Annotated in this window: 52 protein-coding genes, 1 other RNA gene and 1 riboswitch (1 of these 54 cut by a window edge); of the genes, 16 read left to right on the top strand and 37 right to left on the bottom strand. The window is 61.2% G+C overall.

From position 1 onward, the window contains the following. Positions 1–8: 8 nt before the first annotated feature. The 4 genes from proB to rplU form a co-directional block, all read right to left on the bottom strand. A complete protein-coding gene (proB, locus tag KEM63_RS03410) occupies positions 9–1,127 on the bottom strand; it encodes a glutamate 5-kinase (protein ID WP_223654801.1) in 1,119 nt (372 codons plus the stop codon). An 89-nt stretch (positions 1,128–1,216) separates the two neighbouring features. Further along, on the bottom strand, positions 1,217–2,425 hold the full coding sequence (gene cgtA, locus KEM63_RS03405; protein ID WP_223654800.1) for an Obg family GTPase CgtA: 1,209 nt from the start codon (positions 2,423–2,425) through the stop codon (positions 1,217–1,219). A 108-nt stretch (positions 2,426–2,533) separates the two neighbouring features. Further along, positions 2,534–2,791, bottom strand: a complete 258-nt coding sequence (gene rpmA / locus KEM63_RS03400; protein WP_093391468.1) for a 50S ribosomal protein L27 — start codon at positions 2,789–2,791, stop codon at positions 2,534–2,536. 24 nt (positions 2,792–2,815) lie between these two features. Next, the gene (gene rplU, locus KEM63_RS03395; RefSeq protein ID WP_223654799.1) at positions 2,816–3,127 is read right to left on the bottom strand and encodes a 50S ribosomal protein L21; all 312 of its coding nucleotides are present in this window, start codon (positions 3,125–3,127) and stop codon (positions 2,816–2,818) included. 327 nt (positions 3,128–3,454) lie between these two features. Here rplU and KEM63_RS03390 point away from each other — a divergent pair, with 327 nt between their 5' ends. Then, positions 3,455–4,423, top strand: coding sequence for a polyprenyl synthetase family protein (locus KEM63_RS03390; RefSeq protein WP_223654798.1), 969 nt, complete (start codon positions 3,455–3,457; stop codon positions 4,421–4,423). Between the two features lie 364 nt (positions 4,424–4,787). Here the strand turns inward: KEM63_RS03390 and bamJ are convergent, their stop codons facing one another. After that, positions 4,788–5,402 carry a BamJ family beta-barrel-assembly machinery protein gene (gene bamJ, locus KEM63_RS03385; protein WP_223654797.1) on the bottom strand — a complete coding sequence of 205 codons (615 nt, stop codon included), beginning with the start codon at positions 5,400–5,402 and terminating at the stop codon, positions 4,788–4,790. A gap of 155 nt (positions 5,403–5,557) precedes the next feature. Here bamJ and KEM63_RS03380 point away from each other — a divergent pair, with 155 nt between their 5' ends. The 4 genes from KEM63_RS03380 (at position 5,558) to KEM63_RS17015 (ending at position 10,769) form a co-directional block, all read left to right on the top strand. Further along, positions 5,558–6,850: an NCS2 family permease gene (locus tag KEM63_RS03380; protein ID WP_223654796.1), complete on the top strand. Its 1,293-nt coding sequence runs from the start codon at positions 5,558–5,560 to the stop codon at positions 6,848–6,850. Then, positions 6,850–7,935, top strand: a complete 1,086-nt coding sequence (trmA, locus tag KEM63_RS03375; protein WP_223654795.1) for a tRNA (uridine(54)-C5)-methyltransferase TrmA — start codon at positions 6,850–6,852, stop codon at positions 7,933–7,935. Before KEM63_RS03380 ends, trmA begins: the two co-directional genes overlap by 1 nt. 88 nt (positions 7,936–8,023) lie before the next feature. Then, positions 8,024–10,258, top strand: coding sequence for a hypothetical protein (locus KEM63_RS03370; RefSeq protein ID WP_223654794.1), 2,235 nt, complete (start codon positions 8,024–8,026; stop codon positions 10,256–10,258). 46 nt (positions 10,259–10,304) lie between these two features. After that, entirely contained in the window at positions 10,305–10,769 is a 465-nt protein-coding gene (locus KEM63_RS17015) for a DUF6351 family protein (RefSeq protein ID WP_223654793.1), read from the top strand. 455 nt (positions 10,770–11,224) lie between these two features. Here the strand turns inward: KEM63_RS17015 and KEM63_RS03360 are convergent, their stop codons facing one another. The 6 genes from KEM63_RS03360 to KEM63_RS03330 are packed head-to-tail and all read right to left on the bottom strand — an operon-like array spanning position 11,225 to position 17,438. Then, the gene (locus tag KEM63_RS03360) at positions 11,225–11,629 is read right to left on the bottom strand and encodes a type IV pilin protein (RefSeq protein WP_279346899.1); all 405 of its coding nucleotides are present in this window, start codon (positions 11,627–11,629) and stop codon (positions 11,225–11,227) included. Then, positions 11,619–14,948 carry a pilus assembly protein gene (locus KEM63_RS03350; protein ID WP_223654792.1) on the bottom strand — a complete coding sequence of 1,110 codons (3,330 nt, stop codon included), beginning with the start codon at positions 14,946–14,948 and terminating at the stop codon, positions 11,619–11,621. Before KEM63_RS03350 ends, KEM63_RS03360 begins: the two co-directional genes overlap by 11 nt. A gap of 41 nt (positions 14,949–14,989) precedes the next feature. After that, positions 14,990–15,556 carry a PilX N-terminal domain-containing pilus assembly protein gene (locus tag KEM63_RS03345; protein WP_223654791.1) on the bottom strand — a complete coding sequence of 189 codons (567 nt, stop codon included), beginning with the start codon at positions 15,554–15,556 and terminating at the stop codon, positions 14,990–14,992. Then, positions 15,557–16,546 (bottom strand): PilW family protein, encoded by a 990-nt coding sequence (locus KEM63_RS03340; protein ID WP_223654790.1) that lies wholly within the window; start codon positions 16,544–16,546, stop codon positions 15,557–15,559. 2 nt (positions 16,547–16,548) lie between these two features. Beyond that, entirely contained in the window at positions 16,549–16,959 is a 411-nt protein-coding gene (gene pilV / locus KEM63_RS03335; protein WP_223654789.1) for a type IV pilus modification protein PilV, read from the bottom strand. Next, positions 16,956–17,438: a GspH/FimT family pseudopilin gene (locus tag KEM63_RS03330; RefSeq protein ID WP_223654788.1), complete on the bottom strand. Its 483-nt coding sequence runs from the start codon at positions 17,436–17,438 to the stop codon at positions 16,956–16,958. The genes pilV and KEM63_RS03330 overlap by 4 nt, the downstream gene beginning before the upstream one ends. 154 nt (positions 17,439–17,592) lie before the next feature. Between KEM63_RS03330 and KEM63_RS03325 the strand changes: the two genes are divergently transcribed. Then, complete coding sequence (locus tag KEM63_RS03325) at positions 17,593–18,120, top strand: GspH/FimT family pseudopilin (RefSeq protein WP_223654787.1); 528 nt, start codon at positions 17,593–17,595, stop codon at positions 18,118–18,120. Positions 18,121–18,192: 72 nt separating this feature from the next. On the opposite strand, the gene argJ is transcribed toward KEM63_RS03325, so the two are convergent. The 3 genes from argJ to KEM63_RS03310 all read right to left on the bottom strand — a co-directional run bounded on the left by argJ (position 18,193) and on the right by KEM63_RS03310 (position 23,564). Further along, positions 18,193–19,410 (bottom strand): bifunctional glutamate N-acetyltransferase/amino-acid acetyltransferase ArgJ, encoded by a 1,218-nt coding sequence (gene argJ, locus KEM63_RS03320; RefSeq protein WP_223654786.1) that lies wholly within the window; start codon positions 19,408–19,410, stop codon positions 18,193–18,195. A gap of 229 nt (positions 19,411–19,639) precedes the next feature. Next, entirely contained in the window at positions 19,640–22,390 is a 2,751-nt protein-coding gene (secA, locus tag KEM63_RS03315; RefSeq protein WP_223654785.1) for a preprotein translocase subunit SecA, read from the bottom strand. Between the two features lie 247 nt (positions 22,391–22,637). Beyond that, complete coding sequence (locus KEM63_RS03310) at positions 22,638–23,564, bottom strand: M23 family metallopeptidase (RefSeq protein WP_223654784.1); 927 nt, start codon at positions 23,562–23,564, stop codon at positions 22,638–22,640. Between the two features lie 65 nt (positions 23,565–23,629). On the opposite strand from KEM63_RS03310, the gene KEM63_RS03305 reads away from it, so the two are divergent. Then, positions 23,630–24,082, top strand: coding sequence for a DUF721 domain-containing protein (locus KEM63_RS03305; protein ID WP_223654783.1), 453 nt, complete (start codon positions 23,630–23,632; stop codon positions 24,080–24,082). A 90-nt stretch (positions 24,083–24,172) separates the two neighbouring features. Here the strand turns inward: KEM63_RS03305 and lpxC are convergent, their stop codons facing one another. From lpxC to rnpB, 17 genes are all read right to left on the bottom strand, one after another. Next, complete coding sequence (gene lpxC / locus KEM63_RS03300) at positions 24,173–25,084, bottom strand: UDP-3-O-acyl-N-acetylglucosamine deacetylase (protein WP_223654782.1); 912 nt, start codon at positions 25,082–25,084, stop codon at positions 24,173–24,175. Positions 25,085–25,203: 119 nt separating this feature from the next. Beyond that, positions 25,204–26,370, bottom strand: a complete 1,167-nt coding sequence (gene ftsZ / locus KEM63_RS03295) for a cell division protein FtsZ (RefSeq protein WP_223654781.1) — start codon at positions 26,368–26,370, stop codon at positions 25,204–25,206. Between the two features lie 72 nt (positions 26,371–26,442). After that, positions 26,443–27,675: a cell division protein FtsA gene (gene ftsA / locus KEM63_RS03290; protein WP_223654780.1), complete on the bottom strand. Its 1,233-nt coding sequence runs from the start codon at positions 27,673–27,675 to the stop codon at positions 26,443–26,445. A gap of 9 nt (positions 27,676–27,684) precedes the next feature. Further along, on the bottom strand, positions 27,685–28,551 hold the full coding sequence (locus tag KEM63_RS03285) for a cell division protein FtsQ/DivIB (RefSeq protein WP_223654779.1): 867 nt from the start codon (positions 28,549–28,551) through the stop codon (positions 27,685–27,687). A 13-nt stretch (positions 28,552–28,564) separates the two neighbouring features. Further along, complete coding sequence (locus tag KEM63_RS03280) at positions 28,565–29,482, bottom strand: D-alanine--D-alanine ligase (protein WP_223654778.1); 918 nt, start codon at positions 29,480–29,482, stop codon at positions 28,565–28,567. Next, positions 29,482–30,900: a UDP-N-acetylmuramate--L-alanine ligase gene (gene murC, locus KEM63_RS03275; protein ID WP_223655806.1), complete on the bottom strand. Its 1,419-nt coding sequence runs from the start codon at positions 30,898–30,900 to the stop codon at positions 29,482–29,484. Before murC ends, KEM63_RS03280 begins: the two co-directional genes overlap by 1 nt. A gap of 34 nt (positions 30,901–30,934) precedes the next feature. Next, positions 30,935–32,008, bottom strand: a complete 1,074-nt coding sequence (gene murG, locus KEM63_RS03270; protein ID WP_223654777.1) for an undecaprenyldiphospho-muramoylpentapeptide beta-N-acetylglucosaminyltransferase — start codon at positions 32,006–32,008, stop codon at positions 30,935–30,937. Then, positions 31,998–33,179 (bottom strand): putative lipid II flippase FtsW, encoded by a 1,182-nt coding sequence (gene ftsW / locus KEM63_RS03265; protein ID WP_223654776.1) that lies wholly within the window; start codon positions 33,177–33,179, stop codon positions 31,998–32,000. Before ftsW ends, murG begins: the two co-directional genes overlap by 11 nt. After that, positions 33,176–34,525, bottom strand: a complete 1,350-nt coding sequence (murD, locus tag KEM63_RS03260) for a UDP-N-acetylmuramoyl-L-alanine--D-glutamate ligase (RefSeq protein WP_223654775.1) — start codon at positions 34,523–34,525, stop codon at positions 33,176–33,178. Before murD ends, ftsW begins: the two co-directional genes overlap by 4 nt. Before the next feature lie 10 nt (positions 34,526–34,535). Then, positions 34,536–35,618 (bottom strand): phospho-N-acetylmuramoyl-pentapeptide-transferase, encoded by a 1,083-nt coding sequence (mraY, locus tag KEM63_RS03255; protein WP_223654774.1) that lies wholly within the window; start codon positions 35,616–35,618, stop codon positions 34,536–34,538. Between the two features lies 1 nt (position 35,619). After that, the gene (locus tag KEM63_RS03250) at positions 35,620–37,002 is read right to left on the bottom strand and encodes a UDP-N-acetylmuramoyl-tripeptide--D-alanyl-D-alanine ligase (protein WP_223654773.1); all 1,383 of its coding nucleotides are present in this window, start codon (positions 37,000–37,002) and stop codon (positions 35,620–35,622) included. Then, positions 36,995–38,449 carry a UDP-N-acetylmuramoyl-L-alanyl-D-glutamate--2,6-diaminopimelate ligase gene (locus KEM63_RS03245; protein ID WP_223654772.1) on the bottom strand — a complete coding sequence of 485 codons (1,455 nt, stop codon included), beginning with the start codon at positions 38,447–38,449 and terminating at the stop codon, positions 36,995–36,997. Before KEM63_RS03245 ends, KEM63_RS03250 begins: the two co-directional genes overlap by 8 nt. Continuing rightward, the gene (locus tag KEM63_RS03240; protein ID WP_223654771.1) at positions 38,446–40,179 is read right to left on the bottom strand and encodes a peptidoglycan D,D-transpeptidase FtsI family protein; all 1,734 of its coding nucleotides are present in this window, start codon (positions 40,177–40,179) and stop codon (positions 38,446–38,448) included. Before KEM63_RS03240 ends, KEM63_RS03245 begins: the two co-directional genes overlap by 4 nt. After that, on the bottom strand, positions 40,176–40,481 hold the full coding sequence (ftsL, locus tag KEM63_RS03235; protein ID WP_223654770.1) for a cell division protein FtsL: 306 nt from the start codon (positions 40,479–40,481) through the stop codon (positions 40,176–40,178). The genes KEM63_RS03240 and ftsL overlap by 4 nt, the downstream gene beginning before the upstream one ends. After that, positions 40,478–41,413, bottom strand: a complete 936-nt coding sequence (gene rsmH / locus KEM63_RS03230; protein WP_223654769.1) for a 16S rRNA (cytosine(1402)-N(4))-methyltransferase RsmH — start codon at positions 41,411–41,413, stop codon at positions 40,478–40,480. The genes ftsL and rsmH overlap by 4 nt, the downstream gene beginning before the upstream one ends. 2 nt (positions 41,414–41,415) lie before the next feature. Continuing rightward, entirely contained in the window at positions 41,416–41,868 is a 453-nt protein-coding gene (gene mraZ / locus KEM63_RS03225; RefSeq protein ID WP_223654768.1) for a division/cell wall cluster transcriptional repressor MraZ, read from the bottom strand. Between the two features lie 301 nt (positions 41,869–42,169). Then, an RNA gene (gene rnpB / locus KEM63_RS03220) (RNase P RNA component class A) lies at positions 42,170–42,525 on the bottom strand. 257 nt (positions 42,526–42,782) lie between these two features. Then, positions 42,783–42,882: riboswitch (guanidine-I (ykkC/yxkD leader) on the top strand. Positions 42,883–42,928: 46 nt separating this feature from the next. On the opposite strand from rnpB, the gene KEM63_RS03215 reads away from it, so the two are divergent. The 5 genes from KEM63_RS03215 to uca all read left to right on the top strand — a co-directional run bounded on the left by KEM63_RS03215 (position 42,929) and on the right by uca (position 49,632). Next, entirely contained in the window at positions 42,929–43,747 is an 819-nt protein-coding gene (locus KEM63_RS03215) for an ABC transporter permease (RefSeq protein ID WP_223654767.1), read from the top strand. Between the two features lies 1 nt (position 43,748). After that, entirely contained in the window at positions 43,749–44,561 is an 813-nt protein-coding gene (locus KEM63_RS03210; protein WP_223654766.1) for an ABC transporter ATP-binding protein, read from the top strand. Beyond that, complete coding sequence (locus KEM63_RS03205) at positions 44,558–45,286, top strand: urea amidolyase associated protein UAAP1 (RefSeq protein ID WP_223654765.1); 729 nt, start codon at positions 44,558–44,560, stop codon at positions 45,284–45,286. The genes KEM63_RS03210 and KEM63_RS03205 overlap by 4 nt, the downstream gene beginning before the upstream one ends. Positions 45,287–45,297: 11 nt before the next feature. After that, complete coding sequence (locus tag KEM63_RS03200; RefSeq protein ID WP_223654764.1) at positions 45,298–45,933, top strand: urea amidolyase associated protein UAAP2; 636 nt, start codon at positions 45,298–45,300, stop codon at positions 45,931–45,933. Between the two features lie 96 nt (positions 45,934–46,029). Continuing rightward, complete coding sequence (gene uca, locus KEM63_RS03195) at positions 46,030–49,632, top strand: urea carboxylase (protein WP_223654763.1); 3,603 nt, start codon at positions 46,030–46,032, stop codon at positions 49,630–49,632. Between the two features lie 79 nt (positions 49,633–49,711). Here uca and rsmI read toward each other — a convergent pair whose 3' ends face one another. Further along, positions 49,712–50,551 carry a 16S rRNA (cytidine(1402)-2'-O)-methyltransferase gene (gene rsmI / locus KEM63_RS03190; protein ID WP_223654762.1) on the bottom strand — a complete coding sequence of 280 codons (840 nt, stop codon included), beginning with the start codon at positions 50,549–50,551 and terminating at the stop codon, positions 49,712–49,714. 156 nt (positions 50,552–50,707) lie between these two features. Between rsmI and KEM63_RS03185 the strand changes: the two genes are divergently transcribed. The 4 genes from KEM63_RS03185 to KEM63_RS03170 are packed head-to-tail and all read left to right on the top strand — an operon-like array spanning position 50,708 to position 54,068. Continuing rightward, entirely contained in the window at positions 50,708–52,525 is a 1,818-nt protein-coding gene (locus KEM63_RS03185) for a penicillin-binding protein activator (RefSeq protein ID WP_223654761.1), read from the top strand. Further along, positions 52,522–52,896 carry a YraN family protein gene (locus KEM63_RS03180; protein WP_223654760.1) on the top strand — a complete coding sequence of 125 codons (375 nt, stop codon included), beginning with the start codon at positions 52,522–52,524 and terminating at the stop codon, positions 52,894–52,896. The genes KEM63_RS03185 and KEM63_RS03180 overlap by 4 nt, the downstream gene beginning before the upstream one ends. Before the next feature lie 15 nt (positions 52,897–52,911). Beyond that, positions 52,912–53,505 carry a phosphoheptose isomerase gene (locus KEM63_RS03175; RefSeq protein ID WP_223654759.1) on the top strand — a complete coding sequence of 198 codons (594 nt, stop codon included), beginning with the start codon at positions 52,912–52,914 and terminating at the stop codon, positions 53,503–53,505. Then, complete coding sequence (locus tag KEM63_RS03170; protein WP_223654758.1) at positions 53,502–54,068, top strand: BON domain-containing protein; 567 nt, start codon at positions 53,502–53,504, stop codon at positions 54,066–54,068. The genes KEM63_RS03175 and KEM63_RS03170 overlap by 4 nt, the downstream gene beginning before the upstream one ends. A gap of 22 nt (positions 54,069–54,090) precedes the next feature. Here the strand turns inward: KEM63_RS03170 and KEM63_RS03165 are convergent, their stop codons facing one another. From KEM63_RS03165 to petA, 5 genes are all read right to left on the bottom strand, one after another. Further along, a complete protein-coding gene (locus KEM63_RS03165) occupies positions 54,091–54,486 on the bottom strand; it encodes a ClpXP protease specificity-enhancing factor (RefSeq protein ID WP_223655805.1) in 396 nt (131 codons plus the stop codon). Positions 54,487–54,524: 38 nt separating this feature from the next. Continuing rightward, a complete protein-coding gene (locus KEM63_RS03160) occupies positions 54,525–55,154 on the bottom strand; it encodes a glutathione S-transferase N-terminal domain-containing protein (protein ID WP_223654757.1) in 630 nt (209 codons plus the stop codon). A gap of 173 nt (positions 55,155–55,327) precedes the next feature. After that, on the bottom strand, positions 55,328–56,110 hold the full coding sequence (locus KEM63_RS03155) for a cytochrome c1 (protein WP_223654756.1): 783 nt from the start codon (positions 56,108–56,110) through the stop codon (positions 55,328–55,330). Continuing rightward, a complete protein-coding gene (locus KEM63_RS03150; RefSeq protein WP_223654755.1) occupies positions 56,110–57,333 on the bottom strand; it encodes a cytochrome b in 1,224 nt (407 codons plus the stop codon). Before KEM63_RS03150 ends, KEM63_RS03155 begins: the two co-directional genes overlap by 1 nt. Next, positions 57,333–57,671, bottom strand: the 3' portion of a protein-coding gene (gene petA, locus KEM63_RS03145; RefSeq protein ID WP_223654754.1) for a ubiquinol-cytochrome c reductase iron-sulfur subunit. The gene runs 255 nt beyond the window's last position; only the last 339 of its 594 coding nucleotides appear in the window; its start codon lies off the right edge, out of view; its stop codon occupies positions 57,333–57,335. Before petA ends, KEM63_RS03150 begins: the two co-directional genes overlap by 1 nt.

Here is a 57,671-nt window from a genome sequence, read left to right as displayed (position 1 = left end):
AACTCGGCTCAGACCAGCACCAGATTATCTCGGTGCACCAGTTCGGGCTCGTCGATATAACCCAGGATGGTGGCTACGGCCTCGGTCGGCTGCCCGATGATCCTGGCAGCATCCTGCGCGCTATAGTTGACCAGTCCGCGCGCGACTTCACGCCCGTCCGGCCCGATACACACGACCATCTCGCCGCGCCGAAAATTACCTTCGACCGCCTTGACCCCAACCGGTAACAGACTGCGTCGCCCTGCCGTCAGCGCACCGACCGCGCCTTCGTCGATGAACAGCTTGCCGCGCGTCTGCAAGTGACCGGCAAGCCACTGCTTGCGCGCCGCCAGCATGCCCTTCTCGGGCAGCAGCAAGGTACCTAACGCCTCACCCGCTTGCAGTCGCTCGATCACGCGATCGATACGGCCACCGACGATCACCGTGCCGGCACCGGAACGCGCGGCCAGGCGCGCCGCGCGGAGTTTGGTCAACATTCCGCCACGGCCCAGCGCACCAGCGCTGCCACCAGCCATGGTATCCAGTTTCGAATCGTCAGCCATTGCCTCGGAAACCAGCTCAGCATCGGGATTGCTGCGCGGGTCCGCCGTATACAGCCCATCACGGTCGGTCAGGATCACCAGCACATCAGCCTCGACCAGGTTGGTCACCAGTGCGCCCAGCGTATCGTTGTCACCAAAGCGGATCTCGTCGGTGACCACGGTGTCGTTTTCATTCACCACCGGAATCACACCGAGATCCAGAAGCGCACGCAGGGTGCTACGGGCGTTCAGGTAGCGCTTGCGGTCGGAGAGATCATCGTGAGTGAGGAGAACCTGGGCGGTCGACAGGCCGTGCGCCTGGAAGCTGGACTCCCAGGCCTGCACCAGCCCCATTTGCCCGATAGCGGCAGCGGCCTGCATCTGATGAATGGTTTTTGGCCGCTCGGTCCAGCCCAGCCGGCTCATGCCGGCCGCAACCGCACCCGAGGACACCAGAACAAGTTCAGCACCGCTCTTGCGCAAGGCAACCAACTGATCCACCCAGACCGCCATCGCATCACGATCGAGGCCGCGACCATCGGCAGTCAGGAGCGCACTGCCGATCTTGACCACCCACCGCCGGGCATTGGTTACCTTTTCACGCATGCTGATTCCATCAACCAGGGAAGAAGAACCGGCATTGTACTGCTAGAAGGGATTGACCGCAGCCTGCCGAGTGGCAGGTGCGGTGCAATTCATCGAACGTAGATGATCTCAGGACCGTCCTCGTCATCCTCATCGTCGAAGTCGTCATCATCTTCGTCGTTGAGCAGGCCCTGCTTGCGCAGCGCCTTGCGATCGTCCAGCGCCTGGATGTGCGCACGCGCTTCATCTTCAATGGCCTGATCCAGCTCGGCCTGCGCCTTGGCGTAATCCTCGTCGTCCAGCAGACGCTGAGTACGCTCGTCGAGCCAGTTCATCACCGACTTGGCCAGCTCATCGGTGCCCTGTCGCTCGGCGGCAGAGATGACGAATACCGGGCCGTCCCACTCGAGCCGCTCGACTACGTCATCGAGGATCGCCTGTTGCTCATCTTCAAGCAGTTGGTCGCACTTGTTCAGCACCAACCAGCGTTCACGCATGGTCAGCGCCGGGCTGAACTTGCCGAGCTCGTGGATGATCGTCTCGACGGCTTCGGCCGGATCGCTCTGATCCAGCGGCGCCATGTCGACAAGATGCAGCAACAGCCGAGTACGGGACAGGTGCTTGAGGAAGCGCGTGCCCAGGCCGGCGCCCTCTGCAGCCCCGGCGATCACACCCGGGATGTCGGCAATCACGAAACTGCGCAGTTGACCAACATCGACCACGCCCAGGTTTGGCACCATGGTCGTGAAGGGGTAGTCGGCGACTTTTGGCTTGGCCGCGGAGATGGCGCGAATAAGCGTGCTCTTGCCTGCGTTCGGCAGACCGAGCAGGCCGACATCTGCCAGCACCTTCAGCTCCAGCTTCAGGTCGCGCTGTTCGCCCAGCGAACCGTTGCTGGTCTGCCGAGGTGCGCGGTTGACGCTGGACTTGTAACGGGTGTTACCCAGACCGTGAAAACCGCCTTGAGCCACCAGCAGGCGCTGACCGGGCTCGGTCAGGTCGCCGATGATCTCCTGGGTACCGGCATCGACGATCGTCGTACCCACCGGAACCGGCAGCACCATGTCCTCGCCCTTGGCGCCAGTACAATCCTTGCCGCGACCGTTCTCGCCACGCTGCGCATTGAAGCGGCGCGTGTAGCGATAGTCGACCAGGGTGTTCAGATTGGGATCGGCTTCCAGAAAGATCGAGCCGCCGTCACCACCGTCGCCGCCATCGGGGCCACCTTTTGGGATGAACTTCTCGCGGCGGAAGCTCATGCAGCCATTACCGCCATCACCGGCCTTGACCGTGATCGCGACTTCATCAACAAATTTCATCGTGCTCCCTCCCTCGCGGGATGGGTTGAGGTTAACTGCTTCATGCAACCAGTCTAGAAACAAAAAAGCCCTGTCGCGAGACAGGGCTTTTTCAAAGCGGCGAAGCTATCAGCCAGCTACGACGTTCACGTAGCGACGACCGAACTTGCCCTTCACTTCGAACTTGATCACGCCTTCCGCCTTGGCGAACAGAGTGTGATCCTTGCCCATACCGACGTTCTTGCCCGGGTGGAATTCAGTGCCACGCTGGCGAACGATGATGTTGCCTGCGTTTGCAACCTGACCGCCGAACAGCTTGACGCCAAGTCGTTTGGATTCTGAATCGCGACCGTTGCGCGTGGAACCGCCTGCTTTTTTGTGTGCCATGGGATTGTATCTCCTAAAGCTGGATCAGGCAGAGATGCCGGTGATCTTGATTTCGGTGTACCACTGACGGTGGCCCTGACGCTTCATGTGGTGCTTACGGCGACGGAACTTGATGATCCGGACCTTATCGCCACGACCATGGGAGTTGATCTCTGCGGTCACCTTGGCGCCTTCGACAACCGGAGCACCGATGGTGACGTCGTCACCGTTACCGATCAGCAGAACGCGATCGAACTGAATGCTTGCGCCAGTTTCGCCTTCCAGCTTCTCGACTCTCAGGTACTCGCCCTCGGCGACCTTGTACTGCTTGCCACCGGTAACAATCACTGCGTACATGTGTTTTCTCCGTAACCTGCTCACCCGGCGCTTGGGTATAATCGTTAGTGGCCGGCATGGCTGCAAGTGAACCCGCCTATCGGGCCCGACCTTGCCATTGTCAAAACAGGGATGCTGTAAATCGGGTTTTCAGGGGCGTGGATTCTACGCATCCCGAGGCTCCGGCGCAAGCCCTGCGCACCCCGCGGGAAACCCGGCGGCGCGCGCCCTGCAGTGGATGACAAAAACGTGAACTCGCGCCGACTTCCGGCAAAGACTGCCGCTTTCTTGACAGCGACAGGCGTGCCGCCTAGCATGCCGCGCAACCACTCATAAAGCGTGCGTTAGATGACCACCCTGCCTTTCTACTCCGCCGTGACGGAAGACTTTGAAGCCGTCAATCAGCTGATCATGCGACAGCTGCATTCCCGTGTCCCGCTGGTAGAGAAGATTGGCAACTATATTATCGGAGCCGGTGGCAAGCGTCTGCGTCCGCTGGTCGTTCTGCTGGCCGCCCGCGCCTGCGGCGTGAATGACACCCGACAGCACTCGCTGGCAGCCATCATCGAGTTCCTGCATACCGCCACGCTGCTACACGACGACGTCGTTGATACGTCCGACATGCGTCGCGGCCGGTCGACCGCCAATGCCCTCTGGGGCAATGCACCTAGCGTGCTGGTAGGTGACTTCCTTTATTCCCGCGCCTTCGAAATGATGGTCGAGCTCGGTGACATGCGCATCATGCGCGCGCTGGCCAACGCGACCAATGTCATTGCCGAAGGCGAGGTTCTGCAGCTTTCGAAGGTACGCGACGCCAACACGGACGAGGCCACCTATCTGGAAGTCATCCGCAGCAAGACCGCCATGCTGTTCGAAGCCTCCTCGCATACCGCTGCGCTGCTGGCCGACGCGAGCGAGGCGCAGATCGAGGCGCTGCGCCAGTATGGCGACGCGCTGGGCGTGGCCTTCCAGCTGGTGGATGACGTACTGGATTACAGCGGTGATGCCTCAGCCATGGGCAAGAATGTCGGCGACGACCTCGCCGAAGGCAAACCGACGCTTCCGCTTATCTACGCCATGCGCGAAGGCACGCCTGAGCAGGCGAGGCTGGTGCGACACGCCATTCAGAAAGGCGGGCTTGAAGACATTGGGCCGATTCGAGAGGCCGTGGAAAGCAGCGGCGCCCTCGCCTACACCCAGCGCATGGCCCAGCAGCAGTCGGATCTTGCCGTGGAAATGCTGCAGACGCTGCCGCCATCAGTCTTCCGAGATTCGCTGGAACAACTCGCCCGCTTCGCCATCGCCCGTCAGTTCTGATTTATCTGCAGCCGCGGCGCCTTGCCACGAAGCAATTGTGTCAGATCTCGCTTCGCGCCCAGGTGCGCTCCTACAAAAGCCTACCTATGCCCCACCGGGTAGGAGCGGCGGCCTCGCCACGATAACGGCGCCCCCTGTAGGAGCGGGCATGACCGCGAAGAAGAATGCACAACGTCTGTGCCGCCCCCACCTCCGCTTCGCGCCCAGGTGCGCTCCTACAAAAACCTATCTATGCCCTACCGTGTAGAAGCGGCGCCCTCGCCCCGATAACGACGCCCCCCAGTAGGAGCGGGCATGACCGCGAAGAAGAATGCACAAACCAGTGCCACCCTCACCTACGCGATCGCGCCCAGATGCGCACCGCTCAAAGAACCTTGATCAGCTCGATATCAAACACCAGCGTGCTGTGCGGCGGGATGCTGCCGGCGGCGCGGGCACCGTATGCCAGCTCGGAGGGAATATACAGGCGCCACTTGGCTCCTTCCTTCATCAGCTGTAGCGCTTCAGTCCAGCCGGCGATCACACCGCCCACCGGGAATTCTGCAGGCTGACCGCGCTTGTAGGAGCTGTCGAACACTTCACCGCTGATCAGCGTGCCTTCGTAATGGGTACGCACGGTGTCGCTCGCGGTTGGGGTAGCGCCTGTGCCTTCACTGATCACTTCGTATTGCAGGCCCGACGCCAGCGTCACGACGCCATCGCGCTGCGCGTTCTGAGTCAGGTAGTCAACGCCGGCCTGTCCGGCCTGGCGAGCGGCTTCCTCGGCCTGCGTCTGCATCTTGCCCTGAAGCACCTGAAAGGCCGCCGCAAGCTGCTGCTCGTCAACCTGGCTCGGCTGCCCGCCAAATGCGTCGCGCAGACCTGCAACGACCAGATCAATGTTCAGATCCGGAATGTTGCTGGCACCCAGCTGATCGCCCATCTGACGGCCAATACCATAGCTGACGCGCTGTTCGTCGGTGTTGATCGAATCGCTCATAATGCTTCCCCTTGAAATGTGACCGCCAAGCCTGCCACAGATTTGCATACGGATCACGCTTGCCCCTCAACATCACCACAGCCGCGATATCCAATTGCACGGCAAACTAGGTTAGAATGCGCCGCTTTTCGGCCCCCTCATTCGAGACCCCCGCCATGCTGGAAAAGCTGTTCCAACTAAAAGCCCACGGCACCACCGTTCGTACGGAAATTCTTGCCGGACTGACGACCTTCCTGACCATGGCGTACATCGTCTTCGTCAACCCGATGATGATGAGCGATGCGGGCATCGATCCGGGCGCCGCCTTCGTCGCCACCTGTCTGGCAGCGGCTATCGGCTCGCTGATCATGGGGCTCTGGGCCAACTATCCCATCGCACTCGCCCCCGGCATGGGTCTGAACGCGTTCTTCGCCTACACGGTAGTCGGCTCGATGGGCTACAGCTGGCAGGTCGCGCTGGGTGCGGTGTTCATCTCCGGTTTTCTGTTCTTTCTTCTGAGCATCTTCAAGGTGCGCGAGTGGATCATCAACAGCATCCCGATGCCGCTTCGCTCGGCAATCGCCGCCGGTATCGGCCTGTTTCTGGCGCTGATTGCGCTGAAGAACGCCGGTCTCGTGGTGGATCACCCGGCTACGCTGGTTGCCCTCGGTGACCTGACCCAGCCCGGCCCGCTATTGGCCGCGTTAGGCTTTGCCGTGATCGTCGCTCTGGCCTATCGCCGCGTCACCGGGGCGGTGATGATCGGCATTCTGCTGATCACCGGGATCAGTCTGCTGGCAGGCTTTACCCAGGCCAATGGCATCGTCTCCGCGCCACCGAGCCTGGCGCCGACCTTTCTAGAGCTGGACCTGCGCGGCGCGCTGGAAATCGGCCTGATCAGTGTGATCTTCGCTTTTCTGTTCGTTGACCTGTTCGATACTTCCGGCACACTGATCGGTGTCGCGCAGAAAGCCAATCTGGTCGATGCCGACGGCAAGATGCCGCGTCTGGGCCGCGCCCTGATGGCCGACAGTACCGCCACCATGGCAGGGGCCGCGCTGGGCACCTCGACCACCACCAGTTATATCGAATCCGCTGCCGGAACCACCGCCGGCGGCCGCACCGGCCTGACGGCCTGTGTCGTCGCCGGGCTGTTCCTGCTCTGCCTGTTCTTTTCGCCGCTGGCCGGCGCCGTGCCCGCCTTCGCCACCGCCCCTGCGCTGCTGTTCGTCGCTGTGCTGATGACCGGCGGACTCGTGCAGGTCGACTGGGAAGACCTGACCGAGGCGGCTCCCGTGGTAATCACGGCGATCATGATGCCGCTGACCTTCTCCATCGCCAACGGCATCGCGCTGGGCTTCATCAGCTGGACCGCGATCAAGGTTCTGTCTGGTCGCTGGAAGGAACTGAACCCCAGCCTGTACGTGCTGGCCGGCCTGTTCGTCGTCAAGCTCGCGTTGTTCAACTGATGGGCCTGGGATTCGAACCGGACCGTTACGAGCAGCAGCTGGCTGAGAAACGCCAGCGGCTTGTCGATCTGCTGGCACCGTTCGAGGCCCCGGCGCCGGACGTGTTCGAGTCCCCCCGCGAGCACTTCCGGCTGCGCGCCGAATTTCGTCTGTGGTACGAAGGCGGCGTGCCGCATTACGCCATGTTCGAACAGGGCGACAAACGTACGCCGGTACTGATCGACCGGTTACCGATCGCCTCGCAGCGCATCAACGACCTGATGAACCCCCTGCTGGAAGCCTGCAAGGCTGACCCGGTACTGGGGCGCAAGCTGTTTCAGGTTGAATTCCTGACCACCCTCTCTGGCGAGGCGCTGGTCACGCTGTGCTATCACCGACCGATCGACGAAACCTGGGACACCGCAGCGCAAAAGCTCGCCGACGAGCTGGGCATTCTGATCATCGGCCGCAGCCGCGGGCGCAAGCGCGTACTGCAGCGCGACCATGTGTGTGAAGAACTCAGCGTGGCCGGCCGTGCCTGGCGCTATCAGCAGGTAGAAGGTGGCTTCACCCAGCCGAACGGCACGGTCAACCAGCATATGCTCAGCTGGGCGCTGGCCGCTGCTGGCCGCAATGAAGACGATCTGCTGGAGCTGTACTGTGGCAACGGCAACTTCACGCTGCCGCTGTCGACATGTTTTCGCAAGGTGCTGGCCACGGAACTGTCGAAAAGCTCGGTTCGCTCGGCCCTGCAGAATCTCGCAGACAATGATGTGGACAACGTCACTCTGGTCCGTCTATCCAGCGAGGAAGTGACCGATGCGTTGAACGGGGTCCGGCCCTTCCGACGACTGGAAGGGATCGATCTGAGCGGCTTCAACTTCGGCACGGTGTTCGTCGACCCGCCTCGGGCCGGGCTCGACCCGGCCACGCTCGAGCTGGTCAGCCGTTATCGACGCATTCTTTATATCTCCTGCAACCCTGAAACGCTCGCGGCCAATCTCGAAACACTCAGCTCGACCCACCGGGTTACACGCAGTGCGCTGTTCGACCAGTTCCCGTACACGCACCATATGGAATGCGGGGTTCTGCTGGAACAGCTATGAGGCTGAAAAGCATCATCCATTTGCATGATGCGAAGGCCCGGCTGTTTGAGGCCAAATGCCAGTTCCTCAACCCAATGGAACTGGACACATGCATCATTTCAGAAAATGGCCCCTGGCTTCAGCCGTAGCGGCAGCAGTACTTCTGACAGGTTGTTTGAGCGGCGGCGGTAGCAGCAACAGCGGCGGTGGGTCCACCGCCGAGCCGCCGGTCACCGACAACCCTACCGACCCAAACCCTACTCCGGCTACCACGCGGTATGAACTCACCGTCGACGCACCTTCAGCCGAGCAGGTAACTTTCCGCGCCAAGCCAAGCAGCAATGCTGAGAAAGTGCTGGCTGCGGTGCTCGATGCACTGATCTCCCCGGCCTTTGCGCAGGCTGCTCAGTCGTTGGCGCCTGAAGACTTCACTGTTGTCCTGATCAATGGCAACAAAAACGGCACGCCCGACGACCCCAGCGATGATGAAGACGAAGTGCTTGAAGGTGGTGAAGACTTCGCTATCACGGAATCGCAGGGCAACTACCTGCTAGATCTGCCCTTCGACCCGCGGGTTGACGCGTACATTCGCGTACAGACTGGCCCGGAGATGAATCTCAGCGTACCGCTTTATCAGCAGGAGAGCCTTGTAGCCAGCCCCGTCTCGACGTTCATCACCCGAGCCATCGTCAATCGCGCGGCAGAACTGGATCAGCTATCGATTGAAGATCTCGATTCGCTGGTGAAAGAAATCGTCAAACTCGCCGAAGACCCCGCTACACAACAGGCGATCAACGAGGCATACCGTAACAATACCAGCACCGATGAAATGCTGGAGCAGCTCAACGCGCAACTGTCGCTGGTCGTAGAGGATGCCATTGATCGTGGCACCGCCCCGCCCGCTGATGAAGATGCTCTGGCTGCCGTAGATGGTGACTACCACTTCCAGAGCTTCAACGTTGGTGTCTACAGCTCCGTCGACGGCGGCGGCGCGCTGATAGGCGGTAGCGACACAGCCGTTCAACTTCGAACAAACCAAGACGGCTCAGTGGCGTTTTCCTCTGCCATCGGCGACAACCTCGAATACGAAGCGGTTTCGGACCTGTCAGGCTATCGCTCGGTCAACGCGGCGATCAGTGACGAAGCGAACCAGGGCAGCATGTCGATCGATAGCCGAGGCCTGACCGTACCTTCAAGCGAAGTGGTCGGTCCGTATGACAAGGAAGACGACGCGGTAGCGGCCTGCCAGACCGACGACGCGGCCTGTACCGACCGAGACTTCGAGTCGACCAATCGTCTGCGGGCAGCCGGCACCGGTACGCCGTATACCACTCTGGTCGGCGACGCCTATGATGATCGCCTGGTTACCGATTCAGAGGGCGCACAACAACTGCAGGTCCTCGGCGGATTCCTGGATATCGGAATCAAGAAACCGACCACTACGCCGACCGTTCTCGGTGACTACGGTATCATCGAAGTCGAGACCGAAACACGCGACGACGCGGATCCCAAGATAAACTTCGCCATGCGCCTGCTCGACCTCGGCCTGCGCGAGAATAACGAGGCAGAGCTGTGCGAGCGGCGTGACCGCGACCTGATCATCAATCTAGCTGACCTAACGTCTCAATATATCCGCGAACCCGACAACTCGGATTGCTCGCCCACCAGCGCGCAGTTGAGCACCGCAGCCTATTCCGTCGGCCAGAATGGGCAACTCGAATTTTCACCCGCCGGTGGCGATGCAGTTGAGGCCGTAACAGGCTGGGTGTCTGCTGACAGTCTGACCATGCTCGTGTCTCAACAGATGCCCAGCCGTCAGGACATTGACGAAACAGGCGGGACCGAGCTGAGGGATGAACCGTCGGGGAGACGTACCGCGTGGATGGGCGTCAAGCGTGACAAGCAGCTTACCTCTCTCGCGAACCGCAAATACAAGATCATGAGCGTGGGTCTCGGCTCGATATTCAACGCAACCGAGACAGGTAGCTATCGGACAGTCGAGGTGAATCGCCTGGTCGCCGGCACGCTGGAGTTCGACGCGGAAGGCAACGGGGTACTCAAATCGATCAGCCAGTCGCAAGCAGCGAGACAGGGAGAGTTGGGGCGTAGCTTCCGCGACTTGCAGGCAACCTTCGTCTTCAACGCGGCGAACGTAAGGCTAACCGATGGCCGACTGAGCATGGGCAGCGTCAACACCGAGATTGTCCCGGGTGTGAATCTCACGCTTCTCGCCAACGGCTATGTTCAAGAAGGCGGAAAGATGCTGGTTATGACACGCGAAGTACTCACGCCGGTAACCGCGATCCTTGGGCCGTGGGTAGCGGTGTGTACTAACTGCGAGTAATGAATCGGCCAGCCTTGCGCGAGCGAGGCTGGCCACCTTACACGATATGTCACCGCATGACGTTCGTCTTCCCGCCCAAGCCCCTGCACGCCCCTTTCCTTCGACAAACGCCTTCTATACTCATTCGGCGAGGCCCAGAACAACAAACATTTGGTGCGGAAGTTATCAGGCCGGCGACATCGCGGAAAACAAGCTTACCGCTGCGTTGGACAGCTGCTTTGAATCTAACGGCGATCCGAATGCTTCGAGTGAAAGCGTGTGGAACGTGGTGCTCGATGATGCTGCACTGGGAGCCTGTACCGCCGAGTTTCCGACGTCCCGACGAGTCGCCGGCGGCTGGATCGAAGGCAGCATCTTCAAGCGCGCGCCGAAGCCGTTGAGTACGGCTTTAAGTGACGGGACGTACAGGAGCTGGTCACCCAGCGCCGGGGAAGTCGAAAGGCTGAATGAGATCTTGCCGGATGGGGTGTGCGACTTCAGTCAGCCTGATCGGGGTAGGCCGCGGGGATAAATAATGGAGCGAGCTATCGCTGGCAGCTGACTCGGCCACTGATAGCTCTCTACAGAACGACCAGCAGAACGCATGCGAAGCACTCCGCGCTCCGGTGTGGCATCAATGGAACCTGATCAGGATTGTACCGGCAGCGAGTGAGAATTCGGCCAGCCTTGAGCAGCGAGGCTGGCCATCTGGCGGTTGGTCCACAGCATTCAATCAGCCGCGCCACTTCCTGATGAGTCAGTCGAAGAACCTATGCGGACTCGGGTGGCCAAGCAACGCAATTCACAAAAGCGGAGAGCTCAGCTCAACCGCTTGAGTTCATCACATTGGCCGACACGTACAGTTCCGCTCAGAGCTATACGGCACCCTGAGATTCAGTCGGTCACCGATCCGCATCTCTGAAATCCTAGTGATAAGGATAGCGAATATCTCATGTAACAAGGCATCCTGGCACGCGTGACGGAACATCACAAGCACTTCGCGTCCGTAGAAGTGGACCCTAGCACTCCCGTGTGACTGATGCTGTATTTGCCGCAGTCATCCGAAGCCATTTTGCCTTTGCCAGTCGCCTCGAGCGTATAGCTGTTAGCTGTTTCGGTCGTGGCAGCTATTTCATAAGTGAGACTGCTCCCTTGCTTGAGCTCCTCTTTGTAAACCTGAGCCAGCGATCCTCCGTCAAGGTATGTGCCGTTTACAGAGTAGTATCGCTCCAGAGCCTGCGCTGACTCGAGCAAAGCGGATCTCGCCTCTGTGCGGAGTCCCTTACGCACGTGCTCGTCATAGGCTGGGACAGCGATCGACGCCAATATTCCGATAATCGCAACCGCGACCATCAGTTCAATAAGCGTGAATCCTCGGAAATTATTCTTCATCTATCTGCTCCCAGGTGACTCGTTTAGCCGTAGGGCGCGAACCACAGCTGATCGCTACGCCGAAGTAGTAACATTCTTGTTCACCAATGAGCAGCCCTCCATAAGGGTCATTGACATCGCCTCGAATGCCGCTCCCTTCAACCGGGTCGGGCTGCTCGCCAAAGCTGTCTCTGCCGTCGTCAGTGACCGTGCCGTCGCCGTTATAGTCGAAAATTGCTTTCGCCGGACGACCACCAGTGGCGAGGTCGAAGGTCATGACCCAACCGTTGTCCTCCTGTTTGCAAGGGTCGTCAGTTGGCAGCAAGGTATCAAGGAACAGCCGGCCCGCTAAAATCTCCGCTGTCTGCACAACCCGCTCCCCTTCTTTCCCCGTCCCAGCGGTGAGCAGATCCAAATACCAACCTGCCTTGCTTTTCCAATCCATCAGTTCAGGATCTTTCCACTCGGTGATGCGGTATTCGGACTTGCCCGCCACGATACCTTCTTCAACGATCTTGACTTGCTCAAGGTCGCTACGGGCTGAAATCGGGCTTAAGTTGTTGCTGTTCGAAGGCTTCCCTTCCCCCCAAATACCGTAAATCGACTGGATGTTAGTAAGTGTCGGCGCCGTGACATCGGCGTATTGCATAAAGCTGCCTGTGCCGAAATAGACCATATACGTGTCCGTCTCAGTGGGATGAGAACTCATCACCGGGCGGACCGTGATGGGTTGCGCCACGGTGCCCGAACGAGCTTTGAACAGCGGGTTATTTCCGAACGCATTGGACAATGTTCCGTTATTCGCAGCGTCCAGTCGCCATAGGTTACCCGCCACATCGCCAACGTAAACTTGGTCGATGCTTATCGCTCTATTGTTTGACGGTGGAGAGTACGTAAAGCCGGGAGAAGATAGTCCGCCAGTCTTCGTAGCAAGAGTTATCTTCTGCTTGAGATCACCAGTAGCCAAATCGACGACGTAAAGGATGGAGTCGAGAGGGTCGCCGTTGGCTTTAAGGCCGTAACCGTTGCCGAACATTGCGACCCAAGTGCCGTTAAGCAAACCAACAACAGCCTCACTGTAAGAGTACCCCATGTCGGCATCAGTGAATTCCCATAACACATTGTCAGCCGAAAATTGCCTTGGCTGCGTAACGTCCAGTGCGTATACGCTCTTGCCTCCAGCCCCCAGACTGCCAGTCAATACCGTTCTCCACTTCGCGGTATTGTCTTTAGGAGTACGAATAAAGACGTCATGCTCGTGGAGTTTTCCATCAACGTAAAACCGATGGCCGTAGCCTTCGTCCGCGAGAGCAGAAATGCGATCACCTACTCCATAAGGCATAAACGCGAACAGTTCTGCTCCGCTTTCACTGAAAGCATGAAGATAGCCATCGTTGGCGCCTACGTATACCACCGCAGGCTCAGCTGCTTTCCGTTTCCAAAACTGGGGATAGCCGTCCACCAGAACGCGCGTTGAGAGGTAGCCGAAGTCGTGCTTTCCGACAACTTCGACAGTAGAGTTTACGATGTCACCCAGGAGCGAATCCCTGGCACGAAAGTCCCGCCCATTGGGAGCTTCATTCACCCGTGAACCGCGAATATAGTCGAAGATAGCTTCGTCATTAGCGAAAAAGCTTCTGTTGACGCTAGCCCAATTCATCGGCACCCCTTTCCCGGCGCCTAGAGCTGAGTTGGTTACCAGGTTGCGGCCTTGCAGCTTTATAAGGCTGCCAGCCTCCCATCGCTCGACGTAGCTGAGTCCAGCCTCCTCTTTGATCGACTGGCCGATGACCTTTCCTGTCCAGTTAGAGCTATCGAATGAGGTGGTGAACAGAAGCGTATCGTCTGTGATTCGCTGGCTGCTTGTCGCCCCCGGCGTGCCGGTGATGGACAGATCCGCGATTGACACTAAACTTTCTGCAAGTGCGTTGGCGAATTCTTCCGGATCTTCCGCGCTAAAGAAGGCTCCGCGGCTATTCACGGCTGCATGCAGAAGATCAAGCAACCGGCCGTTGTTCGCGGCCGCGCCAGGGTTCACTGCGGTATTCGTTGGGACAGGATCAGGCCAAACCAGACTACTTTCGGTATTATTCAAGACCGCCGCGAATGCCGCTTCAGGAGACGGGTTCAACGTACCTTCTAGCCCAAGCCCCACGGAAAACGTTACCATGTGTTGCTGGTTTTGAGGATTCAGACGGCTGGTAGGGACATTGTTGGTGACTCCTGGCAACAAGTCAGTCTTCCAGTAATACTTGCCAATATCGCCTAGGGTGTTAGCGACACCATCTCCGTCTACGTCGGCAGACGGCCCAGAGCCAGTAGCGGCGGAGCTGTTCCAATATCCGTCGGTAGTCAGGATTGAATAACTCTGTCGACAGCTGTACGTTTCGCCGCCGGACTGGCCTGGGGTAGTACTCCATGGGCCGAGATCGCCGGTTATGGAATAGTACCGCCCTGCATCACCAAGGGCGCGGCGCAAGGGAGTGAGACCGTTGTACACCTGGTTTTTTCCAACGAGCCAGTTATAAAAACTCTGCTTTGCAGTGGCGTCAAATAGCCTGACGCCTTGAATCACAGTAGGCAAATCGGTTCCGTCTACAGTGCTACTTCCTTGATTGATGGCGCCATAGCCAACTCGCATCGTCGCTTTCAAAGGCATGAATGCTTCAAGCGAGCCACTTTTGGCCGCTAGCATCCGATTCCGATAGAACGAGAACCAAGTAGCGAAGTTCTGGGTGTCGCTAACTGAAACCCTTTCGAAACAGTTCCCGTTCTTCATGTCGCTCAGGCTAGCTGCATTACAAGCACTCTTAAACCTGTAATAGAAAGGTCCTGATGCTGAAGGATCGGTCAAAACGAGATCTGACGATGCTCCCGTTCCATCTACACTGATTAGCGCCTTGTAGCTCGAAAGGGTGATGCTGGGAGAATTGGGGTTATAACCGTCGACCTTTGGCTGAGAGACGTTCACGGACAGCCGAGTGCCGTCTGGTTTGAGGGGTGCTTTGTACGTGACAGCCGGATCATAATACACTTTGTTGAAGGTGGGACTGGTGAGGAACCAGTTACCATTTGCTACGGAACAATTCCGAATATTGAGACCTGCGTAAGATATATCCCTTCCGCAGTTATTGATGTTCCAACTTCCCTCGAGGCTATCGGGGAGAAAACCTTTTCCCATCGAGCCAGAATCGTCCAATATAAACATGACATTTGGCTCAACCTGCCCACCGACCATCAGCGGCAGTTGCGCAGGCTCTATGGCGGACACTGCGGTTGACCACAAAAAGGCTGCCGAAAGCAAAGCCTTGCACCCATTTGAAGCATACTTAGATAGCATGGTGTCCCTCCCAATTCCTACAGAGCCACGGTAGAAAGGCATTATTCGATGTCCTTTATGACGAGGTAGGTACTTCGGAGCGAAGCTTTCGCCCCTCTGCTGCCGTAACCCTCTGCCTCAACCTCAAATAACAGGCCGCGCGGAGATTCTTGCTGGCATGCGCTATAGCCACCCGTCCCAGCAGCTTCGCCGCTTTCGATACAGATCTCAGGAGGGTCGAGGACGTCGCCTTGAGCCTGCTTGGACGCAGAAACATCCGCATAGTAACTGACCACTGTGCAGGTAGGCGTAGGTGGGACTTTTTTCAACTCAGCGGGTGCAACCCAGTCCGCATTAGTCATATCGCAGCTGACGGCGTCTGCGGGTTTGAGCGTGGCGTATGAAGCGATGTCCGTAATAATCGCGTCCGCTCGTTCTTCGCCCACGCGTAATGCCGCTTCAGCAGCTTGAAAAGCCACTGCTTGGTCGCGGGCACCGCCAACTATTCGCTCTTGCATGACGCTGTTGTTCATACCTGCAACGCCGATAAACGTTAGTGCCAACAGCACCACCAGACAAACGACGAGCACAGAGCCCGCTTGACGAATTCCGATCAGGGATGATTTCATTCAGTCGATCCTGTTACGCACTGCTGCTACTGTGCTGTAGACCTGTCTGAAGCGGTTGTCTGCCGCCACTAGGCTACCGTCGAAAGTTACCGCCTGTTCGTCCGCCCCAGGCGCCTCGGAATCGGACACAACGAGCAGATCAATCTTCACCGCACGCACCTCGGCCCAGTCATCAGAAGCTAGCTCGTTTGCTCGTCGGTAGTCGAGTTCGGTCCCGACGGGGATACCGTAATACACTCTCATATCCTCAATTCCATCTACCAAGTCTACGACCGAAGCTGCGGGATTAGCTGCTAGGTTATTGCGCATAGATAAAGCCCGAATATTTGTACCAGTGCTATCGGCTACCCCAGTATCACGCACAAAGTAGGACATGTTTGAGAAGCCGACTACGCGGGCCCCTTCGTTGAATACGACCCCCCCTAGCTTGTTGCTGACAACGTTCTCCGGGCCGGCGTGATTGACGGTAATATTGTTCGAAGTCGGATTATTGTTAACGGAAAAGATCACCGCGTTCTCGAAATCAACAAGCATGAGAATCGAGCCTTGCGTCATACTGTCGCAATATTTACTTGCCTTGAAGTTGGCGGTATTGGGCTTATACACACCTTCCAACTGCGCGTCGCACCCGTCACCACGCCCTATAGTGATGATATCTGAACCAAGTATTGCTGGGTCCGCAGCGGTAGCCACTTTGCCTGAGAGCGCACTGACGAGAGCACCGTCGCAGACGTCTTTATCAACCACACATGCTGTGGGCACCGCGCCAATCGCAAACTCCAGCCCTGAGCCCGCCTCCCGTATCTCCCGAGCGAGATATTGCACCGAGAGACGGCCGGACTCCTGAACTTTCGCCAGACTGTCCTGGAGCTGAAAGGTGATACGGTTGCTGATAAATATCTGGATAACCACCCCGGTCACAACAAGGCTTATCAGCAGAGCCACCATCAATTCAATCAACGTCATGCCAAGCTGGCTGCGTTTCAACATTCTCAAATCCTCGTCACAACCGAAATGGCCTGCGCTTCGCTGCCTTTCAGGCGCTCTTCGCTCCAGCGAATGGTGACCGTGACTTTCTGCCCCTCCACGGTTACCGCGCCGTTACCGGACGGAAGCTGGGCTCTAAGGTGATTCAGCCATTCGGCGTGGTCGGTCAACTCCGGCTGGCACTGATCGGTGCAAAACGCCAATGCGTAGTCAGCAAGATCCGCCGTCTCAGGGCGAGCACGAATTCGATCTGCCATTTCTCCAGCAAGGAAAACGGCGTGCCCGCGAACAGACGCTCCTTCATTGAAGCGGATGGCATTCAATTGAAGCGCAGCCAGCCCGAGGAGGCCGACGGAAAAAACAATGACAGCTACCAACACTTCGATTAGCGACACTCCATGCTGTAAGCGTTTCATGAGCAACTCCCCGGAGTCGATCGGACCCTACCGATGCCGTTAATGCTGATTGTTCGGTTGCCGGGACAATAATCGGCGAATGTAACAGTCAAGGTCACTTCAACGCCTGCCGCTTGGCCACGCACCTGCCCCTGAGAGGTAAACACCAGACCAGCGCTAGGGATGCCGCTGGTCAACGTGACATTGGAGCGAGGGGCAGGGAAACAACGCAGAGCAGTCGCAGCTGCGCAATTGGCAGGATCACCCGTCCCAACAACCCATTGACCTGTTGCGATACGCTTAACTCGAACGGGCTCACCGCGATTGATTGCCTCCGATCGGGCATACGTCAACATGTCTCTGTAAATGTTGATTTGGGATTGCGCATTGCTTGAGGTCAGCCAGCTGTTCATGGCAGGGATAGCGATAGACACCAAAATCGCCAGCACCGCGACTGCGACGACCAGCTCTACCAATGTGAAGCCCTTCACACGTTGCATCAAAACAACCCTCCTTCAGATGCATGCACTATAAAAACTCGGCCTGGCAAGGTCTTGCTTGAGGCGATAACCGGTAAAATCTGACGGACGACAGGTCATTCGTCGGGTCTACAAGGCAGTGGCCCGCTTCATTGCTTATCAGGGAGGATCGGAAGTGCTCAAATCTCGCGGATTCACGTTGCTGGAACTGATGGTTGCGCTGGTGGTGCTGGGCATCGCGGTGAGCATCGCGGTACCGTCGTTTGGCGGGCTGATCGACCGGCAGCGTATCGATTCGAGCCTCGATGTGCTGCTGCGCGGTCTGCGCAGTGCGCGTCAGGAGGCGGTCGAACGCAACCGGCCAGTGACCGTGGCGCCACCGGCAGGCGGCTGGTCGGTGGGATGGCGGGTGTTCATCGATGACAACGCCAACGGCACCTTTGATGACGGCGAGCGATTGCTCAGGGAAGAGCTGCAGCCCAGCCCGATCAGCATCCATGCAACCAGCTCCGTTGCCAACTACGTCAGGTTCAACCCTCAGGGCGAGTCGGAGCTGATCAACGGCGGGTTTCAGGCGGGGACGTTTCGCTTCTGCCCGAAGGATCAGACACGGGAAGGGCGACTACTGGTAATGAACCGGGTCGGCCGACTGCGCACAGCGAGCGACGTGATTGACACTTCGTACTGTGGCGGGACCAGCTAGCGTCGTTGCGTCGCACATAACAAGAAGGCCGAGCATGTTGCTCGGCCTTCTTGTTACCGCCCTGCTATCGGCTCAGGTCCGGTATTCGGCATTGATCCGCACGTATTCGTGGGAAAGATCCGTCGTCCAAAGGGTTTCCCGGAAGTCGCCGCGGCCGAGCTCGATGCGGATAGTGATCTCTTCCTGAGCCATCACCCGGGCGCCCTGCTCTTCGGTGTAGCTGGCGGCGCGCCCACCCTGCCGGGCTATGCAGACGTCATCCAGATAGACATCGATCTTTTCTACATCAAGGTCCGGCACACCGGCATAACCCACCGCAGCCAGAATGCGCCCCCAGTTCGGGTCGGAAGCGAACAGCGCGGTCTTGATCAGCGGCGAATGCGCGACAGCATAGGCTACGTCGAGGCACTCATCACAGTTGCCGCCGCCATTGACCTTGATGGTCACGAATTTGGTGGCGCCCTCGCCGTCCCGGACAATAGCCTGCGCCAGCTCGAGCATGACCGACTTCACTGTCTCGGCGAGCTGCGCGTAGGCCGGGCTCGCCGCGTCACCGATCTCTTCGATGTTCGCTTGGCCGGTGGCAATGAGCATGCAGGAATCGTTGGTCGAGGTATCGCCATCGATGGTGATCCGGTTGAACGACAGGTCAGCCGCCTCCCGCACCAGCTGTTGCAAGACAGGCTGTGCGACCCTGGCATCGGTAGCGATGTAGCCGAGCATGGTGGCCATGTTCGGCCGGATCATGCCCGCGCCCTTGGAGATGCCAGTGACTGTGACCGTCTGGCCTTCGATCGATACCTGCCGACTCGCGCCCTTGGGCAGCGTATCGGTAGTCATGATCCCGGTGGCAGCCTCAGCCCAGTTACCTTCACTCAGGTTATCCAGAGCCTGCGGCAACACCGGGATGATCTTGTCTGCTGGGAGGATTTCACCGATCACGCCGGTGCTGAAAGGCAGCACCTGCTCGGCTTCGATATTGACCAGCCGCGCGAGCTCTTCACAGGTGCGGACGGCCGCCTGCATACCGGGCTTACCGGTGCCGGCATTGGCGTTACCGGTGTTGATCAACAGATACCGCGGAGCATGCTGGAGATGCTTTTTGCACAGCGTGACAGGCGCGGCACAAAACGCATTGGTTGTGAATACCCCGGCAATGGTCGAGCCTTCGGCTGCTTCCATGATCACCACGTCCTTGCGGCCGGCTCGCTTGATGCCGGCCGAGGCGATACCGAGACGAAAACCAGGAACCGGGTGCAGCATGGGCAATGGGCCGAGACCGACGGGCATGAACGAGACTCCAGATGGGTGGGTGGACAAGCGGCAAGCGGCAAGCTACGAGCTAAAAGCGGAGCGTGCATGCGGCACAGGAGGAGTCCTTACGACTCCTTCGATCATGCTGCTCGCGCCGTACGCCTCCAGCTTTTAGCTTTTAGCTTTTAGCTTTTAGCTTTTAGCTTTTAGCTTTTAGCTTGGGGCTTGAAGCTTACAACTTGACGCTCCGGCGGCGTGCCGCCGGTTAGACGATCTGCCCGTGGCAGTGCTTGTATTTCTTGCCGGACCCGCAGGGGCATGGATCGTTCCGGCCGACCTTTGGCCCTTCGCGGGTGATCGGTGTGACCTGTGCGGCGGCGCCTGCCAGGGGCTCTTCGCCTTCAGCTTCGCCTTGCGGCTCGTCAAGGGCGCTGGCCTGCTCGTGCTTGAACTGCATGCGCTGCGCCAGCTCCTCGGCCTGCCGACGCATGCGCGCCTCTTCTTCGGCCGGGTCCTCGCGACGCACCTGCACATGGCTGAGGATGCGAATCGTGTCGTGCTTGATCGACTCGAGCATCTCCTCGAACAGATTGAACGCCTCGCGCTTGTATTCCTGCTTGGGGTTCTTCTGTGCATAGCCACGCAGGTGAATGCCCTGACGCAGGTGGTCCATGGTTGCCAGATGCTCCTTCCATAGATCGTCCAGCACGCGCAGCAGCATCTGCTTCTCGAAGGTACGCAGCGCCTCGGAACCGGTCAGCTCCTCCTTCTCGGCGTAAGCCTTGTTCACTTCATCCAGGATACGCTGGCGCAGCCCGTCTTCGTGCAGCGTATCGTCCTCGTCGAGCCACTGCTGCAGCGGCAGATGCAGGGCGAATTCGTTGGCAATGTGCTGCTCCAGACCGGCAACGTCCCACTGCTCCGGCAGGCTCTGCGGCGGAACATACTGGCTGACTGCGGCGGTAACCACATCGGAGCGGATGGCCTGGATGGTCTCTGAAACGTCTTCGGCAGCCAGGATGGAATTGCGCTGACCGTAGATGACCTTGCGCTGCTCGTTGGCAACGTCATCATATTCAAGCAGCTGCTTGCGGATGTCGAAGTTGCGTCCCTCGACCTTGCGCTGGGCCTTTTCGATGGCGTTGGTCACCATGCGGTGCTCAATGGCCTCACCCTTCTCCATACCCAATGCCTTCATGAAGTTCTTCACCCGGTCGGAGGCGAAGATACGCATGAGGTTATCTTCCAGCGACAGGTAGAAGCGGCTGGAGCCCGGGTCGCCCTGGCGACCGGAACGACCGCGCAGCTGGTTGTCGATCCGGCGGCTCTCGTGGCGCTCGCATGCACAGATGTGCAGGCCGCCGGCATTGAGGACCTGTTGATGGCGCTCCTGCCACTCTGCCTTGATCTGCGCGACCTGCTCGGACGTCGGATCGACCAGGCTGTTTACCTCGGCCTCCCAGCTACCGCCCAGGATGATATCGGTACCACGACCGGCCATGTTGGTGGCAATGGTCACCGCACCCGGGCGACCCGCCTGGGCGATGATCTCGGCTTCCTTCTCGTGATACTTGGCATTGAGCACCTTGTGCTCGATGCCTTCATTCTTGAGCAGCTGCGAGACCACCTCCGAGGATTCGATGGAGGCCGTACCCACCAGGACCGGACGACCCTTTTCCATGCAGTCGCGAATATCAGCGGCAATCGCCGCGAATTTCTCCTGAATGGTGAGATAGACCAGATCGTTGTAATCCTTGCGGATCATCGGCTTGTTGGTCGGGATCACTACCACGTCGAGGCCGTAGATCTGACGGAATTCGAAGGCTTCGGTATCCGCTGTACCGGTCATGCCGGAAAGCTTGTTGTACAGACGGAAGTAGTTCTGGAAGGTTGTCGATGCGAGCGTCTGGCTCTCGGCCTGAATCTGCAGCCCTTCCTTCGCCTCGATGGCCTGGTGCAAGCCCTCTGACAGGCGGCGGCCAGGCATGGTGCGCCCGGTATGCTCGTCAACCAGCAGAACCTGATTGTTCTGCACGATGTATTCGACGTTACGGTGAAACAGCGTATGCGCACGCAGCGCGGAATGCACGTGATGCAGCAGGTTGAGGTTCTGCGCCGCGTACAGGCTGTCGCCCTCCGGCAGCAGCCCGGCCTGGGTCAGCAGCTCTTCCACATACTGGTGGCCGGATTCGTTCAGTTCGACCTGACGCGTCTTCTCGTCGATGGTGTAATGCCCATCGATCTCGTCCTGGCCTTCTTCTGCCGGATAGCCACGGGTGAGCTTGGGTATCAGCAGGTTGATCTGCATGTACAGCTTGGAGCTGTCTTCGGCCGGGCCGGAAATGATCAGCGGCGTACGGGCTTCGTCGATAAGGATCGAGTCGACTTCATCGACGATGGCAAAGTTGAGCTCGCGCTGGAACTTGTCCTCGAGCCGGAACGCCATGTTGTCGCGCAGGTAGTCGAAGCCGAACTCGTTGTTCGTGCCGTAGGTAATGTCGCAGCGATAGGCCGCGCGCTTTTCGGTCGGGTCCTGGAACGGGACGACGACGCCCACGCTCAGACCAAGGAACTCATGCAGCGGGCGCATCAGGTTGGCGTCACGACGCGCCAGGTAATCGTTCACCGTGACGATGTGCACACCCTTGCCGGACAACGCGTTGAGGTAGGCCGGTAGCGTCGAGACCAGTGTCTTGCCCTCACCGGTCTTCATCTCGGCAATCTTGCCGTCGTGCAGAACCATGCCACCTATCAGCTGGACATCGAAGTGGCGCATGCCCATGACGCGCTTGCTCGCCTCGCGCACCAGGGCGAAGGCTTCGGGAAGAATGTTGTCGAGGGTCTCGCCTTTGGCCAGCCGGTCCTTGTACTCACCGGTCTTGGCCTTCAACTGCTCATCGCTCAGGGCGTTCAGTGATTCTTCGAGGGCATTGATGGCCGTAACCATCTTGCCCATGCGCTTCAACTCACGCTCGTTCTTGCTTCCAAACAGTTTCTTCAATAAAGGCGCAAACATAGTCGACTTCGATATCCGTTTGATGGTTGGCCCGAGCCCAGCACGCGGCTCGCCTCGACCAGAAGAAAGGCATTCTACTCTGATTCCCGCGAGACAATAAACCGTAGTGGATTGAGGCGCTTGCCGGTGGATTGTCTGAGCTCAAGTGCCCGGAACACGACGCCTGCGCGCTCATGGCGCGGCGGGCTGGCAGGAAGGCGAGCCGGATCACGCCGGGCCCGGCACGCCTACGACGTCCTGCGACAGCTTACTGCTTCATCGCAATGTGGCGCGCCGGGTTGACCGCCATGCCGTTGCGAAACACTTCAAGATGAAGATGGGGCCCGGTAGAGCGGCCTGTGGAGCCCACTGTTGCAATGGCCTCACCCTTCTGCACGATATCGCCCTTGGTCACCTTGACCTCGTGCGCATGCGCGTAGCGGGTCTTGTAACCGTTGCCATGGGTGATTTCAACGGTGTTGCCGTAGGCGCCCTTGCGGCCGGCGAAGGTGACGACACCGGCGCCGACAGCATGGATCGGCGTACCGCGCTTGGCTGCAAAATCGATACCGGTATGCATCGACATGCGGCCGCTGATGGGGTCGGTACGGCGGCCGAAGCCTGAAGAAACGTAGCCTTCGCTTACCGGTACGAAATCGAGCAGCGCATTGGCGTCCGAACGCCGGTCGATCATCAGTTGCTCGATAAGCCGTAGTTGCTGCGTACGGTTGTCGATACGCTCTGCCAACTGGTCGATGGTGGTTTGTACATCAGGCATACGGTAGTCGATATCCCGCTTGCGACGCAGCTCGGGACCACCCATGCCCGGATCGGACTCGAAATCGAACTCGCCGTCCGACAGCTCCGCCAGTTCGGTAAGACGTTCGCCCAGCGCATCCAGGCGAGTCAGGCGGGTCTGCAGGCGACCGAGCTGTTCGGTCATTCTCGCCAGCTGCACCTGCGATTCATCCGCGGGCGCCTCCAGCTGAATGTCAGCCAGTGCCTGCTGCCAGATTGCTTCGTAGTCAATGCTTTGCACACCCGGTTCGGACGGCTGCGCCACCATGCGCCAGGTGATCACCGCTGCCGCAGCAGGCATCGCCAGCACCAGCACCAGCGCAAACACCAGCCAGGGTGTGCTGAGCCGTAACGCCCTGGCCGCACCAAGGCGATCAGATAGAATGATGATGTTCACGTTGTCCCCCAACATTTCAGGGTGAGTCTGCTAGGATGACGACGTCTCCAGCAAACTTGCACCCCATGGCCTTCTATCCCCTCGATGCGCGTCGCCCCGGCGACCTGATCCGCACCAATTCGACCCTGAAGGGCCTGTATTCGAAGGCTCGAGAGCTCGAACGCCTCCAGGCGCTCGTCGATATCGTAATGGAGCCTGCAGCTCGGGAACATTGCCGGGTGGCATCCCTGCGAGACGGAGTTCTGCGTCTGATCGTCACTGACAGTCAGTGGGCAACGCGCATGCGCTACCAGCAAAAACGCCTCGTTCGCCAGCTACAGGCGTACACGGAATTTCGAACCTTAACTAAATTGCACTGCCGGGTTCAACCGCCATTGATCCAGAAAACCGGACCAGTTCGCACAATGCCGCGCTCCAAGGTGGCGTCCCAGAGCCTTTTCGAGACTGCCGAACAGGTCACCGACTCGGCGCTGAAGGCCGCGCTTGAGAGGCTGGCACGGCATCACGCCGCAGACTGAGGCCGCAGACTCCGGCCCTCCAGGTGCGGTGGTTCGACGCAGGCAAAAAAAAACGGCCACCGAAGTGGCCGTGGAAACGAAACGAGAAAATCAGACTGCCGCTGCCGGCCGCATGAAGGAGATCGGTGCGGTGCCGGCATCTTCGAATGTGACAGTTTCCCACGCATCGCTGTTGGCGATGAGTGCGCGAAGCAACTTGTTGTTCAGGGCATGACCCGACTTGAACCCGCGGAATTCCCCCACCAGGCTGTTGCCCAGCAGATACAGGTCACCGATCGCATCGAGAATCTTGTGCTTGACGAACTCGTCCTCGTAACGCAGGCCGTCCTCGTTGAGCACGCGATATTCATCCACCACGATCGCGTTGTCGACGCTGCCGCCAAGAGCCAGATTCTGCGAACGAAGATATTCGATGTCACGCATGAACCCGAAGGTACGCGCGCGGCTGACTTCCTTGACGAAGGAGGTGCTCGAAAAATCGACGCTGGCGCTTTGACTGCGGCCACGGAACACCGGGTGATCGAAGTCGATGCCGAACGTCACCTTGAAGCCCTCGAAGGGGACAAAGGTGGCGGTCTTGCCGTCTTCTTCCACTGTTACTTCACGCTTGACGCGAATGAACTTCTTGGCTGCGTCCTGCTCTTCGATACCCGCTGACTGAATCAGGAATACGAAGGGGCCGGCGCTACCGTCCATGATCGGCACTTCCGGTGCGCTGAGCTCCACGTAGGCGTTGTCGATACCCAGGCCGGCCATCGCCGACAACAGGTGCTCGACCGTGTCGACCTTGGCACCATCCTTTATCAGGGTGGTGGACATGGTCGTCTCGCCGACGTACTCGGCGCGGGCCGGGATCTGGACCACCGGATCCAGATCGACGCGACAGAACACGATCCCGGTATCAACCGGAGCCGGCTTCAGGGTGAGATATACCTTCTCGCCCGAGTGCAGGCCTACACCAGTGGCCCGGATTGTGTTCTTCAGTGTGCGCTGTCTGATCATGCTCTACGGCTTCCGCTTAGTTGCGAATGTTTTCCAACAAAACTGGCGGCGATGATAGCAAACCACCCATTTGTTGGATACCAATCAGCCCTATCCGCTTGATTGACTGAGACTATGTCTTAGTCAGCCTGACGGCGCAGGAAGGCTGGAATGTCCAGATAATCCAGATCATCCTGCGTCTGCGCCGAGCGGGCTGCCGCTGCGCCACCTGACTGACGCATGACGGTCGGACGGTCCAGGTCGCGGTAGTTCGGCGAGCTGCCTTCGTTGCTCTGACGCGCGTTGGCATTGGCTGCAGTGTTGTCGACCACCTTGACCGGCTTGATTTCCTTGGCGCCCAGGCCGGTCGCGACCACGGTCACGCGCAGCTCGTCACGCAGTTCCGGATCGATCACGGTACCGACCACGACGGTAGCGCTTTCCGATGCAAACTCTTCGACAGTGGAACCGACCTCGGAGAACTCACCCAGGGAAAGATCCGGACCAGCGGTAATGTTGACCAGGATGCCACGGGCGCCCATCAGGTTGACGTCTTCCAGCAGCGGGCTGCGGATGGCGGCTTCTGCGGCTTCGCGTGCGCGGTTCGGGCCGCTCGCGTGGCCAGTACCCATCATTGCCATGCCCATCTCGCTCATGACGGTTTTCACGTCAGCGAAGTCGACGTTGATCATGCCGGGACGCATGATCAGGTCGGCGATGCCCTGAACCGCCCCGAGCAGCACGTCATTGGCCTTGCTGAACGCCGCCAGCAGACTGGCGTCCTTGCCCAGCACGGTGAGCAGCTTCTCGTTGGGGATGGTGATCAGCGAGTCGACGTGCAGGCTCAGCTCGCGAATACCTTCTTCGGCAATCTGCATGCGCTTGCGGCCTTCAAACGGGAACGGCTTGGTGACGACTGCCACGGTGAGGATACCCATCTCGCGCGCCACTTCGGCGACGATCGGCGCAGCGCCGGTGCCGGTGCCACCGCCCATGCCGGCGGTGATGAATACCATGTCCGAACCCTGCAGTACTTCGGCGATGCGCTCGCGGTCTTCCATCGCGGCTTCGCGGCCGATCAGCGGATTGGCGCCGGCGCCAAGACCCTTGGTGACGGCCGAACCGAGCTGCAGGACGGTACGCGCGCTGACGTTCTTCAGTGCCTGCGCGTCGGTGTTGGCGCAGATGAAGTCCACGCCTTCGACGTTGTTGACGACCATGTGCTGCAGGGCGTTACCGCCGCCACCACCAACACCGATGACCTTGATTACTGCGTTCTGGGGGACGTTATCGATCAATTCAAACATGGGTCGATCTCCTGAGTTTTGAACTCGTTTCGTTTCGTTTCGTTGGTACTGCTGCCCGCTTGAGCGGGTCTGTTAAAAATTGCCCTTGAACCACCGCTTGACGCGTTCGAGCGGTGAAGCCTTGGCTTGCTCCGAATGACCGCTTCCGTGCTCACCGTGGTGCTTCATGCCGTAGTGCAGCAGCCCCACCCCGGTCGAATAGATCGGGTTGCGAACCACATCGGTGAGTCCCTTGAATTCCTGCGGTACGCCGAGGCGCACCGGCATGTGGAATATCTCTTCAGCCAACTCGACGGCGCCTTCCATCTTCGAGGTGCCGCCGGTCAGCACGATGCCGGCCGGGATCATGTCTTCGAATCCCGAACGGCGCAGCTCTGCCTGGATCAGCGTGAACAGCTCGTCGTAACGCGGCTCGACCACCTCGGCCAGGGCCTGGCGCGACAGATCCCGCGGCGGGCGCTCGCCCACGCTCGGCACCTTGATCGTCTCCTCCGGGCCGGCCAGCTTGGCCAGCGCACAGGCATAGCGAATCTTGATTTCCTCTGCGTACTGCGTCGGGGTGCGCAGGGCCATGGCAATGTCATTGGTGACCTGATCACCGGCAATCGGAATCACCGCGGTGTGCTTGATCGCGCCTTCGGTGAAGATGGCGATGTCGGTAGTCCCGCCACCGATGTCCACCATGCACACGCCCAGCTCTTTCTCGTCGTCGGTGAGCACGGCATAACTGGATGCCAGTTGCTCAAGAATCACGTCTTCCACATCCAGCCCGCAGCGGCGGATGCACTTTTCGATGTTCTGTACCGCGTTCAGCGCGCAGGTCACCAGGTGCACCTTGGCCTCCAGCCGCACGCCGGACATGCCCAGCGGCTCGCGTACACCTTCCTGGTTATCGATGACGTATTCCTGCGGAAGGATATGCAGCACCTTCTGGTCGGCAGGGATCGCCACGGCCTGGGCCGCATCGAGCACGCGCTCGATGTCTGCCGGGATGACTTCGCGATCACGGATCGCCACGATGCCGTGGGAATTCAGGCTGCGGATGTGGTTGCCCGCAACGCCGGCGAACACCGAGTGGATCTGGCAGCCAGCCATGAGCTCGGCTTCCTCGATGGCGCGCTGGATCGACTGGACGGTGGATTCGATGTTCACCACCACGCCCTTTTTCAGTCCGCGGGAAGGATGCGAGCCGATGCCGACTATCTCCAGCTGGCCGTCCGCGCCGATCTCACCGACCAGCGCCACCACCTTGGAGGTGCCGATATCGAGCCCGACGATCATCCTGCTACCCTGCTTGCTAGCCATAATTCCCCGTCACTCCCCCGATTGAGCATCAGCCGGCAACTCGCGCCAGGCTACTGCCATGCCATTGCTGTAACGCAGATCGACCCGCGCGATCTGCTCCCGACGCTCGGACAGCATCAGCTGGTCCACGGTCAGGAAACGCTGCATCTTGTCGACCACATCATCACGCCCCAGCAGAATCTCGATGCCATCCTGCGTGGTCAGAAACCAGCTGCCGCGGTCGCGCAGTTCGAGCCGGGAAATGCCGTGCCCGTAGGAGCGCAGCAGGCGGTTGAACTGCTGGTAATTGCGCATCACCCGACGCTTGGCCCGTTCCGGGCCGTCCAGCCGTGGCAGGTCATCGAAGCGGGCCATGTCGCCCGGTTCGAAGGCCATGCCTTCATTGTTCAGCAGCGTCGATTCGCCCCAACGGGCCACGGGCAGCTGCTCATCCAGGTGAATGATGAGCTGGTCCGGCCATACCCGCCGGACCGACGCACTGGCGACCCAGGACATATCCACCAGATCCCCGCGTAGCCCGCCCAGATCGATGCTCAGAAAGCGGTCATCCACGTAGGGCTGGATGACTTCCTGTACCGACGCCCGGTCGATGTACTGCAGATCGCCCTGCACGCTGATCAGGCTGATCGGCCGGTCCGCCAGCGGCAGCAGGCGACTGCTCAATTCGTACAGCCCGACACCCAGCGCGACCAGCAGCAGCGGCCACATGACCTGCTGTATGCGGGTCCAGGCACCATCCAGCGACGGGCGGCTCAGCTTCAGCCGCGGCCAGCTGCGTGGAGCAGGCGGCGCGACGCGCACGGCACCGCGGCCTGGCGCACTGCGCCGACCCAGCGGTCTGCCTGCTCTTTCGTCACGTATCGTCAGCCCCAGCATCGTCGATGCGCCCTCAGTAGCCGGCACTGGCGAGAATCGCCAGAACCAGATCGGTAAATGACAAGCCGGCCGCCTTCGCCGCCATCGGTACCAGGCTGTGATCGGTCATGCCGGGCACGGTGTTCACTTCCAGCAGATAGAAGCGCCCGGCCTCGTCCTGCATCACGTCCACGCGGCCCCAGCCCTTGCAGCCCACTGCATGGAATGCAGCCAGGCAGAGGTCGGCCAGCTCGCGCTCCTTCTCCTCGGGCAGCCCGCAGGGACACAGGTACTGCGTGTCGTTGGCCAGATACTTGGCGTTGTAGTCATAGAAGGTGTGCGGCGTGCTCAGCCGAATTGCCGGCAGCGCGCGCCCATCCAGGATGGCCACGGTGAACTCGGCACCGGTGATCCACTGCTCGACCAGCGACTGGTCGTCGTACTGCTGGGCGTCGTCCCAGGCCTTTTCCAGTTCGGCCAGGCTGTTGGCCTTGGACATGCCGATGCTCGAGCCTTCGTGCACCGGCTTGACGATCAGCGGCACGCCGAGCTGCTCGAAGATGGCCCGGCAATCGGCCTTGTCGCGCAGCACTTCGTAGCGCGGCGTCGACAGTCCAAGGCTCTGCCAGACCAACTTGGTACGCAGCTTGTCCATGCCCAATGCGGACGCCAGCACGCCGCTGCCGGTGTAGGGCAGGCGCAGGCTCTCCAGCAGACCCTGGAGGCTGCCGTCTTCGCCACCGCGGCCATGCAATGCGATGAACACGCGGTCCGGACGATCGGCGACCAGACGCTCGGCCAGATCTGCGCCGGCGTCGATCCCATAGGCGTCAACGCCGGCGCCCTGCAGCGCCTCGAGCACGGCGGCGCCGGATTTCAGTGAGACTTCGCGTTCGGCGGAACGTCCACCGTAGAGCACGGCAACACGACCAAAGGCTGTCACGTCTTTCATCAAGCCTTCCCTCCGGTGTTCTTCTCTGCGAGCTGCATCAACGCGTCGGCGAGCTGCGGAGCCAGACCGCCGATGTCGCCAGCGCCCTGTGTCAGCAGGATGTCGCCCGGGCGCAGCACAGCTTCGAGCAGCGGCATGACGTCAGCGTCACGCTCGACATAGATAGGATCGATCTGGCCACGCTGACGGATACTGCGACACAGGTTCTTGCTGTCCGCGCCAGGAATCGGTTCTTCGCCCGCCGGATAGACTTCCATCAACAGCAGCGCGTTGGTGTCCGCCAGTACCTGAACGAAGTCTTCGTACAGATCGCGGGTGCGGCTGAAGCGATGCGGCTGGTAGATCATCACCAGACGGCGTTCCGGCCAGCCGGCGCGTACCGCCTTGATCACCGCGTTCACTTCGCGCGGGTGATGGCCGTAGTCATCGACCAGCATTACCTCGTCGCCCTCGCCGATGCGGTAGTTGCCGTACACCTGGAAACGCCGGCCCACGCCCTCGAAGCCGGCCAGACCGTTGACGATGGCGGCGTCACTGACGCCCTCGTCGGTCGCGACAGCGATGGTAGCCAGCGCGTTGAGCACGTTGTGTACGCCCGGCATGTTCACGCAGACCTTCAGCGCATCCTTGCCGTCACGCAGAACCGCGAAGTGGGTCTGCATGCCGTTCTGGGTGATATCCACGGCACGGATATCCGCATCATCCGACTGGCCGTAGGTAATCACCTGACGGTTGACCTGCGGCAGGATCTCTCGGACCACCGGATCGTCGATGCACAGCACCGCCAGCCCGTAGAACGGCAGGTTGTGCAGAAACTCGACGAAGGTGCGCTTGAGCCGGTTGAAGTCACCTTCGTAGGTCGCCATGTGGTCGGCGTCGATGTTGGTGACAATCGCTACCATCGGCTGCAGGTGCAGGAAGGAGGCATCGCTCTCGTCAGCTTCGGCGACCAGATAGCGGCTTTCACCCAGTTGCGCATTGGTACCGGCACTGGTCAGGCGACCGCCGATGACGAAGGTCGGGCTAAGACCCTCGGCAGCCAGCACCGAAGCGATCAGGCTGGTCGTGGTGGTCTTGCCATGGGTACCGGCAACCGCTATGCCGTGCCGATAGCGCATCAGCTCGGCGAGCATTTCCGCGCGAGGCACTACCGGAATGCGACGTTCGATTGCGCCGGCAACTTCGGGATTCTGTGGATTGATCGCGCTGGAGACCACCAGCACGTCAGCCTGCTGCACGTTCTCTGCGCGATGACCGACGTCGATGCGGGCACCGAAGCTTTCCAGTCGCTTGGTGACCGCAGAGCGCTTGAGGTCCGATCCGGACACTTCATAGCCAAGGTTCAACAGGACCTCGGCAATGCCACACATACCCGCTCCGCCGATACCGACGAAGTGTACGCGGCGGATGCGGCGCATCTCCGGCAGATGGAAGGTGGCTTGCGGACGCGATTTAGTGCTCACGGGCGACCTCCAGACAGGCACGAATGACATCGGAGGTCGCGGTGGGTGCGGCCTGGTTGCGGGCACTGGCTGCCATCTGTTGCAGAATCTCCGGTCGGGTAAAGAGCGTGTGCAGCCGTTCGGCCAGCACATCACCACTGAGGGTCGCCTGGGGCAGCAGCTCGGCTGCACCACGCTCGGCAAGGAAACGCGCATTGGCGCTCTGGTGGTCGTCAATCGCATGCGGCAACGGCACCAGCAACGAAGGGCGGCCGGCGGCTGCCAGCTCGGCAACCGTCAGTGCCCCGGCGCGGCAGACGATCAGGTCAGCCCAGGTGTAGGCACCTGCCATATCGGCGATGAACGGCTCGACAATGGCCTGCACACCCGCGGTTGCGTAACTGTCACCGGCCGCTTCGACGTGCTGCTTGCCACACTGATGCACGATCTCCGGGCGCTCTTCGAGCGGCAGCATGGAGATCGCCTCGGGCACGATGCGATTGAGCGGTGCAGCACCCAGGCTGCCACCCAGGATCAACAGCCGCGGGCGGCGGCTGCCGTCGTAGTCCAGCGCCGGCACCTGAAAGATGTCTTCGCGCACCGGGTTGCCGGTACTGCGGCGCTTGCTGTCGTCGGCAAAGCTGCCCGGAAAACCCTCGCAGCGGCGGGCAGCAATGCGCGCCAGCAGTCGATTGGCGGTGCCGACCACGGCGTTCTGCTCGTGGATGATCACCGGCACGCGGCGCATCCACGCAGCCAGCCCGCCGGGGCCTGTCACATAGCCGCCGGCGCCGAGCACGAAAATCGGCTTGAGCTCAGTCACGATGGCCAGCGCCTGGCGCAGCGCACGGGTCATGGCGAACGGTGCCTTGAGCAGCGCGCCCTTGCCCTTGCCGCGCAGACCCTGAATGTCGATGTAATGGATCGGGAAGCCGGCGGCAGGGACCAGTTCCGCCTCGATTCCGCGACGGGTACCGAGCCAGTGGACCTGATAGCCCTGGTCGCGCAGCATGCGCGCGCAAGCCAAAGCGGGGAACACATGCCCACCGGTGCCGCCCGCCATGATCAACACGTTATTTGCCATTGGCTGCGCCCTCCTGCTCTGCCTGGCGGCGCTCCCAGTCGATGCGCAGCAGCAAGCCGAGGCTGATGCAGCACACCACCAGCGAACTGCCGCCATAACTAAGGAAGGGCAGCGTCAGCCCCTTGGTCGGCAGCAGGCCTACGTTCACACCCACGTTGATCAGAATCTGGCCACACCACATGATCGCCAGACCGTATGCTAGATAGGCGGAAAACAGACGCCCCGCGCGTTCCGCCCACAGGCCGATGTACAGGCTGCGGATGGCGACAAAAATCAGCAGGCCGAACGCAGCCAGCGCGCCGATCAGGCCAAGCTCTTCAGCGAGGACGGCGAACACGAAGTCGGTATGCGCTTCGGGCAGATAGAACTGCTTCTGGATGCTGTTGCCCAGCCCCATGCCCAGCCAGTCGCCGCGGCCGAAGGCGATCAGCGCCTGGGTCAGCTGATAGCCGGTGCCGTAGGGGTCATTCCAGGGATTGAGGAAACCGGTCAGACGCTGCAGACGGTAGGGCTCGAACAGAATCAGCAGGCCGGCCATGCCGCCGAGCGAGCCGAACAGCAAAGCGAAGCGGAACAGGCCGACGCCACCCAGGAACAACATGCCGGTCGCAGCACCCATCAAAACCACGGTAGCGCCGAAGTCCGGCTCGATGATCAGCAGCCAGGCCATCGGGCCGAGCACCATGAACGGCTTGATGAAGCCGAACCACTGCTCTTTCACTTCGTCCTTGCGGTGCACCAGATAACCGGCGAGGAAGACCACGGCGAACAGCTTGGCCAACTCGGACGGCTGCACGTTGATCGGGCCGACCTGAATCCAGCGCCAGCTGCCGTTTACCTCACGGCCAATACCCGGGATCAGCACGGCCACCAGCAGTGCGAAGCCGAGGAACAGCAGCGGGAAGCGGAACTGCTCCCACAGCTGCAATGGAATTGTCAGGGTCACCAGTAGCGCTGCCACGCCGATCAGCAGGTAAATGATCTGCCGAACCATGTAGTACATCGGATTGCCCAGCTGGCCGGCAGCGACTTCCATTGAAGCCGAGCTGACCATTACCAGGCCCAGACCGAGCAGGCAGAGCGCGCCGACCAGCAACGGCAGATCCATGTCGAAGCGCCGCTCGCCAGCCAGGGGGCCGGTAGCGCGCTGGATCACATCGGTCCAGATCATGCCGGCATCCTCTGCACGGCTTCGGCAAACAGCCGGCCACGCTCTTCGAAATTTCTGAACATGTCGAGGCTGGCGCACGCCGGCGACAGCAGTACCGCATCGCCCGGCTGGGCCTGCTCCGCGGCGGCTTTCACGGCCTCATCCAGCGTACCGACCCGAACCAGCGGGCTGGCGCCAGACAGAGTCTGCTCAAGCAGGGGCGCGTCACGGCCGAGCAGAATGACCGCGCGGCAGTGGCGGCCGACCGGCTCACGCAGAGGGGAAAAGTCGGCTCCCTTGCCGTCACCGCCAGCAATCAGGACCAGCTTGCCCTGGCTGTCGGCACCGAGGCCCTGGATGGCCGCAAGAGCAGCGCCCACATTGGTCGCCTTGGAGTCATCGTAATAATCGACCCCGGCACGCTCACCCACCCACTGACAGCGGTGCGGTAGGCCGGTGAAGTTGCGCAGCGCCTCCAGCATCGCCGGCACCGGCAGTCCGGCTGCCTGACCAAGCGCTAGCGCTGCGAGTGCATTGGAGTAGTTATGGCTGCCGCGAATCTTCAGCTCGGTAACCGGCATCAGCGCGTCGAACTCGAAGGTCAGCGAGGTCACGCCTTGCTCGGTGGTCAGCCCAAACCCGTGGAAGTCGGAACGCGACAGACCGAACGTCCAGCGCGGCAGATCATCAGCGACCAGTGGGCGCGATAGTGAATCGTCGCGATTGATCACCACCTTGCGCGCGCCGCGGAAAATCCGATGCTTGGCCTGGTGGTAGGCAGCAAGATTGGCGTACCGATCCATGTGGTCTTCGCTGATGTTCAGCACCGTGGCGACTTCGGCATTCAGCCGCTCGGTGGTTTCCAGCTGAAAGCTGGACAGCTCCAGAACATACAGTTCGGCGCCCTCTTCGAGCAGATCCAGCGCCGGCGTGCCCAGGTTGCCACCTACGCCGACGCGCTTGCCGGCGGCACGCGCCATGTCGCCGACGAGAGTGGTGACGGTGCTTTTTGCATTGGAGCCGGTGATCGCAACGATCGGCGCCTTCGCTTCGCGCGCGAACAGTTCGATGTCACCGATCACGCTGACGCCAGCGGCGCGAGCCTGCTGGATCGCCGGCGTTGACAGGGCGATACCGGGGCTGACGATCAGCTCGCCCGCAGCCGCGAGCAGCTCGGCATTCAGCTCGCCGAGGTACAGATCGGCCATGGGCGCGAAGCGCTTGAGCTGGTCCAGGCCGGGCGGCGCCTGCCGGGTGTCCGCGACGGCGAACGGAATGCCACGGCCAGCCAGAAAACGGGCGACCGACAGCCCGGTACTACCGAGCCCGACGATGATCCGCTTCTTGTCCGTGGTAATCAGTGACACAGTCTTTTCCTCAACGCAGCTTCAGGGTGGCAAGGCCGACCAGCACCAGTACCACGGTGATGATCCAGAAACGCACGATGACCCGTGGCTCGGGCCAGCCCTTCAATTCGAAATGGTGATGGATCGGTGCCATACGGAAGACGCGGCGGCCGGTCAGCTTGAACGACGCGACCTGAACGATGACCGAGAGCGTCTCCACCACGAAGATGCCGCCCATGATGAACAGCACGATCTCCTGCCGGACGATCACGGCGATGGTGCCCAGCGCTGCGCCGAGCGCCAGCGCGCCGACATCGCCCATGAACACCTGGGCTGGGTAGGTGTTGAACCAGAGAAAACCAAGTCCGGCGCCAAGAAGCGCGCCGCAGAAGATGATCAGTTCGCCCGAGCCGAGCACGTAGGGGATAAGCAGGTAGTCAGCGAAGCGCACGTTGCCGGACAGATAGGCGAAGATGCCCAGCGCGCCGCCCACCATGACCGTGGGCATGATTGCCAGCCCGTCGAGCCCGTCGGTCAGGTTGACCGCGTTGCTGGCGCCGACGATGACGAAGTAGGTCAGCACGATGTACATCAGGCCGAGCTGGATGGTGACATCCTTGAAGAAGGGAACGATCAGCGTGGTTTCGATCGGCGTCTGCGCGGTGAGGTACAGAATCACCGCCGCTACCAGACCGAACACCGACTGCCAGAAATACTTCCAGCGCGACGGCAGGCCGCGCGAATTCTTCTCGATCACCTTGCGGTAGTCGTCGACCCAGCCGATCGCGCCGAACGACAGCGTCACGCCGAGCACGACCCACACGTACAGGTTGGTCAGGTCCGCCCACAGCAGGGTGCTGACCGCGATGGCGATCAGGATCAGCGCACCGCCCATGGTCGGCGTGCCGGCCTTGGACAGATGACTCTGCGGGCCGTCGTTACGCACCGACTGACCGATCTGGCGGAACACCAGCGCACGGATCATCTGCGGGCCCAGAAACAGCGCGATCCCCAGCGCGGTGAGCACGCCGAGAATGCCACGCAGGCTCAGGTACTGGAAAACCGAGAACCCGGTATGAAATTGCTGAAGGTATTGAGCTAGGAGCAGCAGCATCTCAATGAGCCTTGTCGTCGTTATGGTTATCGTTCTGTACGGTCAGGCCGGCGACGACCTCTTCCATTGCGGCACTGCGTGATCCCTTGACCAGCACACGCAGGTCGGCGGCAAGCTGCGACGCAAGCGCAGCGGTCAGCTCGGCTTTGCTGGCAAACAGCCGGGCGCCGGCGCCAAAGCTTTCGACTGCCAGCGCCGACAGGCGCCCGACCGCATACAGCCCGTCCAGCCCGCTGTCGCGTGCATAGGCGCCGACGTCGCGATGGCTCTCCTCTTCCCACTGGCCAAGCTCGCCCATGTCGCCGAGCACCAGGATGCGCTTGCCATCGAAGCTGGCGAGCATGTCGATTGCCGCTTTGACCGAACCGGGGTTGGCGTTGTAGCTATCATCGATGATCAGCGCGCCCTGCTTGCCCGGCAGGCTCTGTGCCCGTCCGGCGACCGGCATCACTCTGGCCAGACCGCGACGGATCAGCTCCAGATCGATATCCAGCGCCAGTGCGGCCCCCGCCGCGGCAAGGGCGTTCGCTATGCTGTGCTTGCCCAGCAGGTTGAGCTGGACGGTGATCGAGCCTTTGGGCGTGACCAGCAGGAAGCCCGGGCAACCCCGCTCATCCAGCTCTACCGACTCGGCACGCAGCTCCGCGGTAGGATTCTCGAGGCTGAATGCATAGCTCTTGCGGTTACCCAGCAGTTGATACCACTGCTCGAACCAGGGGCTGTCGAGGTTGATCACCGCCTGGCCTTCCGGATCCAGCCCGGTGTAGATCTCGCTCTTCGCCCGCGCCACCTGCTCCGGACCACCGAAACGACCGACATGCGCGGTGCCGGCGTTGGTCAGGATGCTCACCGACGGTCTCGCCAGGCGCATGCTGTAGGCGATGTGGCCAATGCCGGCAGCGCCCATTTCGATCACTGCGAACTGGTGTTCCGGAGCGAGTTCCAGCAGCGTAAGAGGTACGCCGAGCTCATTGTTAAGATTGCCGCGCGTGGCCAGGACAGGGCCTTTCTCGCGCAGAATGGCGGCGAGCATTTCCTTGACGCTGGTCTTGCCGCTGGAGCCGGTGATGGCGACCAGCGGACCGGAAAAGTCGTCACGCGACAATGCGCCAAGCTGGCCCAATGCGAGCTGGGCATCGTGGACCAGCAGCTGCGGCAGCGGATCGTCCACCAGATACTCGACCAACGCAGCGACTGCGCCGCGCTCGCGGGCCTTGCCGACGAAATCATGGCCATTGACGCGGCTGCCCTGCAGCGCAACGAACAGCGAACCGGCACGCGCTTCGCGCGAGTCGATGCACACATGCTCGACCCGCACATCATCGCCATGCAGGCTGGCATTGAGTGGCTTGATCAGATCACTGAGACGCTTGGCTTCAAGCATGGCTGACCTCCCATGTGGTCAGCGCCTGGCGCGCCTGCTCCAGGTCGTTGAACGGATGTCGCACGCCGTTTATCTCCTGGTAGGTTTCATGTCCCTTGCCGGCGAGCAGAATCACATCGCCGGCGTTCGCCGCAGTTATGGTGTCCCGGATGGCCGCGGCACGATCGGGTATGACCCGGGCCCGTTGCGGCTGGGCAAAACCCTGCAGGATGTGTTCGATGATTCGGGCTGACGGTTCGGTGCGCGGATTGTCGTCGGTGACGACGACCTGGTCGGCGCCCTGCTCGGCGATTTGCGCCATCAGCGGTCGCTTGCCGGTATCCCGATCGCCGCCGCAGCCGAACACACAGGTCAGCCTGCCATGCACATGGGCGCGTAAGGCATCGAGCGCCTTCTGCAGCGCATCAGGCGTATGCGCGTAATCGATGACCACCAGCGGCGCCGCTTCGCCGCCGATCCGCTGCATGCGCCCGGCCGGCGGCACGACGCGGCCGACGAGCGCCACAGCCCGCTCCAGCGCCACATCGAGCGCCAGCAGACTGCCGATCACTGCCAGCAGATTGCTCAGGTTGAAGGTGCCCAACAACGCACTGTCCAGGCGCGCCTGTTCACTGCCGAAATGGACCGTTGCGTGAATCCCGCGGCTGTCGAATGCTACGTCGCTGCAATGCAGTGCTGCCTGCGTGTCGCCGACGCTGTAGTCGATGACCTGCATAGAACAACCACCACTCAGTTTTCTTCCGAAGGCGTCATCGGCGTTGATCACGGCGGTGCGCAAGGGCATGGCGAACAGTCGCGCCTTGGCTTCCCCGTAGCGCTGCATGTCGCCGTGGTAATCCAGATGGTCCCTGCTGAGATTGGTGAATACGCCGAGGTTGAAGTCCACCGCCGCGACCCGATCCTGATCCAGCGCGTGGGACGACACTTCCATCGCGACCCAGGCGGCGCCCTGTGCGCGCAGCGCAGCCAGTTGCTCCTGAACCCGCAATGCGTCAGGCGTGGTCATGCCGTGGTCGTTCAGTGAGCCGATCATGCCGCTGCCCAGTGTGCCGATGACGCCGCAGGGCTTGCCGAGGGCATCAAGGGCCTGGGCCAGCATCTGCGTGACACTGGTCTTGCCGTTGGTGCCGGTCACGCCAATGAGCCCCAGCTTATGCGAGGGACTGCCATGGAAGATGTCGGCCAGCGTTGACAGCCGTCCGGCGAGCCCGGCTACCGGTACACACGGGATGGACAACGCCGGCGGCGGGAAGCCGTCGGCTGCTTCGTAGGCGATGGCCACCGCGCCCGCTTCGGCTGCAGCATGGATGAAGTCGCGCCCGTCGCTGTGCAGACCGGGAAGTGCCAGAAAGAGCCCGCCGCCGGTCACCCGACGGCTATCGATTTCGATGGAGGCGAGCGTCACGTCGGCGCCCTGCCAGTCCGGAAACAGCTGCGAGAGTCTCATCCGCGCGAGCCCTCCTTTTCCAGCGGGGGCAATTCGACCTGCTGCAATGCAGGCAGATCATCCGGCGTGATATTCAGCAACCGCAGCGCGCCCGACATGACTTCACCGAAAACCGGCGCGGCCACCAAGCCGCCGTAGTACTGGCCCTTGCTGGGCTCATCGATCACCACCACTGCGGCAAAGCGCGGATTGCTGATCGGCGCCACGCCGGCGAATACCGAGCGATACCGGTCCTTGGCGTAGCCGCCACCCGGCATTGTCTTGTGCACGGTGCCGGTCTTGCCACCGACCTGGTATCCCGGAACACGTGCACGGGAGCCGGTACCGCCCTGTCCGTCGACGGTGGCGCGCAGCATGTCGAGCAGCTGGTGGCTGACGTCACTGGGAATGACCTGATCGCCCTGCGGCAGCTGGTCGACCTTGAGCAGCGACAGCGGCACGCGCCGACCTTCGTTGCCGAGCGCCGCGTACGCCTGCGCCAGCTGCGTAGCCGTTACCGACAGGCCATAGCCATACGACAGCGTGGCAGTCTCCACCTGCGGCCACTTGCGGCGGCTCGGCAGACGACCGACGCTTTCCCCCGGAAAGCCCAGTCCGGTGTACTCGCCCAGCCCCAACTGCTGCAGCAGGTTGTAGAGCGGCTCGGCGCCGATATCCAGGGTCATCTTGGCGACCCCGACGTTGCTCGACTTGACGATGACGCCGGTGACGTCCAGCACGCCGTAGTTATGGATATCACGCACGGTCATGGTCGCCACGCGCATACTGCCGGGGCGGGTATCCATTACGGTGCTCGGCTGATACCGCCCGGACATGAGGCCGGCCGCCACGGTGAAGGTCTTGATCGGCGAGCCGGGCTCGAACACATCGATCAGGGCGCGATTGCGCATCATGTCCGGCTTGAGATTGGAACGGTTGTTCGGGTTGTAGGACGGGTGGTTGGCCATGGCCAGCACCTCGCCGCTGCGCACATCGACCAGCACCACGGAACCGGCCTTGGCGCCGAAGTTCTTCAGCGCCTCGCGCAGCTCGCGGTGAGCGATGTACTGCAGCCGGAGATCGATTGACAGGTTCAGGTCGTTGCCCGGGCGGGCGTTACTGACCACCTGCACGTCCTTGATCAGCCGACCGCGGCGATCCTGAATGACCTGACGCTTGCCCGGGACGCCCTGGAGCCACTGATCATACGCCAGCTCCAGCCCTTCCTGACCTGCTTCGTCCACATTGGTAAAGCCGACCAGATGCGCGGCGACCTCGCCTGCGGGATAAAAACGACGATATTCCTCGATGCTGTAGACACCGGGGACCTTCAGCGTCATCACCGCTTCGCCATCCTGCGGCGTCATGCGTCGGCGCAGGTAGATGAACTCCTTGCCGGCGTTGGCCTTGAGCCGTTCGGCGAAGGTCCTGGGATCGGTGCCCAGCGCCCTGGCCAGTTCCGGCCAACGCTCTTCATGGCCAACCAGTTGGGTCGGGTTCGCCCACAGGGTCACGACCGGCGTACTGACAGCCAGCGGCTCGCCGTGACGGTCGGTAATCTGCCCGCGGTGCGCAGGAATGGTGACGTGGCGGACGCTGCGCTTGTCACCCTGATTCTTCAGGAAGCCCTGATCGAGCACATGCAGCTCGATGATGCGGTAGCTGATGGCCAGACAGAACAGGCCGAGCAGACCTACGACCAGGCGGAAGCGCCAGGGATGCAGACTGCCGTTGGGCTTGATGCTGATCATGGCTTCACCAGAATGACTTCGGCAGCTTCGGGCACGCGCATCTTCAGCTGCGTGGTGGCGATCGCCTCGACCCGGCTGTGTGCGGTCCAGGTGCTCTGTTCCAGCACCAGTCGCCCCCATTCAGCCTGGGCCTTTTCGCGTACGGTCATTTCAGCCGCCAGTTCATTGAGCAGCATCCGGCTCCAATGGGCGCTGTATGGCACCGCCAGAGCCGAAATGACCACCAGCAACCAGACGATCAGCAGCCAACCGCTGCTACGAGGCAGTCCGAAACGCACCGGCTTGTTCTCGGGCGCGTTCATGGACGCTTCTCCGCGATGCGCAGCACCGCGCTACGAGCACGCGGGTTGGCGGCGACTTCCTCAGCTGAAGGCTTGATCGCCTTGCTGACCAGATTGATGCTGACGGAAATCTCGCTTTCGCGGATCGGCAGGCCCCGGGGAATGGGGGCGCCCTTGGCTTCCAGGCGCATGAACTGTTTTACCAGCCGGTCTTCCAGCGAATGGAAGCTGATCACTGCCAGCCGTCCGCCCGGCGCGAGCACGTCCAGCGCTGCCCTGAGCCCCAGCGACAGGTCATCCAACTCACGATTAATGAAGATGCGAATTCCCTGGAAGGCGCGGGTCGCCGGATGCTTGTGCTTTTCCCAGGCCGGATTGGCCTGCTTGATCACCTCGGCCAGATCGGCCGTACGCGTAAAGGGCTGTTCAGCCCGACGCAGGACGATAGCCCGGGCCATGCGGCGCGAGAAACGCTCTTCGCCGTACTCGAACAGGACGGTGGCGATGTCGGCCTCGCTTGCCGAGTTGATCCACTCGGCTGCGCTCTGCCCCTGGGACGGGTCCATGCGCATATCCAGAGGGCCGTCGTTCAGGAAACTGAATCCACGCTCGGGGTCATCGAGCTGTGGCGAGGACACACCCAGATCGAGTAGCACGCCGTCTACCTTGCCGCTCTCGCCGCGCTGGCGCAGCTCCTCGGCCATGTCGGCAAATGAACGGCGTACAACGACAAAGCGGCCGTCTTCGGCCGCCAGCTGGTCCCCGACCCGGATCGCCTCCGGGTCCTTGTCGAAGGCAATCAGCCGGCCGCTCTCCCCCAGCTTGTCGAGGATCGCTCTGCTATGCCCTCCGCGACCGAAGGTGCCATCGACATACAAGCCGCCGGCACGCACCGCAAGCCCGTCGAGGGCTTCGGTAAGCAGTACGCTTATGTGCTTGAGAGTCGGCTGCATGATCACAGGCTCAATGACTGCAGTTCGACCGGCAGCTCGCCGATCCCCTGCTGTTCGAGGTAGGCATCGGTCTGTGCCAGCCAGGCTTCCTCACTCCACAGCTCGAACTTGTTCAGCTGACCGACGAGCATCACTTTCTTGTCCAGACCGGCGTGATCACGCAACAGCGGCGGCACGACGAAGCGACCATTGCCGTCGAGCTCTATATCATTGGCATTACCGATCAGCAGCCGCTGCAGGCGCTTGACCTGTTGATTCATGTTGGGGGCCGCGGCCAGCTGCTGTTCGACCTTTTCCCATTCCGGCAGGGGGTAGATCCACAGACACTTCTCTTCCAGGGCGATCGTGGCGACCAACTGACCCTCGCAGGCGCCCACAAGCCGGTCGCGATACCGTGATGGCATCGCAAGCCGCCCTTTGGCGTCAAGACTGATGGCGTTGGTTCCTCGGAACACGATTGAAGGCTTCCCCTGAAAGACCGGCTGTCCGTGCCAATAAATCCCACTTTTATCCACTTCATACCACTTCGGCACACTATAGAAATGCGCCTATGGACCGTCAAGTGAGCAATTGACGAAAAACCCTTTATTGACGGGGGGTTAGGCCCGAAAAGGACCCAGAGAGGAAGAAATGACATGAATATGACAAGACAAAGCAGACCACGTACAACGGGATGCCGTGACAACTTAAAGTAAAGTCTCACGAGTAATATTTTTTTGGACTAACGAGGGGGTTTTGCGGAGACAGAAAGGAAGAAATAAGAGTTGGCCTGTAAGCCGGGTTCTGTCGAGAACAGTCATTCCTCTGCGACAGCCATCACTGACTGCCTGTAGCAACCTACCCGAACCCAGTGCGGGCCACACCAATGGGTTCCTATTTGGTCTTGCTCCGAGTGGGGTTTACCGTGCCACGAACTGTTGCCAGCCGCGCGGTGCGCTCTTACCGCACCCTTTCACCCTTACCTGATCCTCTTGCGAGGCCATCGGCGGTCTACTCTCTGCTGCACTTTCCGTAGGCTCACGCCTCCCAGGCGTTACCTGGCACTCTGCCCTATGGAGCCCGGACTTTCCTCCATAGCGCTTGCGCACTACAGCGACTGTCCAGCCAACTCTTGCCGCAAGGTTATCCCGCTTCCGGCCGCTGGGCAAGAACTTGAAGCGCACGCACCATAACGGAGCATCGCTTGCACCAAGGCAGATCACGCAAAGCCGATACAGGCAGCAACGGCGTGGGATACAGGATGCGAGCGCCCCGTTTTGCGGCATGTTCAGCTTCTGGCACAGCAAGTGCATTGAATACCACAACATCCGAGATCGGGTCTGTCTGACCCAGGTGTTGCCGGGCTCGTTGAGCCTGTTGAAAATTGCCAATAATGGACGACTAGGGTTCCGACCTGCATGCAGGTGACTGGTCCGAGAGTTGTCGACCTCCGGCAGGGGGTTACACGGCGGGACAAAAGCCCGGGAGAGCCTCAGACAGCTGAGATCTCGTTACGTGTACCCATTGGAGACTGCCATGCCCCGCCTGATGAACCGGGAACCCAGCCGCCCGCTGCGCCTTGGGCTGATCCTCCTCCCCTTCGCCCTGCTGCTCATGTTCTACCTATTCAGCTCGCAGGCCCGGCTGGCCGAGAACCCTGACGACAAACTGCTTCCCAGCTTTACCCAGATGACCGCAGCGGTAGAGCGCATGGCGTTCACCGAAGATCGCCGCAGCGGAGGCTATCTGTGGTGGGAAGACACCGCTTCCAGCCTCAAGCGACTGGGCACGGGCCTGGGGATCTCGGCACTGGCGAGCCTGATCATCGGGATGGTCATGCTGATCCCGTTGCTGCGGACCCCGCTGTCGCCGCTGACGACAGTGATATCGATGATCCCGCCCCTGTCCATCCTGCCTATCCTGTTTATTGTGCTCGGCCTGGGTGAGCTGTCCAAGGTGATGCTGATCGTCATCGGCATCACCCCCGTCCTGATCCGCGACCTGGAACAGCGCGTGAAGGAGATCCCTGCAGAGCTGCTGGTCAAGGCGCAGACACTGGGCGCCAGCACCTGGCAGGTGCTCATGCGCGTGGTGTTGCCGCAGCTTCTGCCGCGCCTGCTGCAGGGCCTGAGCCTGGCGCTTGGCCCGGCATGGCTGTTCCTCATTGCCGCCGAGGCGATCGCCTCGACCGACGGCCTGGGCTATCGCATCTTTCTGGTGCGCCGCTACCTGGCGATGGACGTGATCCTGCCGTATGTCGCCTGGATCACGCTGCTCGCCTTCATCATGGACCGGCTGCTGAAGGGGGCCACCCGCGCCCTGTTCCCCTGGTTCGAACCGAAGGGAGCACACTGACATGTCGGCCATCTCCATCAAGCAGGTCTGGCAGGAGTACGGCGACCAGGTGGTACTAGAGGGTCTCGATCTGGAAGTCGCCAGCGGCGAGTTCATCACCATGGTCGGCGCGTCGGGTTGCGGCAAGTCCACCTTTCTACGGCTGCTGCTGGGACAGGAAACCCCCAGCAAGGGTCAGCTGCTGATCGACGGCCAGCCGCTGCCGCCAGAGCCAGGCCCCGACCGTGGCGTGGTATTCCAGCGCTACTCGGTGTTCCCGCATCTGACCGTGCTCGGGAACGTGATGCTCGGCATGGAGCTGCAGCAGGCGCCGCTGATCGGCAGGTTGTTCGGCAGACCGCGACGTGAGGCTCGGGACAAGGCCGTCGCCATCCTGGAAAAGGTCGGCCTGGGCGGATCGCTCGACAAATACCCTCACGCGCTTTCCGGCGGCATGCAGCAGCGCCTGGCGATCGCTCAGGCGCTGGTCAAGGCGCCGCGCATCCTGCTGCTGGACGAGCCCTTCGGCGCACTCGATCCGGGCATCCGCAAGGACATGCACGAGCTGCTGCTGGACCTCTGGAAGCAGACCGGGCTGACCGTGTTCATGGTCACCCATGACCTGTCCGAAGGCTTCACCCTTGGCACCCGTCTGCTGGTATTCGACAAGGTTCGAAACGATCCGCAGGCGCCGGGTGCCTACGGCGCGCGGATCACCTATGACATCCCCTTGAACAGTGACCGGAAGGCTGCGCGCGATGCCGTCAGCGCCCTCCCGCCACGCATAACCGGCGGTCATCTGCCGGACGACACCCCACAAGGAGCCCGCCCATGAGCACCCCTGCTGCCCTGCGACCCGCGCTGTACGAGGAAACCGTCCCGGGGGGCGGCCACACCTCCTTCGTATTGAAACGCGGCCAGCTGTTACGCCTGACAGATATGGAAGGCGGCGCGAATGTCAGCCTGCTGCTGTTCAATGCCCAGGACAAGAGCGAGCGGCTCAACCTTCCCGATTCTCTCAAGTGCCAGCACACCGCCAGACTTACAGCCGGGCACTGCCTGTACTCGGACATGGGCAAGGTACTGGCGGCGATCGTCACCGACACCTGCGGCTGGAGCGACAGCTTCGGCGGCGTCCTGAACGCAGAAGAAGTGAAGGAAAAGTACGGCCAGGGCCGCTATCAGGAACTGCGCAACGGTTTTTACCGCAACGGCGTGGACAACCTGCTGGTGGAAATGGGCAAGTGGAACATGACTCTGTCCGACCTGTTGATGGCGCTCAACCTGTTCAGCAAGGTCACCGTCGATGCCAGTGGTGCTTTCGAATTTCACCCGGGCAACTCCAAAGCCGGCGACGTGATCGAGCTATACGCACCCATGGACACGCTGGTTTTGCTCACTGCATTACAGCATCCGATGGACCCGGCGCCCGCGTATGCGCCCCGCCCGGTCGGCCTGAGCTGGCATCGCGTCGCGGAGGATGGCATCACCGTGCTCTGTCGCAATACCCGGCCGGAAAACGTGCGCGGGCTGCACAACACCGACCGCACATTTCTGTAAGGGGGCCGACCATGACACTGACGCATAGCGACAAGCAGCCGGAAAACGCCATCTATCGCGAGGTGATGCCTGCCGGCGAGCCGTGGATGAAGGACATCAGGGCCGGGCAGACCGTTCGGCTACTGGATCTGGAAGGCAATCAGGCCGTCGACACTCTGTTCTTCAGTGCCGCGAACCCGCGGGAGCGCTACGACGTTCAACGCACGCTGCGCCGGCAGAACCAAGTGTATCTGACTACCGGAAGCGTGCTGTACAGCAATCGCGGCAATCCGATGCTCACCATCACTGCCGATACCTGCGGCCGCCACGATACCCTCGGCGGGGCCTGCGCGCAGGAAAGCAACACCGTGCGCTATGCGCTCGATACGCGCTACATGCACAGCTGCCGTGACAACTTCCTGCGCGCCTCGCTGCATGACGGCAGGCTGACCAAGGCCGACATCAGCCACAACATCAACTTCTTCATGAACGTTCCTGTAACACCGGACGGCGGGCTCACATTCGAGGATGGCATCTCCGGCGCTGGCAAGTATGTCGAGCTGGTGGCGCACATGGACGTGATCATTCTGATTTCCAACTGCCCGCAGCTGAACAACCCCTGCAACGGTTACAACCCGACCCCTGCAGAAATGCTGGTCTGGGACTGAACGTCTCCCTGTCGTTTTGAACCGAATCAACCCCGCCGGGACGACCCGGCGGCCTAGAGCGAAACGTCCAGGACGGCCTGGCCGAGGAACATGACGATGTTCGACAAACTGCTGATCGCCAACCGCGGTGCCATTGCCTGCCGCATCCTGCGCACCCTGAAGCAGCTCGACGTGCAGGGTGTGGCAGTGTATTCCGAGGCCGACGCGGCGAGCCTGCACATCCAACAGGCTGACGAGGCGCACTCATTGGGCGAAGGTCCGGCCTCCTCGACCTATCTCGACGTCGAGAAGATTCTCCGCGTTGCCCGTGAAACCGGCGCGCGGGCGATCCATCCCGGCTACGGCTTCCTCTCGGAGAACGCAGCCTTTGCCGAAGCCTGCGAAGCAGCGGGGATCGCTTTCGTCGGCCCTACACCCGAGCAGCTTCGCGTCTTCGGTCTGAAGCACACCGCCCGGGCACTGGCCAGGCAGCACGGCGTGCCGATGCTCGAAGGCACCGAGCTGCTCGAGAACGTTCAGGCTGCGCTGGAGGCTGCCGGACAGGTGGGCTACCCGGTCATGCTCAAGAGCACCGCCGGGGGCGGCGGCATCGGCATGCGCGTGTGCCGCAGCGATTCCGAGCTGAGCGACGCCTTCGAAGCAGTGCGCCGTCTGGGTCAGAACAACTTCAGCGATGCAGGGGTCTTCATTGAGAAATACATCCAGCGTGCCCGGCACCTGGAAGTGCAGATCTTTGGCGACGGGTGTGGCGAGGTGGTCGCCCTTGGGGTGCGCGACTGCTCGGTTCAGCGGCGCAATCAGAAGGTGCTGGAAGAAACGCCCGCGCCCAACCTGCCCGACGGCATGGCCGATGCCCTGTGCGCAGCCGCCATCCAGCTCGGCAAGGCGGTCAGCTACCGCAGCGCCGGCACCGTCGAATTCGTCTATGACAGCGAGGCCGACCGCTTCTACTTCCTTGAGGTGAACACCCGTCTGCAGGTTGAACACGGGGTCACAGAACAGGTGTGGGGCGTGGATCTGGTCAGCTGGATGATTCAGCTTGCCGCAGGCGACCTACCCCCACTCAGTGTGCTGGCTCATGGGCTGGCACCGCGCGGGCACGCCATCCAGGCACGGGTTTACGCCGAGGACCCGGGGCGCGACTTCCAGCCGTGCCCCGGCCTGCTGACCGCGGTCGAATTTCCCGAAGCCGATGGCGAGACACTGCGTATCGATACCTGGGTAGAGGCAGGCTGCGACATCCCGCCCTATTTCGATCCGATGATTGCCAAGGTAATCGCCTGGCAGCCAAGCCGGGAGCAGGCGATCGATGGCCTGGAGCGGGCCCTGCGCGACACCCTGCTGTACGGCGTGGAAACCAATCAGGTCTATTTGCAGCAGATTCTTCGCGACCAGCCTTTCGCCAGCGGACACCCCTGGACCCGCTGTCTGGAGCACCTTCAATATCACAGCACGACCATGGAAGTGCTGACCGGCGGCACCCAGACCACCGTGCAGGACGTCCCGGGCCGGCTCGGCTACTGGGCCGTCGGCGTACCGCCGTCGGGCCCGATGGATAACCGCGCCCTGCGGCTGGGCAATCGCCTGCTGGGCAATCCGGAGGATGCCGCCGGCCTGGAAATCACCATGACCGGACCCACCCTGCGTTTCAATACCGACGCAGTGGTGGTTGTGACCGGTGCGGAGATCCCACTGACGCTGGACGGCGTCGACCAGCCCCTGTGCACCACCCTGCACATCTCGGCCGGCAGCACATTGGCGATCGGCACCATTGCCGGCGCCGGCGCCCGCAGCTATCTGGCGATCCGCGGCGGTATTCAGGTACCGGAGTATCTGGGCAGCAAGAGCACCTTCACCCTGGGTCAGTTCGGCGGCCATTCCGGTCGCGCGCTGCGCACCGGTGACGTGCTGCACCTGGCCGACCTGACCGACAACACCGCAGGGGCTGTCCTGGCCACCGAACTGTGCTCGAACCTGCCGGCAGTGCGCAGCCTGCGCGTGATCTATGGCCCGCACGCAGCGCCGGAATACTTCACCGAGGCCTACATGGAGTGCTTCCTGTCGACCGACTGGGAAGTGCACTTCAACTCCAGCCGCACCGGCGTGCGCCTGATCGGACCACGCCCCGAGTGGGTGCGCGAAGATGGCGGCGAAGCCGGTCTGCACCCGTCCAACATTCATGACAACCCCTATGCGATCGGCGCAGTGGACTTTACCGGCGATATGCCGGTCATTCTCGGCCCGGATGGCCCGAGTCTGGGCGGCTTCGTCTGTCCGGTGACCATCATCGAGGCGGACCTGTGGCAGATGGGGCAGCTCAAGGCCGGCGATAAGCTGCGCTTTGTGCCGGTCAGCCTGGACACTGCGCGCGAACTGGCCGTCTCGCGGTGCAACGAAATCGAATCGCTCGCCCCGCTGTGTCCCACGGCAAGTCCGGCCGAATCCATCGAATCACCCATCGTTCTGGATATCGGCGAAGCGGATACCCGTCTGGTCGCACGTCTTTCCGGCGATACGCACCTGCTGCTCGAAATCGGCCAGCCCGAACTCGATCTGGTGCTGCGTTTTCGCGGCCATGCGTTGATGCAGGCACTGGAAGCCCTCGCGCTGGAAGGCGTGATTGACCTGACGCCCGGCATCCGCTCGCTGCAGGTGCACTACCAACCCGAGACACTCAAGCTCGACAGTCTGCTTGCGACAGTCCGGCGTGAATGGAATCAGGTGTGCAGCGCCCGCGATCTGAAGGTGCCCTCGCGCATCGTGCACCTGCCGCTGTCCTGGGACGACCCGGCCTGCCAACTGGCGATCCAGAAGTACATGACCACGGTGCGCAAGGATGCACCCTGGTGCCCGAGCAACCTGGAGTTCATCCGCCGCATCAATGATCTCCCGACCCTCGACGAGGTGTACCGCACCGTGTTCGAGGCGAGCTATCTGGTGATGGGTCTGGGCGACGTCTATCTCGGCGCGCCGGTAGCTACCCCGCTGGACCCCCGTCACCGACTGGTCACCACCAAGTACAACCCGGCGCGCACCTGGACGGCAGAAAACTCCGTCGGCATCGGCGGCGCGTACATGTGCGTCTACGGCATGGAGGGCCCGGGGGGCTACCAGTTCGTCGGCCGTACGCTGCAGATGTGGAATCGCTACCGCGCCGTGGAAGCCTTTGGCGGGCAGCCCTGGCTGCTGCGCTTCTTCGACCAGATCCGCTTCTATCCGGTCGAGGCCGACGAACTGCTGACCATTCGCCGTGACTTCCCGCTTGGGCGCTATCCGCTGCGCATCGAAGAAACCGAGCTCAGGCTCAACGACTATCAGCAGTTCCTCGACGAGGAGGCCGACAGCATCCAGGCGTTTCGCGACCAGCAGAAATCGGCATTCAATGCCGAGCGCGAGCGCTGGATAGCAAACGGCCAGGCGGACTACCAGAGTGAGGAATCCGTCGCCGACCTTGGCGAGGCTGCCCCTCTGGAGGCGGGCGAGCACAGCGTCGAAAGTCATATCGCCGGCAACCTCTGGCAGGTTCAGGTCAGTGAGGGCGACACCGTCAAGGCCGGCGACGTGCTGGTGATCCTGGAGTCGATGAAGATGGAGATTCCGATTACTGCCCCTGTGGACGGAATCATAAAGACCGTGCAGGCACAACCTGGCTCGCCGGTGCGGGCAGGACAACGGGTATTGGTGATCAGAGCGGGGTAACTACGCGATCCCAAGCAGGTGGAGCGCGGCTGCGCTACACCCGCGACGGCAGGAGCGGCTGCAACGCGGGATGGCGCGCCTAGCGGCCGCGCTCCAGCGCCAGTTGATACAGCCTGTTCTTCTTTTCGCCGGTGATTCTTGCGGCAAGCGCGGCGGCCTGCTTGACCGGCAGCTCTTCGAGCAGAATGTCCAGCACCCGCTCGACCTCGGGATTCAGTGCCTCCTCGTCGCGTTGTGAAGCACCTTCCACGACCAGCACGCATTCACCGCGTTGTTGATCGGAGTCACCGCGGACCCACTCGACCAGCTCGGCAAGCGGTGCACCCTTGATGGTCTCGAAGGTTTTGGTCAGCTCGCGCGCGAGCACGACCTGACGATCGCCACCGAGCACGTCGAGCATATCCTCGAGACACTCCAGCAGGCGATGCGGCGCCTCGTAGAGCATCCAGGTACGCGATTCGCTCGCAAGCCCTTCGAGCCGAAGCCTGCGTGCATGCGCCTTGGCCGGCAGAAACCCCTCGAAAGCGAAACGATCCGAAGGCAAACCAGCAGCGCTGAGGGCCGCGATCAGCGCACAGGCCCCGGGCACCGGGCTCACCCGCACCCCGGCGGCCCGTGCCTGACGCACAAGGTGATAGCCGGGGTCGGACACCAGCGGCGTGCCGGCATCGGAAATCAGCGCCATGCTTTCACCCGCGAGCATTCGCTGGACAAGCCGTTCGCTCTTGTCGCGCTCATTGTGATCGTGACAGGCGGTGGTCGGTGTCTGGATACCGAAATGCTGCAACAACCGGGCGCTGTGCCGAGTGTCTTCGGCAGCGATGAGACTGACGGATCGCAGTACATCGAGCGCCCGCGAACTGATGTCCTGGAGGTTGCCGATTGGCGTGGCGATGATGTGAAGTGTTCCGGCGGTCATGACGAGTCTCGGGTGGTCTGGTCGGGTGATTGTACAGGACGTGACCGGCATCCCGCGAAGCGCATGGCGGTAGGCTGGGTGCTTGGTTACAATGCTGCCAGACCGTCATCCAACCTGGCCGGGTGCGCGACCAGCGCCCATGTGTAAGGATTCCAGATGCCCCGTATCAACCGTCTGCCCGTCGCTGCCGCCGTATTCGCAGCGATCCTCGCTGGCTGCAGTTCGCCGCCGAAACAACTTTCCGACCTGCCCCGTACACCCCAGGCATCTGCCGAAGAACTGCTCAAGGATGCCGACCGCCAGTCCGGCGCCGAGGCGAATCTGCTGCGCCTGCAGGCCGCACGCGCTGCATCGCTGCAGGACAATCCGAAGCAGGTGCTGAGCATTCTCGAACGCATTCCGCAGAGCGATCTGCCGCTGGATCAGCAGATGCTGTTCAGTACCTTGCAGGCAGACAGCCTGATCGCCCTGGAGCAGCCCGAGGGCGCGCTGCGTGCGCTACGCCACCCGTCAATGCTGCAGATCGAAACCCTGCCCATGGACGAACAGGTACGCATTCAACTGCTGCGTGCCGAAGCGCTCGATGCCACCGGTGATCCGGTCGCATCGGCGCGTGAGCGGGTGTACGTGGATGGACTGCTGCCGGCCGAGCAACAGCCGTCCAATCACGAAGCGATCTGGTCCAATCTGACCCAGGCATCGACACCCGCGCTCGAAGACGCCGCTGCCACCGCGACCGGCGAGCTGGCCGGCTGGATCAGCCTCGCACTGATCGCGCGGCAACACGGCAATCTGGACATTCAGGTCCGCGAGTTGAAAAAATGGCAGGAAGAATTTGCTGATCATCCAGCCGCCGAGCCGCTGCCTGAAACCATGTCGCAGCTGCTGGAACTGCATGCCAGCAGGCCACGACACGTGGCGCTCTTGCTGCCGTTCCAGGGTCCCCTCGCCGGACCGGCCCAGGCTCTGCGCGACGGCTTTCTCGCGTCCCAGTATCAGGCCTACAGCGAGGGCATCGAGCAGCCCCGCGTGAGCCTCTACGACAGCACCTCCTATAGCGACCTCAGCCAGTTCTATCGTGAGGCACAGGCCGACGGGGTCGACTGGATCATCGGCCCGCTGGAGCGCGATCAGGTGAGCCGGCTGGCCCGGATGCAGGACATTCCGCTACCGACTCTCGCACTCAATTACACCGATGAGGCCACGCAGAGCGAGCAGACGCTTTTCCAGTTTGGCCTGGCCCCGGAGGATGAGGCCCGCTCCGCCGCGGAGCGAGCATGGAACGACGGTCACCGGTCGATGGGCGCACTGGTTGCCCAGACCGACTGGGCCGAGCGCGCCTACCAGGCTTTCCGTCAGGCATGGGAGGCACAGGGTGGCGTCTTCGTCGGACGCGAAACCATAGATCAGCCTGCCACCATGGCCAGCCAGATCGGCGATCTGTTGCAGATTCGCCAGAGCGAACAACGCAACAGTCGGATCAAGTCGGTGGTCGATGACGCTGTGGTGCAGCCCACACCCCGTCAGGACCTGGATGCCCTGTTCCTCAGCGCAACGCCGCAGCAGGCCCGCCAGATCAAGCCGACACTGGCTTTCCAGTACGCCGCCGAGCTGCCGGTGTACGCAACGTCGCACGTCTATCAGTTGAGCGGCGATCCGACACAGAACGCCGACCTCGAGGGCATTATGGTCGCCGAGGTGCCGTGGCTGCTCACGCGTGATGACGAGCTCTACCCCTCTGTCAGCCAGAACTGGCCGCAGGCGACCGGCGCCCTGGGCAGGCTCTATGCCATGGGCATCGACGCACAGCGTATCTTCAGTCGGTTGCCGCAGATGCGCCAGCATGGCGATGCGCGCCTCGACGGCGCTACCGGCGAACTGAGATTGGCAGAAGATGGCCGGGTAATCCGTGCCACCGAGTGGGGCGTCATAGAGGATGGTCAGGTCAGACCGGTCGGCCCTTCCCAGCCGTGACCGGCCTGACGCTACGGCAGCTGCTCGGCAACCGTGCCGAGCGAGCCGCCGAGCGGTTGCTGACCGATACCGGCATGCGGCTGCTGGCACGCAATTATCGGTGCAAGCAAGGCGAGCTCGATCTGGTCATGCGCGATGCGGATACAGTAGTATTCGTCGAAGTACGCTACAGGCGCAGGAATCAGTGGGGCAGCGCGGTGGAGACTGTCGACTGGCGCAAACAGAAGCGCCTGATCGCCGCAGCACATCATTATCTGCTTACCCACCCCCATCTGGCCGACCAGCCCTGTCGCTTCGACGTCATTGCCGCCGAGGGCAACCCGGCGGATCCCGGCTCCTACCGCTGGATCCGTGAAGCCTTTACCTGCTAAGCGAGTAGCTCATCCATGGATATGCAACACCGTATCAAGCAACTGTTCACCGACAGCATCGAGACCAAGACCCGCTCGATGGACGTGCTGGGGCCGAGCATCGAGCAGGCCAGCCAGGTGATGGTCAACAGCCTGCTCAGCGAAGGCAAGATCCTCTGCTGCGGCAACGGCGGCTCGGCTGGCGATTCCCAGCATTTCTCGTCGGAGTTGCTCAACCGATTCGAACGTGAACGACCCAGCCTGCCCGCCATCGCGCTGACCACCGACACCTCGACACTGACCTCGATTGCCAACGACTACAGCTTCGAACAGGTGTTCTCCAAGCAGATTCGCGCGCTGGGACAACCCGGTGACGTGCTGCTGGCGGTGTCGACCAGTGGCAATTCAGCCAACGTGCTGCAGGCTATACAGGCGGCGCACGATCGCGACATGGCGGTGGTTGCACTGACCGGCCGCGACGGCGGGGCCATGGCCTCACTGCTGTTGCCGGAAGATGTCGAAATCCGCGTGCCGGCGCGCTCCACCGCTCGAATTCAGGAAGTTCATCTGCTGGCGATACATTGCCTGTGTGATCTGATTGATCGCCAACTGTTCGGGAGTGAAGAATGATCCGCTTGACGGTAATCGCCCTGGCCGTGGCGTTGTCCGGCTGCAGCTCGGTGCTGACGGCCACGCGCGACGAGCCGATCGACATCAACGCCGGCACCCGTACCATCGGCAGTACCATTGACGACCAGCTGATCGAGACCCGCATCAAGGTCAACGTTTCGAAAAGCCACATCGATCTCGAACGCGCCTCGCGGATCGAGGTCACCAGCTACAACGGCGTGGTGCTGCTCGCAGGCCAGGTGCCGCGGGAGGAGCTCAAGGGCACAGCGGAACGGGCTGCAAAGCAGGTGCAGAAGGTCAAGGTGGTACACAACGAACTGAAAGTGGGCCAGCCGATTTCACTGTTGGCGCGCAACAATGACGCCTTGATCACCGCCAGCGTCAAATCCAGGATGCTCGCTGATGCCAACATACCCGGCCGCCGAATCAAGGTGACGACCGAAGCCGGCTCTGTCTATCTGCTGGGGCTGGTAACGCGGCAAGAGGCGGATCTGGCGGTACAGTCGGTACAGCAGGTGGGCGGCGTTCAGCGCATCGTCAAACTGTTCGAGTACATCGACTGAACTGAAGCGCCGCCGCGCGGCGCTACTTGACGACTTTCAATGCCGGACGGCTCGGCGTCGCCTTGCTGTCCGGCTTGGGCTCGTCCTGGGGTGGCTCTGGCGGTGTCACCGGTTCGATTTCGAAGACCATGCCCTGCCCGTTCTCGCGGGCATAGATCGCCATCACCGACTGGACCGGCAACCACACTTGCTGGGGTACGCCACCGAATCGACCGTCAAAGGTGACACGCGCATTGTCCATTTCCAGCTGGCGGACGGCGTTGGGCGACACATTCAGCACGATCTGCCCATCCTCCACGAAGTTCTGCGGCACAACGGTCTCGGGGTAACCAGCGTTGACCAGCAGATACGGCGTGCAATTGTTGTCGAGAATCCACTCGTAAAGGGCACGCAGGAGATAGGGGCGGCTGGAGTTCATCTGAGCCATGCGGGCCTCCTGGTTGAATAGCGGGCGTGTTACTGCATATCTTTTTCGGCAGACGACAGACTGGCAATGAAGCCGTCGCGCTGGAAGATGCGGTCCATGTAGTCCTGCAGCGGCTTGGCTTGACGTGGCAGTTCGACACCCAGTGCCGGAAGCCTCCACAGGATCGGAGCGATACAGCAATCGACCAGGCTGAATTCCTCGCTCATGAAAAACGGCATTTCCGCAAACACCGGCGCCACGCCGATCAGGCTTTCGCGCAGCTCCTTGCGTGCCTTGGTAGCAGCAGCGGCGGGCGTACGGGGATCGACCAGACTGTCCACCAGACCGCACCAGTCACGCTGTACGCGATACATGAGCAGCCGGCTGTTGGCACGGGCGACCGGGTAGACCGGCAGCAACGGGGGGTGCGGGAATCGTTCGTCGAGATACTCCATCATGATCGTCGATTCATACAGAACCAGATCACGGTCGAGCAAGGTAGGGACACTGTTGTACGGGTTCGACTCAGCCAGTTCCTGCGGATGATTCCCCGGCTCGACATCGACGATGTCGACAGTGATGGCTTTCTCCGCCAGGACGATCCTAACTCGGTGGCAGTAATGATCGGCCGGATCCGAAAAAAAGGCCATCGAGGAACGCTTGTTGGCGGTGACACCCATAAATCAAACCCTCATCCTGTGGCGAGACACTCGACACGCTCTGCTAAACGGTATGTGAAGCAGTCACGTCGGCCGGCCAACCTATCCGACCGCTGCCAGCAGTGGCGTAGTATACCCCAGAAACGAGCACGCGCCCCAAAGGGCGCGTGCAAGGTTTCGCAAAACGCTGGCTATCAGTGAACGTCTTTCCAGTACTCGCGCTTGAGCAGGTAGGCGAACACGAACAGGAAGGCCAGATACAGCAGCACGTAGACACCGATACGGTGGCGCTCGAGCTTGATCGGATCAGCCGAATAGGCAAGAAACGCGACCAGGTTGCGTACGGTCGTGTCGTACTCTTCCTCGGTCTGAACGCCGGTACCTTCCTCTACCACCAGTACATCACACTGCTCGTCTGTCACGGGATCACCGGTAAGGGTGTCACGCTTGACCTTGTTGCCCTCACGAACCGGCATGGCCTTGCAGCCCACCACCGGTGTGCCCTGCAGTTCGGCCAGCACGTGCGGCATACCGACATTCGGGAACACACGGTTATTCCAGCCCAGCGGACGACTCGGATCCTCGTAGAAGGAACGCATGTACGTGTAGAGCCAATCCTCGCCACGGACACGGGCGACCATGGTCAGGTCCGGCGGAGCCGCACCAAACCAGACCTTGGACTCGGTTCCACGCATACCGATCTTCATGTGATCGCCGATCAGTGCGTCAGGGAACACAACGTTTTCCATCATCACTTCTTCAGGGATACCCAAATCCGTTGCCACGCGCTCGTAACGCTGGTACTGCGCTGAGTGACACCCCATGCAGAAGTTGACGAACGTACGCGCGCCATCCTGCAGGGATTCCTTGTCTGTCAGATCGATATTGGCATCATCGAGCGGATAGCTGCTGCCGCCGGCAGCCATGACTGTCGCGGGGACCAGCGCAAAAAGTAGCGCAATCAATTGTTTTTTCATCAGCCAGGAATCCTCTCCGGAACCGGTTTGGTCTTCTCCATGCGGGTGTAGAACGGCATCAGCAGGAAGAAGGCAAAATACAGAACGGTACACACCTGCGAGAGCAGAGTACGACCAGGGGTCGACGGGATGGCACCCAACACGCCAAGGATCACGAAGCAGACGCAGAACGTGATCAGCCACACCTTGCTCATCCAGCCCTTGTACTTGATCGAACGCACCGGGCTACGGTCCAGCCAGGGCAGCACGAACAGCACGGCAATCGCGGCACCCATCGCCAGCACGCCGGGGAAAGCGGACCCGCCGATAGCCGGAACGGCGCGGAGAATGGCGTAGAAAGGCGTGAAGTACCAGACCGGAGCGATATGGTCAGGCGTCTTCAACTGGTTGGCGATCTCGAAGTTGGGTTTCTCGAGGAAGTAACCACCCATCTCCGGGAAGAAGAACACCACCGTGCAGAACACGAAGAGGAACACGACGACGCCGACGATATCCTTGACCGTGTAATACGGGTGGAAGGCGATGCCGTCCAGCGGCTTGCCGTTCTCGTCCTTGAACTTCTTGATGTCCAGACCCAGGGGATTATTCGAGCCGACTTCATGCAGGGCGATGATGTGCATCACTATCAGGCCGAGCAGTACGATCGGCAGGGCGATCACATGCAGCGCGAAGAAGCGGTTCAGCGTGATACCGGAAATCAGATAATCGCCACGCACCCACTGGGCAAGATCCGGCCCGATGAACGGGATCGCACCGAACAGCGAGATGATGACCTGGGCACCCCAGTAGGACATCTGACCCCAGGGCAGCAGATAACCCATGAAGGCTTCGCCCATCAGCACCAGGTAGATCAGCATGCCGAACAGCCATACCAGCTCACGCGGCTTCTGATACGAGCCGTACATGATGCCGCGCAGCATATGCAGATACACAACGGCGAAAAACGCCGAAGCGCCGGTTGAGTGCAGATAGCGGAGCAGCCAGCCGTAGTCGACGTCGCGCATGATGTATTCGATCGAGGCGAAGGCACCTTCAGCCGACGGCACATAACTCATGGTCAGCCAGATGCCGGTGACGATCTGGTTGACCAGCACGAGCATGGCCAGCGAGCCAAAGAAATACAGCACGTTGAAGTTCTTGGGAGCGTAGTAGCGCGTGAGGTGATCCTCCATCACGCGCTGGATGGACATCCGCTCATTGATCCAGGTGGACAGCTTGCTCATCAGGCAGTCTCCTCGTCCGCGCCGATGATGATGACGTCATCGGTCTCGTAGGAATGCGGGGGCACCGGCAGATTCTTCGGCGCAGGCTGGGAGCGCCATACACGACCGGCCATATCGTAGTGGGAACCATGGCAAGGGCAGAAGTAGCCGCCTTTCCAATCCGCACCCATGTCAGCTGAAGCCACCTCTGGACGGAAGAGCGGAGAGCAGCCCAGGTGCGTACAGATACCCAGCACCACCAGAACCTCGGGTTTGATGGCACGGGTCGTCGGATCGACGTAATCGGGCTGCTCCGAGCCTTCGGAGTTCGGATCGGCCAGGATGGCCTCGTTCTCGCG

Source organism: Halopseudomonas nanhaiensis, from assembly GCF_020025155.1.
In the GTDB taxonomy this organism is placed as follows: Bacteria; Pseudomonadota; Gammaproteobacteria; order Pseudomonadales; family Pseudomonadaceae; genus Halopseudomonas; species Halopseudomonas nanhaiensis.
The sequence above is the reverse complement of the archived record's forward strand: the minus strand, read 5'-3'. Positions and strand labels throughout refer to the sequence as shown.

Bases quoted from the DNA above. Each gene is read 5' to 3' on its own strand.
- proB (WP_223654801.1), bottom strand. From the start codon at position 1,127: ATGCGTGAAAAGGTAACCAATGCCCGGCGGTGGGTGGTCAAGATCGGC.
- cgtA (WP_223654800.1), bottom strand. From the start codon at position 2,425: ATGAAATTTGTTGATGAAGTCGCGATCACGGTCAAGGCCGGTGATGGC.
- rpmA (WP_093391468.1), bottom strand. From the start codon at position 2,791: ATGGCACACAAAAAAGCAGGCGGTTCCACGCGCAACGGTCGCGATTCA.
- rplU (WP_223654799.1), bottom strand. From the start codon at position 3,127: ATGTACGCAGTGATTGTTACCGGTGGCAAGCAGTACAAGGTCGCCGAG.
- KEM63_RS03390 (WP_223654798.1), top strand. From the start codon at position 3,455: ATGACCACCCTGCCTTTCTACTCCGCCGTGACGGAAGACTTTGAAGCC.
- bamJ (WP_223654797.1), bottom strand. From the start codon at position 5,402: ATGAGCGATTCGATCAACACCGACGAACAGCGCGTCAGCTATGGTATT.
- KEM63_RS03380 (WP_223654796.1), top strand. From the start codon at position 5,558: ATGCTGGAAAAGCTGTTCCAACTAAAAGCCCACGGCACCACCGTTCGT.
- trmA (WP_223654795.1), top strand. From the start codon at position 6,850: ATGGGCCTGGGATTCGAACCGGACCGTTACGAGCAGCAGCTGGCTGAG.
- KEM63_RS03370 (WP_223654794.1), top strand. From the start codon at position 8,024: ATGCATCATTTCAGAAAATGGCCCCTGGCTTCAGCCGTAGCGGCAGCA.
- KEM63_RS17015 (WP_223654793.1), top strand. From the start codon at position 10,305: ATGTCACCGCATGACGTTCGTCTTCCCGCCCAAGCCCCTGCACGCCCC.
- KEM63_RS03360 (WP_279346899.1), bottom strand. From the start codon at position 11,629: ATGAAGAATAATTTCCGAGGATTCACGCTTATTGAACTGATGGTCGCG.
- KEM63_RS03350 (WP_223654792.1), bottom strand. From the start codon at position 14,948: ATGCTATCTAAGTATGCTTCAAATGGGTGCAAGGCTTTGCTTTCGGCA.
- KEM63_RS03345 (WP_223654791.1), bottom strand. From the start codon at position 15,556: ATGAAATCATCCCTGATCGGAATTCGTCAAGCGGGCTCTGTGCTCGTC.
- KEM63_RS03340 (WP_223654790.1), bottom strand. From the start codon at position 16,546: ATGTTGAAACGCAGCCAGCTTGGCATGACGTTGATTGAATTGATGGTG.
- pilV (WP_223654789.1), bottom strand. From the start codon at position 16,959: ATGAAACGCTTACAGCATGGAGTGTCGCTAATCGAAGTGTTGGTAGCT.
- KEM63_RS03330 (WP_223654788.1), bottom strand. From the start codon at position 17,438: ATGCAACGTGTGAAGGGCTTCACATTGGTAGAGCTGGTCGTCGCAGTC.
- argJ (WP_223654786.1), bottom strand. From the start codon at position 19,410: ATGCCCGTCGGTCTCGGCCCATTGCCCATGCTGCACCCGGTTCCTGGT.
- secA (WP_223654785.1), bottom strand. From the start codon at position 22,390: ATGTTTGCGCCTTTATTGAAGAAACTGTTTGGAAGCAAGAACGAGCGT.
- KEM63_RS03305 (WP_223654783.1), top strand. From the start codon at position 23,630: ATGGCCTTCTATCCCCTCGATGCGCGTCGCCCCGGCGACCTGATCCGC.
- lpxC (WP_223654782.1), bottom strand. From the start codon at position 25,084: ATGATCAGACAGCGCACACTGAAGAACACAATCCGGGCCACTGGTGTA.
- ftsZ (WP_223654781.1), bottom strand. From the start codon at position 26,370: ATGTTTGAATTGATCGATAACGTCCCCCAGAACGCAGTAATCAAGGTC.
- ftsA (WP_223654780.1), bottom strand. From the start codon at position 27,675: ATGGCTAGCAAGCAGGGTAGCAGGATGATCGTCGGGCTCGATATCGGC.
- KEM63_RS03285 (WP_223654779.1), bottom strand. From the start codon at position 28,551: ATGCTGGGGCTGACGATACGTGACGAAAGAGCAGGCAGACCGCTGGGT.
- KEM63_RS03280 (WP_223654778.1), bottom strand. From the start codon at position 29,482: ATGAAAGACGTGACAGCCTTTGGTCGTGTTGCCGTGCTCTACGGTGGA.
- murC (WP_223655806.1), bottom strand. From the start codon at position 30,900: ATGCGCCGCATCCGCCGCGTACACTTCGTCGGTATCGGCGGAGCGGGT.
- murG (WP_223654777.1), bottom strand. From the start codon at position 32,008: ATGGCAAATAACGTGTTGATCATGGCGGGCGGCACCGGTGGGCATGTG.
- ftsW (WP_223654776.1), bottom strand. From the start codon at position 33,179: ATGATCTGGACCGATGTGATCCAGCGCGCTACCGGCCCCCTGGCTGGC.
- mraY (WP_223654774.1), bottom strand. From the start codon at position 35,618: ATGCTGCTGCTCCTAGCTCAATACCTTCAGCAATTTCATACCGGGTTC.
- KEM63_RS03250 (WP_223654773.1), bottom strand. From the start codon at position 37,002: ATGCTTGAAGCCAAGCGTCTCAGTGATCTGATCAAGCCACTCAATGCC.
- KEM63_RS03245 (WP_223654772.1), bottom strand. From the start codon at position 38,449: ATGAGACTCTCGCAGCTGTTTCCGGACTGGCAGGGCGCCGACGTGACG.
- KEM63_RS03240 (WP_223654771.1), bottom strand. From the start codon at position 40,179: ATGATCAGCATCAAGCCCAACGGCAGTCTGCATCCCTGGCGCTTCCGC.
- ftsL (WP_223654770.1), bottom strand. From the start codon at position 40,481: ATGAACGCGCCCGAGAACAAGCCGGTGCGTTTCGGACTGCCTCGTAGC.
- rsmH (WP_223654769.1), bottom strand. From the start codon at position 41,413: ATGCAGCCGACTCTCAAGCACATAAGCGTACTGCTTACCGAAGCCCTC.
- KEM63_RS03215 (WP_223654767.1), top strand. From the start codon at position 42,929: ATGCCCCGCCTGATGAACCGGGAACCCAGCCGCCCGCTGCGCCTTGGG.
- KEM63_RS03210 (WP_223654766.1), top strand. From the start codon at position 43,749: ATGTCGGCCATCTCCATCAAGCAGGTCTGGCAGGAGTACGGCGACCAG.
- KEM63_RS03205 (WP_223654765.1), top strand. From the start codon at position 44,558: ATGAGCACCCCTGCTGCCCTGCGACCCGCGCTGTACGAGGAAACCGTC.
- KEM63_RS03200 (WP_223654764.1), top strand. From the start codon at position 45,298: ATGACACTGACGCATAGCGACAAGCAGCCGGAAAACGCCATCTATCGC.
- uca (WP_223654763.1), top strand. From the start codon at position 46,030: ATGTTCGACAAACTGCTGATCGCCAACCGCGGTGCCATTGCCTGCCGC.
- rsmI (WP_223654762.1), bottom strand. From the start codon at position 50,551: ATGACCGCCGGAACACTTCACATCATCGCCACGCCAATCGGCAACCTC.
- KEM63_RS03185 (WP_223654761.1), top strand. From the start codon at position 50,708: ATGCCCCGTATCAACCGTCTGCCCGTCGCTGCCGCCGTATTCGCAGCG.
- KEM63_RS03175 (WP_223654759.1), top strand. From the start codon at position 52,912: ATGGATATGCAACACCGTATCAAGCAACTGTTCACCGACAGCATCGAG.
- KEM63_RS03170 (WP_223654758.1), top strand. From the start codon at position 53,502: ATGATCCGCTTGACGGTAATCGCCCTGGCCGTGGCGTTGTCCGGCTGC.
- KEM63_RS03165 (WP_223655805.1), bottom strand. From the start codon at position 54,486: ATGAACTCCAGCCGCCCCTATCTCCTGCGTGCCCTTTACGAGTGGATT.
- KEM63_RS03160 (WP_223654757.1), bottom strand. From the start codon at position 55,154: ATGGGTGTCACCGCCAACAAGCGTTCCTCGATGGCCTTTTTTTCGGAT.
- KEM63_RS03155 (WP_223654756.1), bottom strand. From the start codon at position 56,110: ATGAAAAAACAATTGATTGCGCTACTTTTTGCGCTGGTCCCCGCGACA.
- KEM63_RS03150 (WP_223654755.1), bottom strand. From the start codon at position 57,333: ATGAGCAAGCTGTCCACCTGGATCAATGAGCGGATGTCCATCCAGCGC.